Source organism: Flavobacterium tyrosinilyticum (assembly GCF_023656565.1).
Classification (GTDB): Bacteria; Bacteroidota; Bacteroidia; order Flavobacteriales; family Flavobacteriaceae; genus Flavobacterium; species Flavobacterium tyrosinilyticum.
Genome location: NZ_JAMOKG010000001.1, coordinates 529,826 through 587,496 on the forward strand (window position 1 = coordinate 529,826; position 57,671 = coordinate 587,496).

Here is a 57,671-nt window from a genome sequence, read left to right on the forward strand (position 1 = left end):
TGATGTTTAATGAGTTTCCTTCGTCTCTACCAGATCCCCAGAATGTCCAGTCAGAGTTACCTGCACTGCTGTGAGATACTTCGATTAATGATTCTGCGTTGAATTTGTTTGATGTAATCCATAAGTCGCTAAATTTATCTAACAATTTATTGCCATATTGATTTACTCCTCCTGGAGTACCATTTACTTCTGCTAAAACAGCTGCTGCTTCCGCTTTTTTACCTTCAAATAAATATACTTTTCCTAATAGTGCTTGAGCTGCTCCTTTGTTAAATCTTCCAGCTTCAGTTTTTGCAACTACCGTATTTGGTAAAACTGCAATAGCCTCTGTTAAATCTTTTTCGATTTGAGCATAAATTACCTCTGGTGCAACTTGCTCAGGTGTAAAGATTGTTTCTGTTGTTAATGGCTCTAAAACTAATGCAATGTTTTTGAACAATCTTACTAAGTTAAAATAGTAAAATGCACGTAGTGTTTTAGCTTCTGCCGCAAATCTACTTCTAACTGCATCATTCATTGAAGCAGCTGGTAACTTAGACAACAAAATATTTGCTCTAGAAATACCTTGATAGTGATCGTTCCAGTAGCTTCCTGGAATAGTGATTGAAGAAAGTGAGTGTGTAGAGAAATTTTGAATTCCTGTTCCATCTGTAGAACTACCTCCACCAGCATAAAAATCGTCAGAACCAGCATTCAACATTGCTACTAGGTTTTCAAAGCCTCCAGTGTTTTTTCTAATTGGATCGTAAACTCCAATTAAAGCGGCATAACATTGCTGCTCATTAGAAAAGTAGGTACTTGTATCAAATTTTCCTTGTGGGTCAATGGTCACAAAATCTTCAGAACAAGATCCTAGAACAGCCATTGCCACAGCGATATATATATATTTAAATTTTATCGTTTTCATGATTCTTTAATTTTTTTAAAATTGAACGTTAGCTCCAAACAGAATAGATCTTGCTTGCGGATAAACTCCTTTATCTACACCATAAACCTGACCTCCAATTTCTGGATCAAATCCAGTATATTTTGTAAAAGTGATTAAGTTTTCTCCAGTTAAATAAAAACGTAATTTATCTGCTCCAATTTTAGATGATAAACTAGCTGGCATTGTGTAACCAAGAGTTACCACTTTTAGACGCAAGTAGTTTCCATTTTCAAGATAAAAATCAGACATGTTAGTGTAATTTTTATTTGGGTCATTATTTGTCAATCTTGGATAATCGTTTGAAGTTCCCTCTCCAACCCAACGCTCTAAAGCTTTAGTCTGGTAGTTTGCATTCAGCACATCTAATCTTCTTAAACCTTGGAAAATTTTGCTTCCCGCAGCTCCTTGAGTAAATGCCATAAAGTCAAAGTTTTTGTAATCTAAATTTACGGTAAAACCAAAAGTATATTTAGGCAAGTTTGTTCCTAAGAATTGTTTATCATCCTCAGTAATATTTCCGTCACCATTTGTATCTACCCAACGGAAATCTCCAGGTCTGGCATTTGGTTGGATTAAACCACCTGCTGCATTTTTGTATGCTGCAACTTCAGCTTCATTTTGGAAAATACCAGCTGTTTTAAAACCATAGAATTCGTTAAATGAGTGTCCAACTTGTGTTCTAGTTACTGGCCCCATAGATTGGAAACTAGCATCTCCAACAATGAAATTAGTAGATGATCCTACATAAGTAATTTCGTTTTTCAAGTAAGCAACGTTAGCATTAACACCTAAGTTAAAATCTCCAAGTCTTTTCTTGTATCCTAATTCAAGCTCAAAACCGCTATTGTCCATATCTGCGATATTTGCAGAAGGCGCATCAACAACTCCTACATATCCAGGAATTACAATGTTTCTTAAAATTCCTTTTGTTGTTTTTTTGTAGTAATCAGCAGTAAAAGTAAAATCATTAAATAATTTTGCATCAAGACCAACAGTTGTTTGAGAAGTTTCTTCCCATCCTAAGTTTGCATTTGGAAGAGTAGAGTTTCCGTATCCTGTTGTAATATCTCCTGTATTTCCAACAGCATAATTGTAACCTCCAACTACCAATGCTCTATATTTAAAATCATCAATGTTATCGTTACCTACAACTCCATAACCTCCACGTATTTTTAAAGTATTAACTACATTGTTTTCTTTCCAGAAGCCTTCTTTAGAAAGTACCCATCCAAGAGAGAATGAAGGGAAAACTCCCCATTTGTTATTTTCTCCAAAACGAGTTGAACCATCACGACGAACAATACCAGTGAAAAGATATTTTTCCATGTAATCGTAGTTTGCACGTAAGAATAATGAAGATAATTTGTGCTCTACTTTATCGCTTGTTCTTGTTGTTCTATCTGCTTGAGGAATATCAAAATTCCAAGAAGCATCTTTGTAGCTTGTAATTGGAAGACCAAACATTGTTGTTCCGATAGTAGTACCAATATTCTCAACATAAGCACCTTGTCCTGCTAAAACACTAAAATTGTGCTCTCCAAATTTGTTAGCATATGTTAAGATATTTTCAAGAGTCCAAGAAAATGATTTCTCATTGTTTTGGTTATAGTTGTTTCTATCCGCTTTCATATTTGGGTTTAAGAAGTTAACCGGAGTAAACATCTCATCTCCCCAATAGGCAATCTTACCACCAAGTGTAGTTCTAAATTTTAAATGACTTGTAATGTTAGCTTCTAAATAAGCATTACCAACAAAATCATCTGACCAGTTATAACCTCCTAATCTTGTTTGAGTATAGGCTAGAGGGTTTGTCATCTCTTGCTGCACTAAAGAAGAAATTCCGTAAGGATTTCCGTTTGCATCTCTAATAACATTTGGGTTTGTATAGAAACCTGTATTTGCTACAGCAGGATCAGTAACCACTAGTGGAGTAAGTGGGTCTAAGTTAATTGCAGAGCTTAACGGTCCACCAAACTCACTGTTTGTATTACCAATACCTTTAGACTTTTGGTGTGTATATCCGAAAGTTTGTCCGAAAGTAAAATAATCAGAAATTTTGTGTGTAGAGTTTAATCTGAAGTTTTTCTTTGTATAGTTAGAAATTTGAGTAGCTACGATACCTTCTTGATCTTGAATTCCAAAAGAAGCATAAAAAGTAGATTTTTCACCACCACCGCTAATACTTAATTCATGTGTGTATCTAAAAGCAGAATCGTTAAAAATGGCGTCTTGCCAATCTGTACCTTTACCGAAAGCAGCTGGATTTGCATATTTAATAGCTCCGCCATCATTCAAAGATTTTTCATTCATAAGAGTTGCATACTGAGTCGCATTCAACATATCCAATCTTTTAGCTGGAGCAGAAATACCTGCAAAACCATTATAGTTTACAGAAATTTTTCCTGATTTTCCTTTTTTAGTAGTAACTAAAATAACCCCAGTTGCAGCACGAGTACCATAGATTGCAGCAGAAGCAGCATCTTTAAGCACCTCAATAGACTCAATGTCAGATTGATTGATGAAACCAATTGCACCAGCATCTACAGCAATTCCGTCAACAACCCATAAAGGATCATTTCCTCCTTCTCTAAATGTAGTGATACCTCTTACACGAACTTTTGATGCCGCACCAGGCTGTCCAGAAGTTGCCGCTACAGAAACCCCTGCTACTCTACCTTGTAGCGTCTGCTCAACTCTTCCGTTTGGCACTTTTTCAAGATCAGCTGCTTTTACACTCGAGATTGCACCGGTTACAACAGATTTCTTTTGAGTTCCATATCCAACAACTACAACCTCATTTAAAGATTGTGATTCTGGTTTTAATTGAATTGTAATTTTTGTTCTTCCGTTTACTGCTTCTGTTACTGTCGCGTAACCAATAAAAGTAATTGTTAATGATCCGTTTGAAGGTGCCTGAATCTGGAATTTTCCGTCAAAGTCTGACGCAGTAGATTTAGTGGTACCTTTTAATAAAACTGTTGCACCTGGGACAGGCAAACCATTTTCATCATTAATTATTCCATTTACTGTGACATCCTGAGCCACAGCAATAACCGAGAATAACAAAGATGAAATACAAAAAACAAGTAATTTTGTTAATTTCATTTTTCTAAAAATTTTGGTTAATTAATTAGTAATTTGATGCAATACTAAAACTAAATTTTTACTTTTCACATCAAAAAGTCATTACAAAAACACATCAAAAACAAAAAAATAATATTATAAAAACACATCAAAAAAACTATAATTATTTAATTATTAGTGTTTTAAAAAAACAAAAAATAGTACTAAAGAAAAGTTAATATTAAAAAATAACACTACATCAACTTTTTGCTACAATAGTTTATTAAAAATCATTAAAACTACAACGTGATAGTACCTACTATTACGTTGTAAATAGCTATTAAATAAACAATTAGAGGAATAAAGCTTTCATTTTTACTAAAACCAAAAAAACAGAGAATATCGTTTTTTTACCCTACTTTTTTTACATTATTAGCAATTATTTTTATTATAAGAAAAAACTTATTTTGCGTAATTTTACAGGAAATTACTTTCTTTTAAAAAGATTTATGGATCAAAATAATGGGAAATAACACCTTAAAAAATGGAAAAAACATCTTTTTTAGCGCAAATGAGAAGAAGGTTGGCTTTTCATTGGAATTTAATCTCGTAATTGTACTTTCTTTTAAAGCGCTTTAAGATTCATTGTAATTTTATTTTAAAAGAAAAAGAGAATAAGAAAAGAATCTTAAAAAAGCTTTAGAAAGCTTTAGAAAGCTTCAAAACACCGTTGTACATGTCCTATACTTCCTTAAATGAAAATAAAAAGAGTATTGTTGGGATATGGTCAAAAAACTAGATACAAAAGGCCTTTCTGAGGCGTTACAGAGCATATCGCTTATAATCACATTTACTTAACTTCCAGGAAAGCAATAAGCAAAAAAATAGCCCATAATCGAAATTATGGGCTAACCAGGCAATAAACTTAACTTAAACTAACCATAGTTTAAATCGTAAATACACTTCTTTCTGAGAATGAAGCATAAAAGGTTTGAAATTCGAAAAAGGAATCTTTTAGTCTTCCTTTTTCGAAATAACTAACACAAAATATTTTATTCAGGTCTATAAACAAATGTCCAACCAGTTCCAGCATCTTTTAAACTTCTTGGCACATATAACACCAATTTATCTTCTGTAAGCGTAACAACATTATACTCATTGGCAGTGTTTCCAGCTTCATATCCTAAAATCTTTGAATTCGTAATAAATAGCTTTTTATTAGCAATATCCAAAACAAAGCTTCCTTTTTCAGCTGTTGCAGATGCTGTTTGATAATGATTATAATTCGCAGCCCCATTTAAGTCAAAATGCATTTTACCCGCAACGTCTAAAGGAGGACAACAATCTCCCGCATTCCACCAAGCAGTCATGGCTGAATCAGGATTATCTGGAGGAGACATAAACCAATACGCTTCACCTGTGCCTGCAGCACCATCAAAAACCCAAGTCTTACCTGCCGCAGTGTTAGTACTAACTAAATCATACCAATCTTGATCTAATGGAGTATCAAGTTTGTCGACTTGTACATCTATCGTTTTTGTAAAAAATTCTCCTCCTAAAGTACCTATGAATGTAAAAGTAGACTTACCAGGAATTGGATAAACAACAGTTACTTCATTTGTAAGCGCTTTTCCTAAATTATAGTCCCAATACCCTGTAACACCAGGCGTATCCATACTTAAAGTAATTTTATTTCCGCCAGGAGGGGTTTGCACACTTTTTAATTGAACACCAGCAACGTCTGTAGAATTCTGTAAATGCTGTTCATCTACAATTGGGTCACATGCCGAAAAGACCAGCATAAACACAGCAATTAGTAAATATTTTATATTATGAATTTTCATCTTTCTAATTATTAATAGTTATTAAATATTACCAACCCGGATTTTGATTGTAAACTCCATTCAATAGTCTGATTTCAGTTTCAGGAATCGGAACCAACCCTTTAGTTTCGGTTCTGTATTTTACACTATAATTAGCATCAACACCAGAATTTCTAACTTGAGTTACGTCATTAAAAGCAGTTTCAACATCTCCCCAACGAACCAAGTCAAACCAGTGCAAACCTTCAAAAGCCAATTCATGCAAACGTTCTGTTTTAATATTCTCAAGAGAATAGGCAACCGGTCCGAGATGTGCTCTTCCTCTTACTGCATTCATACCGTCAGCTGTTTTAGTAATTTCAGAATGCATTAATAATACATCTGCAAAACGCATAAAAATAAAGTCTTGAGCGTGCATTAACTGCATATCGGTAATTGACCAAGCATACATTTGAACAAACATACCAACATATGATCCTTTACCATTGTCGTGCTGTAATGAAACATATTTTTTATTAAAATACCCTGTTTCATGGTCCCCTTTATCTGCAGCATAGCCATCTGTTCCTTGATCCGCTTTACCCACTTCAAGTATAGAACCTCTTTTTCTTGGGTCGGCATCATCCCAGCCACTATACAATCTCGGATTTACCGTACACCATCCCCAGCCTTCTCCGAAAGGCGCCAATGAGTTACCACGCAATGAATTAAATAAAGCAAGTCTATTAGTATAGCTCTGACCATTTGTCCAATCCCAGTTACCAAAAGAATATCTTTGTACAAACATAGTCTCTAAATTTCCTGTGCCAAATGTTGGTGTAACACCATCTTGGCCTACCCATGACAAACCTTCTGCAGCAGCCCAAGGCAATACGCTATCGCTTTTTGCACTTTTATTCACATAAGAATATGGCCAAAGGTTTCTGAAATCAGACGCTAGCTTATGCCCACTATTATTTATACAATCATCTAAATAAGAGGCAACTTGCGTTCCTGTTAAAGATCCGCCGCCTACAAGAGGTAAATCTGCGGTTGCTTTCTTTTCGATATTGCTCATGTATCCAGTATAAAACAAAAATACACGTCCTAAATAAGCTTCAGCAACCCATTTATTAGCATGTCCATATCTAGAAGTTGGAATGCTTGTAAATGGCGTAGAAGGCAAAGTTTCAATGGCCAATTTCAAATCAGATGCAATTTGCGCAAAGGTCTCCTCATAAGTTGATCTTGGCACTAATCTATCAGCATCATAAGTTACAATCAACGGAACTCCTCCAAAGAATTTAGCTAATCTGAAATAAAAGAAAGCTCTCATAAATAAAGCTTCACCAAGCGCTTGCTTTTTAAAATCATCTGCTTCTTGCGGTGTATTAAAATACTTAGAAAAATCTGCCGTTGGCACTTTTTCTATAATGGCATTTGCTCTAGAAATTCCATTGTATGACTGTTTCCACATGTCGCGATAAGTATCTTCAGCAGGGTCTTCAAAATTATCTACCCATTTAGCCGATTTATCATCAGGACCTCCTCCACCAAACATCATATTATCCATTAAATTGGCAGCAACCTGTTCTTCACTATGAACATTCGCTGTATAGATGGCATTATAAACACCTGCCATGGCTTCGTTTATATCAGTAGGGCTCTTATAAAAACTATTTAAACTCTTTTCTGAAAGGTTCTCGGTATCCAGATAATCATCACAGCTCGATACTGCAAAAATTGCTGAAATTGCTATTATATATCTTAGTTTTTTCATTGTCAATGTTTTAATATTAAAAATCTGCACTTAATCCAAACATTACTGTTCTCGATTGTGGATATAGACCTAGATCTACCCCAGAAGCCCATGAATAGTTTGTATTATCTCCTCCCCAGCGCACCTCTGGATCCATACCATCATATTTAGTAAATGTGTATAAGTTATTTACTGCAACATAAAATTTAAGATTCGAGATGAATTTAAAATCTTTCAGTATTTCATTAAAATTATAACCTACAGTTAAATTATTAATTCTTAAATAATCAGCATTGTGCATGTAGATATCAGAAACATAATTTGTATTTCTGTTTGATACAGAACTTAAGCGAGGCATTTTGTTCGAAGTTCCTTCACCGTGCCAACGATCAAAAACATCTGAAGTATAATTTTGTTTCGGGCTATCAGCAAATGATCTGTAAGATTGCATTACCTGCATTCCGTATTTCCCTGCCATTGTAGTGTTTAAATACACATTTTTATATTCGAAGTTTAACTGAATACCTAATTGGAAATCAGGATTTGGATCTCCTAACATTGTTTTATCTTTTTCATCTATAACACCATCGTTATTTAGATCGACAAAACGAACATCTCCAGGACGCTGATCATTAAAATAAGGCTGACCTGTAGGACCTACGTAAGCCTCAACCTCTTGTTGGTTTTGTAAAATTCCTGCTGTTTTAAAGCCATAGAAAGAACCAATCGCATAACCTACTTGTGCTCTTGAAATCTCTGATGTTCCTTGAGATAATACATGAGACAAACCGTTAATTATACCATTACCGTTTGCAATTCTTGTAACTCTATTTTTATTAAAAGCTCCACTTACAGTAGCACCATATTTAAAACCACCTATTTTATCTTTCCAACTAACAGAAAGCTCATAACCTTTATTTTCAATATCTCCTCCGTTAATATAAGGATCATCAGCACCAGCAGTTCCAGGATATTGTGCTTTAACCAACCAGTCTTTTGTTGTTTTCTTGTACCAGTCAAATGTTACCCCTAATCTTGAATCGAAAAAACTTGAATCAAATCCGAAATCTAACTGTTCTGACGTTTCCCAGCTAACATCTGGATTTGGCACTGTTGAAGGATATGCAGTCTGTCCAGAAACTGGTTTTGTATCTCCAAAGAAGTATCCAGGAAAAGCATATTTAATACTAGATGAGTAATAGAAAGCATAATCAGTATATTGATTACCGTTTTGCCCCCAGCTTGCTCTTAACTTCAAGAAATTAAGATATTTTGAAGTGCTGGCCATAAAATCTTCTTTTGTAACCACCCATCCTGCAGATACTGACGGGAAATTACCATACTTATTACCATCACCAAAGTTTGAAGATCCGTCACGACGTATAACAGCAGAAAGAAGATATTTCTCTTTATAATCGTATTGTGCACGTGCAAAATAAGACATAATAGCACCACCACCCGCTGCTTTATCAAAGCCTGTTGTATTAATATCGGCAACAGTTCCAGGGCTCTTAGTGTTATCTAAATAAGAATACTTTGGATCATTTGGAAACAATAAACCGTTTCTTGAACCATATACATTATTATCAACAATTCTTTGCCATAACTCTGTACCAATTACTGCATTAATATTATGATTACCAATTTGTTTCTGATACGCAGCTGTATTCGTCCATGTTGAGTTAGCGCCAAAATACTGAGATTGCGTAGCGCCATCAATAGCATCATTGTAAAGTACTCCCAAATGATAGGTTGGGTTCATTGTTCTATTGTATCCAAACCATGAATCGATTCCATAAACTGATTTAAATCTCAGGTTAGAAATTGGCTCAATCTCTACAAATACATTCCCAATAATTTTATGATCTTTTGGATAATTGTAATTACTTCTGTAATACATTACCGCCAAAGGATTTGTTTGATTTGTATTTAACCCATCCAATGTAGGAGTAAATCCGTATTCGTTGATATTTCTATCAATTGCTGTTTGCCAATAAGCAGGCTGTAACGGATTTTGTGTAAGAGCGTTGTGCAAGTCGTTCCCATAAATATTTCCATTTGAAACATCTCTTTTTTGGATATTGGTATACGTTACATTCTCTCCAATAGTAATGATGTTATGGCTTTCATTTTTTTTCAGAACCATTTGCGTATTCATTCTTGCTGTTAATCTTTTAAATCCAGCATCTACGATATTTCCACCTAGTATACCGTCTTGATCAAAATAAGAAACCCCAAATGAATACGTAATATCTTCAGTTCCTCCAGTAATATTAATCGAATGATTCACTACAGGAGCGTCCTTTTTAGACATTTCATTGATCCAATTAGTTCCTGTCCAGCCATTTTGCAGTTTATTCCAGATCTCTTCTCCTAGCTGTGTTCCAGCTCCAGGATAATTTCTCTCTAACCAATCGTTAGTAGTTAACATTGTTTTCCAGTCATTTGGAGCAAGACCATCATTTACTCTTCCTTCATCCATGATGTACATATATTCTTGCGCATTTAAAGGATCCAGATTTTTGTAGATGTTCTGAATTCCAAAATAAGTGTCATAAGAAATTTTAGCCGGTCTTCCTTTACGTCCTTTCACTGTAGTTACCAAAACAACTCCATTTGCTGCCCTAGAACCATAGATCGCAGCAGAAGCCGCATCTTTAAGAACATCTATAGATTCGATATCCGAAGGGCTTAGATAATCAATATCTCCAACAGCAACTCCATCTACGATATACAGAGGATTTGAAGATCCAATGGTACCGATACCACGGATAACAACTTTTGTTCCTGCTCCCGGTGCACCACTATTTCTTGTAATGCTAATACCTGGCGCAATACCTTGAAGAGCTTCCATTGCCGATCCTGTATTCAATTCTTTTAGTGTTTCTCCTTTTAAGTTAGTAGAAGCACCAGTAATCAAAGCTTTCTTTTGCGTACCGTATCCGATAACTACAACTTCATTTAAACTTTGAGACACTGCTTTAAGAACAATAGTAAGCTTGGTTTTTCCTCCTATTGCTTCATTTACAGTTTCAAAACCAACGAAACTAATAGTCAAAGTTCCGTTAGAGGGAGCACTAATCTGAAATTTCCCATCAAAGTCAGATGCAGTTGCTTTATTGGTTCCCTTTACTAAAACCGTCGCACCTGGGACGGGTAATCCACTTTCGTCATTAATGATTCCATTTATGGTCACATCCTGAGCTAATGCGACAACAGAAAACAGTAAAGACGAAATACAAAAAATAAATAATTTTGTCAATTTCATTTTTCTAAAAATTTTGGTTAATTAATTAGTAATTTAATGCAATGATAATGTTAAATTTGAATAAACTCTTATTAAAAATCTTTACAAAAACACTTCAAACTAAATATTAACACACTACAAAAACACAACATTTATCTTTTAATTAACTCATTTACTGTGTTTTAATTTTTAAAAAAAAATGTTATAAAAATGTTAATTAAAAAAAAACGTATATTACATGAGCAGAAGAGTAACTATTACGTTATAATTTATAAAAAAATCAAAAAACAAGATTTATCGTGATTGATAAATCAACAATTTAAAATCAAAATAAAGCATTTCTAATAAAAATATATTTAAAATTTTATGAAATACATAGTTAGAATTTTTACATTAATTTTGTTATTATTCTTACAAATTAAAGGTTTTTCGCAAGTAAAAGATATTGGAATTCCAGACATAAAAAACTATAAGAGATCAGAATATAAAGGTGGAACTCAAAATTGGAGTATTGATCAGGATAAAAATGGAAATATTTATTTCGCTAACAACAGCGGTTTAATTCAATTTGACGGCTCAAACTGGCACAAATACTCTTTACCAAACAAATCTGAGATCAGAAGTTTAAAAATTGATGCTTTAGGACGAATATTTGTTGGAGGAAATAACGAATTTGGCTATTTCAAAAACGACGAAAAAGGAATATTAAAATATCACTCGCTCTATAATCTATTGAGTCCAATAGACAAAGAAAACATCAACCTAATATGGAGAATTCATATTTTTAATGGAGAAGTTATCTTTCAGTCTTTCAGCAAAGTGTTTTTTCTGAAAAATGAAAAAGTCACAACCCTTACAGCTCCTCATAAATTTCAATTTTCATTTTTAGTAAACAATAGACTTTATTTTCAAGATAAAACATTAGGTGTACTCGAATACAAAAACAGAAAGCTTACTGCAATAAAAGGCACTACAATGTTTAATGATAAAGAGATATGGTCTCTTTTCCCATTGCCTAACAATAAATTATTATACGCTACTTTAGAAAAGGGACTTTTTGTGTCCGAAAATGGCATTATTAAACCATGGGCAACTGAAGCCAATGAATTTATAAAGAAAAACACTTCGCTTGGTGGATCTATCATCAAAAATAAATTTATAATACTTAATTCTGTATTAGACGGAGCCATTATCTGTGATCTAAACGGAAAAATAATCCAGCATTTAAACCGCCAAAAAGGAATTCAGAACAATACAATTCTAGCTTCATTTGTTGACAACAAAAGTAATATTTGGCTCGGACTAGATAATGGTATCACTTTTATAAATGAAAATTCTCCTTTCTCCTACTTTGATTACAGTTATAATATAGGTACTGTATACGCCTCTACGATGTATAACGGGAATCTTTATGTCGCAACCAACCAGGGATTATTTTATCATTCTTGGGGAGGTTCTTTTAAAGACAGTCCATTTACAAGAGTCGAGGGAACAATTTCGCAAGTTTGGAACATCCAGGTTTTAAATAATGTATTAATATGCGCCAGTAATAGTGGAGCTTTAATTATTGAAAACAACAGGGTATCAAAAATACTGGACAATAAAGGATATTTTGGCTTCAAAAAAATACCCGATCATGAAAACTATATAATAGGTGAAAGTTACAATGGGTTTTCTGTCTTTAAACGATCAGCCACTGGTTACGATTATTTACATCAGGTAAAAGGATTTGATGAAACGACTAATAATTTTTCTGTAGAAATTGATGCGAATTATCTTTGGCTAAAGAAAAACCCTTTCTTATACCAAGTAAAATTATCTGAAGATTTACAACGCTTTGATTTCATAAAAAAGCACGTCAACATATCAGAAAAATATAAAGGAATAAACAGTTTGCAAAATATAAATGGCAAAGTCTATTTTCAAGTAAAAAATCATTTTTTCAGATATTCTGTTGAACAAGAAGCCTTTTTTGAAGATAAAAAAATAACAAACTTATTCAACGGAATTCCTACTATTAACACCTTAATTGAAGATTCTGCTGGAAACCTTTGGTATGCTTTTAACGAATCTCTTGGCGTATTAGTCAAAAACAAGAATGGAACTTTTACGAAAAAACAAGCTATTTTTTCAAATTTAACGGGGAATTTGGTTAACAATTATATATCAGTAAATGCAATAGATCCGCAAAATGTTTTTATAGGATTAACAGATCGTTTGGCGCATTACAACTCCACTATTCCAAACACTTTTATGACAAAACCAAAAGCTTTTATCGAAAGCTTTACGAATCCTGGAGATACAATTTTGACTGGTAATTTGGCCAATAAACTAGAATCCTACAGCATACCATATAAATACAATCGCGTCAAATTCACTTTTGCGTCGCCAACATACGAAAATCAGGAAAACGTAATGTACTCCTACAAACTAGAACCTTTTGAAGAAAATTGGCGCGGCTGGTCATCAACAGCAATAAAAGAATATACCAATCTGAGAGAAGGCAATTATGTAATGAAACTAAAAGCCAGAAATAGCTATGGTATAGAATCTAGCATCACAGAAGTAGAATTTACAGTATCTCCGCCATGGTACAGGCACTTTTTGGCTTACTTATTTTATCTGGTTCTTATTCTGCTTGGCGCGTATTTAATCTCAGTTAGAATTAAACTGAAGATTAGAAAAAATAGGTATTATGAAACCATCGAGCAAAGAAGACTTTATCTTGAAAAGGAGTCTAAAATTAGGCATGAACAGCATGACTTGGAAAAAGAAATTGAAAAGCTGAAAAATGACAAGCTTCAAATCAAAATCCTGGCAAAGGATAAAGAACTAGTAAATAACTCTTTACAAGTTGTAAAAAAGAACAAAGTTTTAAACGGAATCATTCATAAACTAAAAGATATTGACACTGGAATTTTGGACGAAAACACCAAATCTGAGTTTAGCAAATTACATAAAAGCATTGTAAAAGAAGTAAATACAGACAAGAGTTGGAAAGACCTCGAAAAGCACATTAAAAACGTTCATTTTGAGTTTTTAAAGCGATTAAAAGGACAATATCCAACCATTTCTCCAAGGGAATTAGATTTATCTACTTATTTATTAATGAATATGTCTACCAAAGAAATAGCTGAAATTATGAACATTTCTACAGGCGGAGTCGAATTAGCTCGTTATCGTTTAAGAAAGAAATTAGGCCTAAACAAAAAGGAAAACCTAATCGGATTTTTAATGAGTATATAAAAGAGAAGCCATTCAAATTTGAATGGCTTTATGTTATTAAATTATTCTTTTTGTACAGGCCTTATAATAAGTTCCCCTTTCATTACGGTTACAGCAACAGGTTCATCAATTAAAAATCCAGCCTCTTTGAGCCAATTACCACACAAACGTATTTGTGGTACAATTACTGGCTCTGTTTTGTACACGCCAATAGAACGCGAAAGCCTATAAAATGCATAAGCTTTCATTCGCCTAATTGATAATACTTTTGAAGTTTTTTTGATTATTGAGGCTGTAATCTCTACCTCTTTACTGCTTGTTTTTTCTGCGTTAGTCATTTCAGAATTTTTTTAGCTGGCCAAAAAAAAATACGGTTTCAGCCTTTCCCGTTGACTAACACTTTTTTAAGAGCTGTGGGCGCATTAACGCTTCACACGGGGGTACCGAAACCGCGTATCTATACAAGGCGGATTTAAAAATTCCACCTTAATTTTTACGAAATACTCGCTCTTAAAATGTTAGTCACAACAAATGTAAGAAAAAAGCATTTGTTTTTGTAAGAAAAAAAATAAAAAACTAACTTTTGAGATATACAAACAATAAACTATTAATTTTCAAATTTAAACAAAATGAGCCCGATAAAATATCGAACTCATTATTATAAAACTTAACTATAAATTTGCCTAAATTTTTGGACGCAATCAACATTATGCATGACTTTCTTTTAAATATAATCTAAAGTTCGTTCTAAGGCCATGCCTCGCGAACCTTTTACCAATATCATATTAGACTGAAAGCTAAAGGTCTTTAAAAATTCGGCAAAAGCATCGAATGTTTCAAAAAATTGAATATTTTCACTCGGAATCTTATTCGTAAAAAAGGCTTTTCCTATTAGAAAACATAAAGCCTGTTTTTGATCTGCTAAAGAATCAATTATAACTTTATGCTCGTGAAGACTTTCATCTCCCAATTCGAACATATCTCCAAGAATCATAATCTTATTTTTCTTGTCCAATTGCAAGAAATTGGTAATCGCCACCGCCATACTACTCGGGTTAGCATTATAAGCATCTAAAATAATCTCATTTGAGCCTTTTTGCATCATTTGAGATCTATTATTAGCCGGAATATAATTCTCAATAGCACTCTTAATATCGCTTTCTTTTACCTCAAAATATTTCCCGATTGCAGTAGCTGCATTTATGTTGTTGGCATTGTACAGCCCAATTAAATGAGATTCGATTGAAAAATCATTGTACTCAATAGCAACAAAAGGGTTTGCCGTAATATTCTGTATATTTAAGTCTGCCTTTTCTTTTTTTATTCCAAAAGTAAAAGACTTTATGCCCGCTGATTTCTCTATCTGAATCGGATCTTCTAAATTTACAAAAACAGTTTTCCCGTTTGCAGAAAGATATTGGTACATTTCACTTTTACCTGCTATTACACCTTCAACTCCACCAAAACCTTCCAAGTGTGCCTTTCCAAAATTGGTAATATAGCCAAAATCAGGCTGTGCAATCTGACACAAAAATTCAATTTCTTTTTGATGGTTGGCACCCATTTCTACAATTCCGATTTCTGTTTCCTTTGTAAAAGAAAGCAGTGTTAGCGGAACACCAATGTGGTTATTTAAATTACCAACAGTCGCTTTAGTCTTAAACTTTTTTGACAAAACAACATTGATCAATTCTTTTGTTGTAGTTTTTCCGTTACTACCTGTTAAAGCAACAATCGGTAGTGCTAAATAAGCACGGTGAAACTTTGCCAGCTCCTGAAGCGTCTCCAAACTATTTTTTACCAAAATAGTCCTATCGTCAATAAAATAAGATTCGTTGTCAATAACAACAAATAAAGCTCCCAAATCTAATGCTTCTTTAGCAAATGTATTAGCATCAAAATTCTCTCCTTTAATAGCAAAAAACATCGAGTCCTTTTCGATTTTTCTTGTATCGATAGACAGAGAACTGCACTTTAAATATAAGTTATGAATGTCTTGAATATTCATTTATAATTTTTTTAATATGTCATAAAAGTAGAAAAAAAACAATAAAAAAATTCCAAATTCCAGACTGAATATTCAGCTTTTGGAATTTGGAATTTTTGATATTATAATTCCTAAATCTTAGTTTCTAGGAGATTTTCTTTTTTCAGCTTTAGAACCTACTCTAGACATTGCACATCTGAAACCGATGTAATCAGTTGCCATATCTTGTGGAAAATATCTTCTTTGAGCTGGATCTAACCAGTAAGCTCTATCTCTCCAAGATCCTCCTTTGTAAACTCTTACTTTATCATCGATCAAAGTAGTACGTTTACTAGAGTTATCATATTTTCTGATCATTTTTCCTAAACTGTCTGTTGTAACATTATGCTTAGGAGAATTGTACATTGCCTGCTCTGTTTTAGATCCAGACTCTGAGTCACCAAAATCAAAATATCTAGAAGATTGTTTATCACCATCTCTGTAATTGATATTATCGCTTGTGCTAAAGTTTTGTCTCAAATACGTTTCTTGTTCGTCAACTGGAATCTGAGCAATTTCTCCTGGAAGGTTTCTTGCAACAACTTTACCGTTACTTAAAGTATCATATTTAATATTAGCAGTAGAAACGATTTCAAGTTTACCATCTTTACCAATTTTGTTTTTAGCATATTGATTTCCTCTATAGTAGTTAAAATCATTTGCTTCATTATCAATAATAGGTCTGTAAACGTCAGCTACCCATTCTGCAACGTTTCCTGCCATATCATAAAGACCGAAATCGTTTGGTGCATAACTTTTTACTTCATTAGTAATATCAGCTCCGTCATCTGACCAACCTGCAATTCCACCGTAATCACCGTTTCCTTGTTTAAAGTTAGCCAATTGATCACCTTTGTTTTTACGTTTATTAGAACGTGTATAATCTCCAGACCAAGGATATTTCTTTTGTCCTTTGTAGATGTTGTATTCTCTTTGTCCAACGTCTGCAGCAGCTGCATATTCCCATTCTGCTTCAGTAGGAAGTCTATATTCTGGTAAAATGATACCAGAAGAACGCTGAGCATAAACGTTTTTCTCTTCAGGAACTACACCGTCTTTACCAGCTCTAGGTTTTCTTCCGTTAGGGTTTTTCTTTAAAACTAACTCTTCGTTTCCTCCATAAGTTGTAGACGGAGATGCAACGTAAGCTTCAGTATTAAATAAACTTTCAGCACTTACATCATTTGTTTTTGCGCCTTTTTTAAGATACCCATTTTTCTCTAAAACAGCTTCGTTTACACGGTCTGTTCTCCATTTACTAAATTCAACTGCTTGAATCCAGTTAACACCAACTACAGGGTAGTTAGCATAAGATGGGTGTCTTAAGTAGTTATTAGTCATCGTTTCGTTATATCCTAAACGATTTCTCCATACTAATGTATCAGGAGATGCTCCTTCATAAATATTCTTGTAATTTTCTTCTGTTGGTGGAAAAACTTTCTTTAACCACTCTAGGTATTCTAAGTACATACCGTTCGTAACTTCAGTTTCATCCATATAGAATGATTGAACGTGTTGTTGAGTTGGCGTGTTATTCCAATCATGCATAACATCATCCTGTACTTTACCCATAGTAAACGTACCTCCTTCAACAAAAACCAAACCAGGACCAGCCTGTTGTTTTTTACCTGCATTTCTGGCAGCAGTTCCATTCTGACTATCTACATCCCAGCCTGTAGCTCTAGAAGCATGGCTCGAACTCGATTTTTTGCTACAACTAGCCGTGCCCAACATCAATACCATTGACATCATTAACTGCAAGACTACAATTTTGTTTACTTTCATACTCATTCTTAGGTGATAAATTTAGGTGCTGCAATATAATAATTAACATTTAATTGGCAACATCTGTTCTAATAATTTTATTTAGCTGTTTTTTCCAGAAAATAACCTTTAGTTACGAACGCAAAAATATACTTTTTATTATTTACTGTAACATGAAATACTATATTTTTACTTACTAATTATTTTTTAATTAAATTTCGGTTTTTTAACTCATGAAACAAGCAATTCTTATCTCTCTTTTACTGATCCCAATTCTTTCGTTTTCCCAGATAAATGGGAGCATAACGATAGATTGGCAAAACAAAAAAGAGGTAAATTATGGCGAAAATAAAATTACAATTCCATTCTTCTCAGGAAGTAGTTTTCGCTTCGACACTACAAAAAAAACCATAATGTTCTTCCAAAATCTGAATCAACCTAACGCTTCAGGCAACAGTTCGGCACAAATTAGCAATGTCATTTATGAATCGGTTTCGAGAGCAGATTTAGGAGATTTAACACTTGAAAACATACCGGAAAAACCAAATGAATCATTAATAGTCACCAATGCAAGAGACAAAAGATATACTTTTCTTTCCTTATCCCCTATAATTAAGGAAGGAAACAGCTACAAACGCATCAAGTCATTTTCTTACTTTATTGGCAACACAACGGGACGAACTACATCTACTTCTTCCTTTCAAAAATCGGCGGCAATCTCAAATTCTGTCTTAGCATCTGGAGATTGGTATCGCTTTTATATTCAGAAATCTGGTGTCTACAGAATAAACCGATCTTTTTTGCAAAGTTTAGGATTTGACCCTTCTAAAGCTGATCCTAGGAAAATCAAAATTTATGGAAACGGCGGAAGAATGCTCCCCCTTCCTAATGACAGTTATTATCCCGATGATTTAACAGAAAACACTATACAGATAATAGGTGAAAATGATGGCACTTTTAACAATGAAGATTACATTCTTTTTTATGCCGAAGGGCCCGACAGTTGGAGTTCTGAAAACCAAACTAACTTAAATTTATACGACACCAAGTCCTATTATTATATTACGGCTTCTGGCGGAGATGGCAAGAGAATTCAAAACTTAAATCAGCCAGCAGGAAATAGCACCTTAGATCTAAACACGTTTGATGACTATCAATATCACGAAATTGACCAAACCAACATTGTGCACCTCGGTCGCCAATGGCTCGGCGAGTCGTTTGATATCAATCAAGAGCAGGAATTTTCATTTAATTTCCCAAACCTTGATACTACCGTGCCTGTAAAAATAGAAGTAAGCGCCGCATCTGCATCTTTAACCAGCACTTCTTTTTCAATAGCCGCAAACACACTAAATGTGGGATCTATAAACTTTCCAGCTTTAATTGCAAACTCTGACACTAAATATAGGACGGGAAAACTTCCAGCAAATACAGAATTTACCGGAACAGACAATATCAAAATAAAACTTACCTATAATAATAATGGTGTTCCAGGATCTAAAGGTTATTTAGATTATATCAATCTTATTGCCAAACGAAAACTTTTAGGAACTGGCAAACAATTTCATTTTCAATACAACGATGCGGGCTCTAAAGCAGGAATTGCCAATTACACTATTGGAAATGCATCTGGAATAACACAAATCTGGGACATTACGAACCTATATAATGTATATAAAATCGAAAATGCCAATCAAACTTCTTTTAGCTTTAAGGCCAATTTGGGAGAAGTTAGAAAATATATCGCTATAGATGCTTCTGATTATTACACTCCATTAAAGGAAAATCTGTCAAAAGTTGCCAACCAGAATGTAAAAGGAACGATTTTCAGAAACAATCAAAGTTCTTTTCAAGATATTGATTATGTAATTATAACTCCAAAGGCATTATCCTCACAGGCCGAAAGATTGGCCAGTTTTCACAGAACCAATTCCAATTTAAATGTAAAAGTGATTGCCTTAGAAAACATCTATCAAGAATTTTCTTCTGGCAAACAAGATATTGCCGCTATTCGAAATTGCATCAGATATATCTACAACAATGCTTCTTCTCCAGAAAAAAGAGTACGTTATGTTAACTTATTTGGAGACGCTTCGTTTGATTATAAAGATCGCATCTCAAACAACACTAATATTGTACCTATATATCAATCTCTAATAAGCAATACAGTCGGAGAATCTTCATTTGCTTCTGATGATTTTTACGGATTAATGGATTCTAACGAAGGAGTTATTATTCCGTCTCTTGCAGGAATAGATATAGCCGTAGGAAGAATGCTAGTTTCAGATAATGCCCAAGCGCAGGAAATGGTGAACAAAGTCTTTGAATATTACGACACAAAATCATACGGGAATTGGAGAAATAATGTGGTTTTAATTAGCGACGATTCAGACAAAGCCGGCGATCAGACCTTGCAAGCCAACCAAAATACTCTTGCAGATCAAATTGCAATCGAAAAGCCTTTTTTTAATATCGATAAAATATTTTTAGACGCTTACACGCAAGAAGCTTCTGCCGGCGGAGCGCGATATCCTAAAGCAAGAACCGATTTTTTTAATGCTTTCGAAAAAGGTGCTTTAATTTTCAACTATTTAGGTCATGGCGGAGAGGACGGACTAGCAAGCGAAAGAATTTGGGAAAAATCAGATGGGCAAAACTTGACCAATCAATATAAATACACTTTATTTATTACCATTACCTGCGAATTTTCTCGTTTTGACGATCCGACGAGACCAACTGCTGGAGAATATGTTTTCTGGAATCCAAAAGGAGGAGCTATTTCAATGCTAACAACAATTCGCGAAATCGGTCAAGCAAACGCGGAAGAATTCAATAAAACGCTCAGCAAAAACCTTCTTTCTTATGGATCAAATCAATACAACACTATTGCAGAGTCTTTAAGAATATCCAAAAACGAAAATCCAAGCTCTTCTAGCAATGTTGTCTTTTATTTAGGAGATCCTGCTTTAATGCTTGCTATTCCAAAACCACGAATTAATTTAACTAAAGTAAACGATATTGTGATTTCGCAGGCAATTCCTGATTTAAAATCATTGTCAAAAATTAAAATTTCAGGAGAAATCACAGACGAAAACAATACGCTTTTAAGCAATTATAACGGAGAATTGGCAACGGCCATTTTCGATAAATTAATCACAAACACCACTTTAAATAACGACGGATTTAGCCCTCCAATGCAATTTAAAACTTTAGGAGAAACCATTTTTAGAGGAAATGCATCTGTTACAAACGGACAATTCGAATTTAGTTTTGTGGTTCCTAGAGATATAAGGATTCCTGTTGACAATGGCAGAATCAGTTTTTATTCAAAGAAAAACGAATCGCTAGAAAACCAAACAGGATACAACAACACGATCAAAATTGGAGGAATTAACGAAAATGCACCTCAGGACAATATAAGTCCAAAAGTGAAGTTATATATGAACGATGAAACTTTTGTATCTGGTGGAATAACGAATGAATCGCCTTTTCTTTTGGCTTTTTTAGAAGATGAAAACGGAATTAATACAGCAAGTGGAATCGGACACGATATTGTCGCTATTTTAGACGGAGATGTGAGCAATCCTTATATTTTGAATGATTATTACCAAACGAAATTAGACGATTACACTAACGGAAATTTACGTTTTCCATTCCGAAATCTAGCTCCTGGACTGCACACTATAAGCTTTACCGCTTGGGATGTTTACAATAATCCTGTTACTAGTGAAATCCAATTTACAGTTGTAGGAGACGATTCTTTGACACTATCACACGTTCTTAATTATCCAAATCCATTTTCAACTTATACACAATTCTGGTTTTCACACAACAGGCCTTATGAACCATTAGACGTACAAGTACAAGTAATGACTATTACAGGAAAAGTAGTTTGGACAAAAAATCAAATGATTACAACAGAAGGTTTTTTATCTAGAGAAATAACATGGGACGGAAGAGACGATTTTGGTGACAAAATCGGAAAAGGAGTGTATATTTACAAACTGACTGTAAAATCTAATTTAACAAATAAAAAAGCAGAAAAATACGAAAAGCTTGTCATCCTATAATATTATATATATTTGCACCACCAAAAACATTAGTCCCATAAATGAAAAAACTATCACTTTTATTAATTTGTATTTTTAGCATTTACAACTCAAAGGCACAGGAATCAAGACCAATTGTTACTGGAGTACCTTTTTTATTAGTCGCTGCTGATGCTAGAGCAGCAGGTTTGGCAGACCAAGGTGTCGCCACTTCTGCAGACGTTTTCTCTCAACAATGGAACCCTGCTAAGTATGCATTTTCTGAAGATGCACAAGGGCTTTCTATTAGTTACACTCCTTATTTAACAGATCTTGCCAATGATATCTCATTGGGCCAGATTACCTACTACAACAAAATCAACGAAAAAAGTGCCTTTGCAGGAAGTTTTCGCTATTTTGGTTTTGGAGGAATTGAATTAAGATACACTGGAGATCCAAATGAGGCAGTAAGAGAAGTAAATCCAAACGAATTTGCCTTAGACGGATCTTATTCATTAAAATTAAGCGAGAAATTCTCGATGGCTGTTGCCGGACGTTTCATCAGTTCAAACTTAAAAGTTGCTTCAGAAGAAGTTGATGCTACATCTGCAAGATCTTTTGCTGTTGATGTGGCAGCTTTTTACCAATCTGAAGAAATTGCTTATCAAGATTTCAATGGTAGATGGAGAGCTGGTGTTAACTTCCAAAACATGGGACCAAAAATCAGCTATGATAATGACGACGTAAGCACAAACTTCTTACCTGCAAATTTAAGATTAGGAGGAGGATTTGACTTTATCTTTGATGATTACAACAAACTTACTTTAAGCGCTGAACTTACTAAACTTTTAGTTCCGACACCTCCAGGAATTGGAACACCAGTAGATGTAAATGGCGATGGTGATTTTGACGACCCAGAAGATATTTCTCAACAAGAAGCGACAGACATTGGTTATAGAAATTATAACGACATTGGCTGGTTCCAAGGAATCTTTAAATCTTTTGGAGATGCACCAGGCGGATTTAAAGAAGAAATAAAAGAAGTAACTTATAGCGTAGCTGCAGAGTATATGTATCAAGATGCTTTTGCAATGCGTTTAGGATATTACCATGAAAGCCCAGAAAAAGGTGCTAAACAATTTTTCTCTTTAGGAGCAGGATTCAAATACAACATTATGAAAATCGATGTGTCTTACTTATTCTCAGCGTCTAAAATAAAAAATCCTTTAGAAAACACACTTCGTTTCTCTTTAACGTTTAACTTTGGAGACAAATACGAAACGTATTAAAGAGAAAGTTTAAAATAAAAATAATTCAATCCAAATTCCGGCATTTTAGGAATTTGGATTTTTTTTCCCTTAAAAACAGATGAAAGAAATCAATATAACAACATCATTTACAATATTTGATACTCTAAATGAACTTCCAACGGAAATTCAGGATTTAATGCATCAAGCTATCGAGGTTAGAAAAAAAGCTTATGCACCCTATTCAAAATTTAAAGTTGGAGCCGCTTTGCTTTTAGACAACGGAAAAGTTATTTTAGGTTCCAATCAAGAAAATGCTGCTTATCCGTCTGGACTTTGTGCAGAAAGAACTGCGATTTTTTATGCCGGAAGCACTTATCCAGAAGCAAAAATCTTAAAAATGGCGATTACAGCAGCTTCAGACATCAATCAGACCACTGCTCCTATTCCGCCTTGCGGATCGTGTCGCCAATCAATAGCAGAATACGAAATAAAACAAGACACCCCTATTGAAATCTATTTTATGGGTGAAATTGGTGAAATTTACAAATCCTCATCCCTAAAAAATTTACTCCCATTGATGTTCGACAAAAAGTTCTTGTAAAAAAAAGCCAAAAAGTATCGTTTTAATTTTAGTTCTTAAATGTAATGTCTTATTTTTGCATCCCGACCTTTCGGGCGCAAATTTGTGGGAGGAAACTATTTTGCGTTACAGGCACAATAATCGATAACACAAACAACTTTAGCAAAAGAAAGAATTCAGATGAAAGAAGTTACAAAAGAGGTATATTTAAAGTGGTATGAGGACATGCTACTTTGGAGAAAGTTTGAAGACAAACTTGCAGCATTATACATTCAACAAAAAGTTAGAGGTTTTCTACACCTATATAATGGTCAAGAAGCTGTATTAGCTGGCGCACTGCACGCTATGGATTTGACCAAAGATAAAATGATTACTGCTTACAGAAACCACGTTCAGCCAATTGGTATGGGAGTTGATCCTAGAAACGTAATGGCAGAACTTTTAGGAAAAGCTACAGGAACTTCTAAAGGTATGGGAGGTTCTATGCACATTTTCTCTAAAGAACACGGCTTTTATGGAGGACACGGAATCGTAGGTGCTCAAATTCCTGTAGGAGCTGGTATTGCTTTTGCAGATAAATATTTTAATACTGGCGGTGTTACCATGACTTACTTTGGTGATGGTGCTGCTAGACAAGGTTCTCTTCACGAAGCTTTTAACATGGCTATGTTATGGAAACTTCCAGTTGTATTTATCGTTGAAAACAACGGTTACGCAATGGGAACTTCTGTAGAAAGAACTGCAAACCACACTGACATCTGGAAATTAGGTTTAGGTTATGAAATGCCTTGCGGGCCTGTTGACGGAATGAATCCTGTAAAAGTTGCCGAAGCAATGCACGAAGCTATCGAAAGAGCGCGTCGAGGAGACGGACCAACTTTCCTTGAAATGAAAACGTACCGTTACAGAGGACACTCTATGTCTGATGCACAATTATACCGTTCGAAAGAAGAGGTTGAAGAGTACAAAAAAATCGACCCAATTACTCAAGTTCTTGATGTAATCTTGGATCAAAAATATGCTACACAAGAAGAAATTGAAGTAATTGACCAAAGAGTTAAAGACTTAGTTGAAGAGTGTGCGAAATTCGCTGAAGAATCTCCATACCCAGACTTACAACAATTATACGATGTAGTATACGCACAAGAAGACTATCCATTTACACCTCATAAATTATAATATCATGGCGATTAAAGTAACAATGCCTCGTTTGAGCGATACTATGACTGAAGGAACGGTAGCAACTTGGCTTAAAAAAGTAGGCGACAAAGTAAGCGAAGGTGATATCTTAGCTGAAATTGAAACAGACAAAGCAACAATGGAGTTCGAATCTTTTAACGAAGGAACTCTTTTACATATCGGAATTCAGGCTGGAGAAACTGCTCCTGTTGATTCATTATTAGCTATCATTGGTAAAGAAGGAGAAGATATTTCTGCTCTTTTAGCTGGTGGTGATGCTCCTGCTGCTGAAGCTCCAAAAGCGGATGCTCCTGCTGCTGAAGCAAAAACGGAAACTGCTGCTCCTGCAAAAGCCGCAGCTGAATTACCAAAAGGTGTTATAGTTGTAACTATGCCTCGTTTGAGCGATACAATGACCGAAGGTACTGTTGCAACTTGGTTGAAAAAAGTTGGCGATACTGTAGCTGAAGGCGATATTTTAGCAGAAATTGAAACAGACAAAGCGACTATGGAGTTTGAGTCTTTCAATGCTGGTACATTATTATACATCGGAATTCAAGAAGGAAACACTGCTCCTGTTGACAGCTTATTAGCTATCATTGGACCTGCAGGAACTGATATTTCTGGAGTTGCTGATAACTTTACTGCTGGAGGCACTGCAACTGCAAGTGCTCCTGTTGCAGAAGAAAAAGCTGCTCCTGCTGCTGAAAAAGCACCTGAAGCTGCTGCTGAAACTTCAAACGGAGGAAGAATTTTAGCTTCACCATTAGCTAAGAAAATTGCTTCTGACAAAGGAATCCAACTATCTCAAGTTAAAGGTTCTGGAGAAAACGGACGTATCGTAAAAAGCGATATCGAGAACTTTACTCCATCTGCTCAAGCACAAACTGCTTCTGCACCTGCTGCTAAACAAGAAGCATCTGCTCCTGCTGCACCAAAAGTTTTTGTTCCTGCTGGAGAAGTTTACACAGAAGAGATCAAAAATTCTCAAATGCGTAAAATCATTGCAAAACGTTTGGCAGAATCTTTATTTACTGCGCCTCACTACAACTTAGTGATCGAAGTAAGCATGGACGAAGCAATGCAAGCAAGAGCTGCTATCAATAGCGTTCCAGATACAAAAGTATCTTTCAACGATATGGTAATCAAAGCTTGTGCTTTAGCATTGAAAAAACATCCAAAAATCAACTCTCAGTGGAAAGAAGATGCTATCATCATCAACCACCACGTAAACATTGGTGTTGCTGTAGCTGTTGAGGACGGATTAGTAGTTCCTGTATTGAAATTTACAGACGCTATGAGTTTATCTCAAATCGGTGGTTCAGTAAGAGATCTTGCCGGAAGAGCTAAAAACAAAAAATTAGGACCACAAGAAATGGAAGGAAGTACTTTTACAGTATCTAACCTTGGAATGTTTGGTATTACTGAATTCAATTCAATTATCAACCAACCAAACTCTGCTATCCTTTCTGTAGGTGCAATTGTTGAGAAACCAGTAGTTAAAAACGGTCAAATCGTAGTTGGAAACACAATGATGTTATCATTAGCATGTGACCACAGAACAATTGACGGAGCAACTGGAGCTCAGTTCTTACAAACATTAAAACAATACATCGAAAGCCCAGTTACAATGTTGGCATAATTTCAAATTGCCAGCCTGAGCGAAGTCGAAGGTATCCATAATAAAATCCCGTCCCGAAGTTTTTCAGGACGGGATTTTTTGTTTAATTTTCATCCTCAAATTCAAAACCTCACAAAATGAAGAAACTAATTCTTGTTACTTTATTTCTGACAGCAATTGCCTGCCAGAAAAAAGACCAGACAGAAAAAACAGGTGCCGTTACAGACGAACACAGTTATTCCAAACCAGAACTTGCTGTTGTAAAACATCTTGATCTGGATATCAAAGTTGATTTTGACACGCAAACTATTTCAGGAAAAGCATCTTGGACAATTGATAACATCAGCAAAGGGAACGAAATTATTTTCGACGAAAACACTTTAGACATCACAAAAGTAACTTTAGGCGATGACGAAAAAGAAACCAAATTCGAACTTGGGGCAGCCACTGAATTTCACGGAAAACCGCTTCATATTACAATCGACCCCAATACAACCAAAGTAAATATTTACTACAACACCACTAAAGATGCTGTGGCATTGCAATGGTTAAAACCAGAACAAACTGCAGACAAAAAGAAACCTTTTGTTTTCTCTCAAGGCGAAAGCGTTTGGTCACGCACATGGATTCCGTGTCAAGATTCTCCAGGAATTCGTTTTACTTATAATGCAAAAGTTACCGTTCCTAAAGATTTATTAGCCGTTATGAGCGCTGTAAATCCGCAGAAGAAAAATGATACTGGAATCTATACTTTCAAACAAGACAAAGCAATTCCTTCTTATTTAATGGCAATTGCTGTTGGAGATATCGAATTTCAAGCCATCGACAACAGAACTGGAGTTTACGCAGAACCATCTGTTCTAAAAAGCGCAGCTTATGAATTTGCTGAATTAGGAAAAATGGTAAATGCTGCCGAAAAACTATACGGACCATACCGCTGGGGACGTTACGATGTTCTGGTGTTACCTCCAAGCTTCCCTTATGGCGGAATGGAAAATCCAAACTTGACTTTCTTAACTCCGGGAGTAATTGCTGGAGATCGTTCTCTTACGAGTTTACTAGCACACGAATTAGGACACAGCTGGAGCGGAAACCTAGTTACAAACGCAACTTGGGATGATATTTGGCTAAACGAAGGTTTTACTACTTATGTTGAGCACAGAATTGGAGAAGCAATCTTCGGGAAGAAAGAATTTGACATGCAAAATGTTATCACCAATAAAGAATTGGTTGATAATGTTGCCGAATATGGAGATACAAATCCAGACACAAGATTAAAAGTTAGCTTGACAGGAAGAAACCCTGACGAAGGTATCAGCATGATTCCTTACGTAAAAGGATATGCTTTTTTAAGAGTTATTGAAAATGCTGTCGGGCGTGAAAAATTCGATCCGTTTATTAAAAATTATTTTGATTCTCACGCTTTTCAATCTATTACAACAGAAGATTTCGTTAAATACATCAACGAAAACCTTATTAAAGGCGATAAAGTTTTAGCAGATAAAATCCAATTAGATAACTGGATTTACAAACCAGGAATTCCATCAAACATTCTTCCTGTAAGTTCTGCAGATTTTGATGCCATTGATGCTATTCAAAAAAGCTGGAGAGAAACTGGCGTTGCAGGTTTAAGCAAAAAAATTACAACAACTGCAGAAAAACAGCATTTTATTGATCATCTTCCTGCTGATATTACTGCAAAAGAAATGGAAGCAATTGATAAAGAATTCAACTTTACTAAAGGCGGTAATTTCATCATTAAACGCCAATGGTTTGTTCAGGCAATTCGTCATCAATATAAAGCAGCAAATCCTGCAATTGAACAATTTTTAATTGGAAGCAGCAGAACTGGTTCTATCATGATGCTTTATAAAGAAATGGTTAAAACTCCAGAAGGAAAAATTTGGGCAAAACAGGTTTTCGAGAAAGCGAAGTCTGGTTATCATGCTACAACTATTCAGGATGCTGAAGGTGTTTTGAAATAAAGATTTCAAGAATATTATTTTAAAAATAGGTTGTCTTTTCAAGCACAACCTATTTTTTTTTACGCACTATTTGTCATTTCGACTGAAAGGAGAAATCACACTCGTAACCACAAAGATTGGAGGTTTTCTTTGCGGAGTTTCTAGTGTGATTTCTCCTTTCAGTCGAAATGACAAACTGGATGGAAAAACACAGAACATTCCTAATCTTTGTCGAGCTTCTTACGAAGATTTCTCCTTCGTCGAAATGACAAGATTGTGTTAATTATTCCCAGAATCTCTAGTGCAATTTCTCGTTCCGAAATGACAAACTAAACTAAAACATTCTTATGAAAACGAGTACCCTAGCCCCGATAGAAGTGAAAATCCTTTTGTGCCGGGGTTCGGCACAAAAGATTGCAACGGATAGCGGGATTAGCTCCTGAAAAAACGATCAGGGAAAATTATCCATCACATAGCGTACATTCTCCATGTTTTAAAATCTGTAATCGTCGCACCTTTGTAATGTCAAAAGACGACAACAAATAACAACAATTAAAAATTAAATAAAATGACACGATTAACAGCTTTAAACCCAGAAGAAGTAACAGGAAAAACTAAAGATTTATTCAACGCAGTTCAGGCAAAATTAGGCGTTGTTCCAAACATGATGAGAACAATGGGAAATTCTCCAGCCGTTTTGGAAGGATATTTGAATTTGAGCGGCGCATTAAGTCACGGAAAATTAAGCGCAAAAACAGGTGAATTAATTGCATTGGCGGTTTCAGAAAGCAACTCTTGCGATTATTGTTTAGCAGCCCACACCTTTATTGGAGAAAAACTAGTAAAAGCAGATCCTGCAATTTTAAAAGCGGCAAGAACAGGAAATTCTGATGATGCTAAAACAGAGGCTATTTTACAATTGGCTAAAACCTTAATTAGCAAAGGTGGTTTAGTAAATGACGAAGATGTCAACAAAGCTAAAAACGCAGGAGTTTCTGATGCTGAAATTGCAGAAACTATCGCTCATGTAGCTTTGAATGTATTGACAAACTACTTTAACAATGTAGCAAATACGGAAATTGATTTTCCAGCAGTTTAATCAAGATTTACGCAATCACTATAACAAAAAACAATTTGCAAAGATAGCCACGGATTTATTTCATGGCTATCTTTATACTTTCAAAAACAAAACAGGTTATGAGCTCTCAAAATGTTTTTACCTTAATAAATCCGCAAAATGGAAATTTGGCTTTTAAAATTCTTCCGTTTAGCGACAACAGCCATTTTGATCATTTGCAACGAAATAACTATTACTCTTTAATTTGGGTAACCAAAGGAAAAGGCAAAGTAAAAGCCGATTTTGCAGAACACCATTTTGAAGAAAACTCACTTCTTGCTTTTTCGCCTTATCAGCCTTTTATGCTTTGCGTGAGCGAACCAATTGAAGGAATCGCAATCCATTTTCATTCTGATTTTTATTGCATTCACATGCATCAAAAAGAGGTTTCCTGCAATGGCGTTTTATTCAATAATATTTATCAACCTCCGTATGTTCAGGTTACAGAACAGGCTTCGCAAACTTTTAATATGGTAATTGATCAGATGAAAGCTGAAATTCAGAACGCAGAATTAGCGCAGTATGAATTATTGATTTCTTATTTGAAAATATTTTTAATTACCGCTTCAAGATTAAAAACAGAGCAATTGGAAGAAATGAAATCGGTTCCAGATTCTAAAGAACCTATCATTCTCCAAAACTTAAAAGATGCCATTGAACTGAATTTTAAAACAAAACATTCTGCTGGAAACTATGCTGAATTATTGAATATTTCCTCAAAAGCCTTGGCAAAATTATCTAAGAATTATTTCAATAAAACCTTAACAGATTTAATTTCGGAAAGAATCATCATTGAAGCCAAAAGGGAATTATACATGACCAACAAAACGGTCAAAGAAATTGCATACGAATTAGGTTATGATGATGAACATTATTTCAGTCGTTTCTTTAAAACCAACGCAGATGTTTCGCCACAAATCTATCGCGAAACGATAGGTTTTGGCAAAATGGATACTTAGTTTAGAGTCGCAGTTTGCTGATTACTGTAAACTGTTACTGATTACTTATTTTTCGCTTCTATCCATTTAGACATGTATCTCGTACTTGTATAAGCGTGATGCTGGAGCAGATTTCCCATGAAATTATGAAGACGATGGCTTTTTGAATCTATTAAAAGTGAATTTATCAATGAAATCAATTGACTTGAATAAGCGCTTTTCTGATAGCATTTATTAATGATTTCGATTCCGTTTTTTTGTGATTGTTTCCAAAAATTCTCATCCTTATAAAGCTCAATCGCTTTTTTTGCAAACTCAACCGAATCATCTTCAATGAAACCATTCCAAGGCAAATTTTCATACATTGCTTCAGAACCAATTGAAGTTGTCGCACTTGGCGTTCCACATTGCATTGCTTCTAAAAGTTTACCTTTTAAACCCGCACCAAAACGAATTGGCGCTAGAACAACTTTAGCTTTTTTTACAATTTCATTGGCATCTTCTGCCCTTCTCATTATATAAAAACCATTTTTAGGCTGATGCAATTGCAGTACTTTTTGTGAAGGATATGCTCCATAGACTTCCAAAATGGCTTCTGGAAAATCTCTTTTTATAGAAGGCCAGATTGCTTCTTTCAAATATTGAACGGTATTCCAATTTGGTTCATGAAGAAAATTTCCAATGAAAATGAAATTTTTCCGTTCATCAAAAGAAGGCAATTTCAAAAGCTCTTCCTCTTTCATTTTATCCACTAAAAACGGAAGATAAAAAAGTAAGTCTTCATTAATTTTGAAAACATCTTTTAGAATATTCATTTCGAATTCAGAAATAATTAAAGACAGATCACATCTTAAAATACTGGCAATTTCTCGTTTTGCCACTTCTTCAGACAATAAATCTTGGATTTCAAAAATCCGATTTTCCTTGAAAGCTTTTTGCCTCGCCGTTCTTAAACAATGTACATCTTCTGTGTCTAAAATTCTAATTGCTTTTGGGCACTTTTCAATTACGCGCCACCCAAATTGTTCTTCAATCATAAAGCGATCAAACAAGACAACATCTGGATTTAATTCCAAGATAAAATCATCAAAAGTAGAAGAATTGAGTTCGATGCTCTTTTTTATTACTCCAAACTCAGACAAATCAACCATAAAACTACTATCCTGAGCCGCACTTGCAAAAGTAATTTCGAATCCATTTTCTTTGAAAATAGAAATCAATTGCATCATTCTTCCACCTGCTGCAGAAGACTTTGGCTCGGGCCAGACAAACCCTATAATTAAAAGTTTTTTGATTTGATTCATAATCTTTGTTTCATATTACAAAATAATACTATTTTCCGCGGATTTGCACCCAATTTCCTGAAATTCGGTGGTAAAAAAACACTAATTTTGCAAAATCTAAATGGTGGGAAATTATGTTGGGATTAAAATTAGCTACAGACCCTCGCTGGGTAAATATCGTTGAGTCAAATATCGAAGAAATTTTAACGGATCACGCCTGGTGCGAGCAAAAAGCGGCTTCAAATGCGATTAGTATCGTGACTTACAACTCTGAACTCGAAGAATTGGTAACCGAAATGCTTGAAATTGCTAGAGAAGAACTGGAACATTTTCAGATGGTTCATAACATCATAAAGCAACGCGGACTTGCTTTAGGCCGCGAAAGAAAAGATCATTACGTAAATGTACTTTTTAAATTCATGAAAAAAGATGGTAGCCGTAGAGATGCACTTTGCGACCGGTTATTGTTTTCTGCCATGATCGAAGCTAGAAGTTGTGAGCGTTTTAAAGTACTTTCTGAAAACATTAAAGATGAAGAATTAGCAAAATTCTACCGCGATTTAATGATCTCTGAAGCTGGCCATTACACTACATTTTTAGGATTTGCCAGAAAATATCAAGATAATATTGATATTGATAAACGCTGGAAAGAATGGATTGAATATGAAGGTTCGATTATTACTAATTATGGTAAAAACGAAACCGTTCACGGATAAATTACGCTCTTTTTTTATTACTCTATTTTCATATTTAAATACCACTATTCGCTATGCAGAAAAGTAAATCCAAATCAATCGTTTTTAAAATTGCGAAGTATTTCGGAATAACTTTCGCGGTTATTATAGGATTATTATTTTTAACGCCTATCGTCTTTGAGGATCAAATAAAAGAGCAAATAAAGAAAACAGCCAATGAAAGATTAAGCGCAGAACTGAATTATTCTGACGTTTCTGTCTCATTCTTCCGCCATTTTCCTTCTCTTACTTTAACTTTAGATAATTTAAGCTTAAATGGTTCAGCTCCATATACAAACGAAAAATTTATCACCGCAAAAGAGGTTTCTTTCGGAATCAATGTAGCGAGTCTTATTTTCAGCAAATCGGTAAAAATTGACCAGATTTATTTATCCGATTCTTTTATAAATGTAAAAGTGAATCCAAATGGAGAAGCCAACTACAACATTTATAAATCTCAGGAACAGGCTTCGCAACCAAAAGACAGCTCCGACACTGCCTTAAAACTAGAGCGAATTGAGATTTTAAACAGTAAAATTATTTACGACGATAAATCGACAAAAGTCCATTTTGACGCTTACGGATTTAATTATTTAGGAAAAGGAGATTTGAATAAAGCCGTATTTGATTTGTATTCGAAAGCTAAAATCGAGAAATTGAATATCGTTTATGAAGACGAACCTTATTTAATGAACAAAAAAATTGATGCTGATTTGATCACAAAAGTCAACATCAACTCGCTTTCTTTCTTTTTCCAACAAAACAACCTTAAAATCAATCAGCTTCTGGTGGACTTTAAAGGAAAATTTGACATTTTGAAAGATGGTTACAACATGGATTTTGTGATTAAATCTGACAACAGCAATCTATATGATGTTTTTACCGCTTTTCCTCCAAAATACATTACTTGGCTTTCTAAAACCGAATTGAAAGGAAATACGAATCTTTTACTTACCTTAAAAGGAAAGTATATCGCTTCAGAAAATATTGCTCCAGATTTGAACTTAGATGTAAAAATAAACGACGGTTTTGTCAATTATAACAAAAGCGCATTTCCTGTTTCAAACTTAAATTTAGACATTAAAACAAAAGTTCCGTCTTTAAATCCGGATCTGGTTATTGTCGATGCAAAAAACCTTTCCTTGAACATTAATCAGGATTATTTAAAATCTACATTTTGGGTTAAAGGAGTAAACACACCCGAAATTAATGCCGATTTTAAAGCTAAAATTGATCTTGAAAAACTAACCAAAGCACTCGGAATTCCTGATATTGAGCTAAAAGGAGCTTTGGCTGGAGATGTAAAAGCAAACGGAGTATTCGATCAAAAAAACAAGCGCTTTCCTGTTACAAACGGAATTGTTAATTTGGAAAATGGTTATTTAAAAACACCGTATTACCCGAATCCGATTACAAACATTATTATTAAATCGAAAATCGAAAACCAAAAAGGAACTTTTGAGGATTTAAAAATAAACTTAACCCCAACTCAATTTACTTTTGAAGGAAAACCTGTTTTTGTGCAAGCTTATTTAAGCAATTTTGACGATTTAAATTATGACATAAAAGCAAAAGGAGAATTGGATGTGAGCAGAATTTATAAAGTTTTCTCGCAAAAAGGCCTTGATCTTGACGGTTTCGTAAAAGCAGATTTGTCTTTGAAAGGAAAACAAAGCGATGCCGAAAAAGGAAATTACAGCAAACTAAACAATAAAGGTACTCTTGAATTAAGAAACATTGGAATTGCTTCTGAATATCTTCCAAAGAAATTCATTATCAAAGAAGGAATTTTCAAAATCAATCAGGATAAAATGTCGTTCAATAATTTCTTGGCCGCTTACGGACAATCTGATTTTAAAATGAATGGTTATTTACAGAATGTTTTTAATTACACCATGACCAATACAGGCGTTTTAAGAGGTTCTTTTAAAGTTACTTCTCGATATATCAATATTGACGAATTTATGTCGAGTGTAAATCCTAATACACCTGTAACACAAAGTCCAGCTCCAAAAACAGAAGCCAAACAATCAGACAACACCCAAACTGGCGTTATTATCATTCCAAACAATTTGAATTTACAGTTATTCGCAAATGCGCAAAAAGTTAATTTCGACAAACTGAATCTGCAAAATGCAACTGGAAATTTAACCATGAAAAATGGTAAATTAACTATGCAAAATACTGGTTTCAACTTAATTGGATGCAACGTTTCTATGAACGCCAATTATCAAGCTGTTACTCCGCAAAAAGCAAATTTTGATTACGCTATAAAAGCTACTGATTTTGATATTAAAAGAGCGTACAATGAAATTGAAGTTTTCAGAAAAATGGCCAGCGCCGCAGAGAAAGCTCAAGGAATTGTTTCTTTAGATTATCAATTAAAAGGTCGCTTAAACGGAAATATGGATCCTGTCTATCCTTCTCTTGTAGGCGGTGGGACGCTTTCTGTAAAAGATGTAAAAGTGAGAGGTTTGAAAATGTTTAATGCTGTAAGCAAACAAACAAATTCAGAGTCTATGAAAAATCCAGATCTTTCGAAAGTAGACATTAAAACAACCATTAAAAACAACATTATAACTGTAGAACGCTTTAAATTTAAGTTTGCAGGCTTTAGACCAAGAATCGAAGGGACATCAAGCTTAGACGGAAGACTGAACCTAAAAATGCGTTTAGGGCTGCCTCCTTTCGGTATTTTTGGAATTCCTTTAACCGTAACAGGAACACAGGATAATCCAAAAGTAAAAGTGGGAAGAAAAACAGAAGACCTGGAAGAAACTAAGGATACAGAGAATTAAAATTTCAAACTAAAAAATTCCAAATTCCAAACTGGATCTCAACATATCAACCTTTGTAAAAGTTTAAAACTTTGACAAAGGTTTTTCTTTTCCAGATAATTAGACTGCAAATATTTGTTTTGAAAGAAACAAAATTCCCTTGCCTAAAAGCCAAAACAAAACTGCAAGTCCCAATAATTTCCAAGCCCAACCTCTTCCTCTTTTCCAATTTGAGAAAAAAGAAAAGACTTCCATATACTTTATTATTACAAACAAGGTTGATCCTATAATTGCAAACCAGATCACTTCATATAAGGCAAAATAAAAACCGTATAGAAAAACCGCTCCCAGAAAAAGGAACGTTACCAATTGTATAAAATAATAATTTCTAAAACTGTATTTATGATTCATTTTTAGTGACAGTATTAAAAATGAGAAAATCTCCAAACTTATGAATGCTGCAATAACATTATAAAAAACAGCATTCCATTGCAGCACAAGAACAATAGTCAAAACAACCGCTACAACTGTACATGCGCCTAGAGAATTGATACTTCTTTCTCTATATCCTTCATTCTTAAAAGGAAATAAAATTGGATACATAAATTTTTCCAATGTACGCCAAAACGGTAAAGCATAAATTGCAGCAATTGCTGAAACCACAATTTCGTAGTTATAAAAAATATCTGCAGGAACTTTATACAATACATACCAAAGAGCCAATGTAACCAAAACAGCTGGCAGACATATTGTTTTTATAGTCTCCCACGGGTCTTTTCCCCAGAAATTACTTCCGATCTCAAAAACGTATTTTTTAACCCAATATTCTCTAGTAAACAAAGCCGTTGACTGACTCCATAATAAAAATAGTCCCAAATGAATAATTACTGTTCGCACTACAAAATCCTCAACAGAAACGGCATAAAAGATACAAGCGAGTCCTACTATCAAAAGTTCGAGAGTCAACAATAAAGGAGAAAATAAACATCTTAAAACAGGCTCTAAACGTCTAAGAAGAAACCCAATCCATAAGCTCCAATATTTTTTAAAGAGCGCAATAACTGCACAAATAGCTATAAAGGCCGACAAATAAAACATCCAGTTCGTAAACAATTGAGTCTGCATCCAAATTTGAACTCTGGAGTTTTTTTGAGGTTCGTAGATTACTTTGGAATTTTCAAAAATCTGCTGTGCTAATTCATCTCTCATTTTAGAATCAAACTCTGGAAACAATTTTTTGTTTTCCTCCCAAAATTGATCTGTTTTAAAGCCATTTCTTTTTAGAACTTCAAATTCATATAAAGTTTTTTTCTGTTTTTCATTTAAAGAACTTAAATGACTTGCGATATTTTCCGAAGGAGTATTTGCATAAGTGCCCAGACAGCACAACAAAAACAATATTAAAATCTTTTTCAAACTTTTTTATTTAAAGAGGCTAAACAAATGTAAGTTTTAAAGTCTTTCCAAAAAAGTCATAGAAATAAAAAAAACCCGATCATTTCTGAACGGGTTTTTTATAAAAAGTAATCTTAAATTATTAAGCCTCGAAAGGAATAATAGATACATAAGATTTGTTATCTCTTTTCTTTTGGAACTTAACAACTCCAGCAACTCTTGCGTGAAGAGTGTGATCTTTACTAATGTAAACGTTTTCACCTGGATTGTGTTTCGAACCTCTTTGTCTAACGATGATGTTCCCAGCAATAGCAGCTTGTCCACCATAAATCTTAACGCCTAAACGTTTTGATTCTGATTCTCTACCATTCTTCGAACTACCGACACCTTTCTTGTGAGCCATGACGTATGAGTTTAAATATTGTTATTATTCTTTAGTAGCTTCTTTTTTAGCTTTTGGAGCTGCTTTTTTTGCTTTTGGAGCTTCTACTTCTTCAGTAGCTGCTTCTTCTGCTACAACCGCTTTTTTAGCTGCTGCTTTTTTAGTTCCTCCTGCTGCAGTAATACCTTCAATTACAATTTGTGTAAGATATTGTCTGTGACCATTTCTTTTTTTGTATCCTTTTCTTCTTTTCTTTTTGAAAACGATAACTTTATCACCTTTTAAGTGTTGTAACACTTTAGCTTCTACTGAAGCACCTTCTATAGCTGGGGCGCCTAAAGTTACATTTCCGTTATCATCTAATAAAAGAACTTTGTCAAAAGAAACTTTTGAACCTTCTTCATTAGCTAAACGGTGAACATAAACCTTTAAGTCTTTGCTTACTTTAAATTGTTGCCCTGCTATCTCTACGATTGCATACATATCAAATTGATTTATTGAATTTTAAGGTTGCAAATATACAACTAATAATTTACTATGCAACCTATAGAAGCAAAAATATTTTTACCCGAAAAAACCTTGTTTTTCAGGTAGTTCTGCACATAAAACCTAATTAATTTAAAGTAAAAGATTGTTAAAATTGTATTTATTTAAAACCAAATCTACAATTCGTAATTAAAAAAAACTATTTTTGGTGTAACCAAAATCAACTCTTGTCTACCTACTATATGTTGATATTTTAAAATTATTAATCTTTATGAAAAAATCAGTAATGATGTTAAGTGCTGCATTAATGCTTGGCGGAGTGGCTCATGCCCAAAAAGTAGCTTTCGAAGAATACGACTTAGACAATGGCCTGCATGTCATTTTACACAATGACCCTTCTGCTCCTGTCGTTATCACTTCGGTAATGTATCATGTGGGATCAAAAGACGAACGTCCGGACAGAACTGGATTTGCCCACTTTTTTGAACATCTATTATTTGAAGGAACCCAAAATATAAAACGTGGGGAATGGATGAAAATTGTTACTGCAAATGGAGGTGTAAACAACGCCAACACATCTGATGACAGAACGTATTATTATGAAGTTTTCCCTTCTAACAGTTTAGAACTTGGCTTATGGATGGAATCGGAAAGATTAATGCATCCTATCATTAATAAGATTGGAGTTGACACGCAGAATGAAGTCGTAAAGGAAGAAAAAAGAATGCGTTATGACAATCAGCCGTACGGAAATATTCTTCCTGAGGTTAAAAAGAACATGTTCAAAAATCATCCTTATAGATGGACTACAATTGGTTCTATGAAAGATTTGGATGCAGCAACTCTTGAAGAATTCCAGGCTTTCAATAAAAAATTCTATACTCCAAACAATGCCGTTTTGGTCGTTGCAGGAGATTTTGAAAAAACAAAAACAAAAGAATGGATTCAGAAATATTTTGGACCAATTCCAAAAGGTGAAGAAGTTAAAAAACAAACTTACACAGAAGAACCTATAAACCAAACTATTAAAGCAACTTACGAAGATCCGAATATTCAGATTCCAATGATTGTAGCTTCATACAGAACGCCTTCAATGAAAACCAGAGATGCTAGGGTTTTAGATTTGATTTCTTCTTATTTAAGTGATGGAAAAAGCTCTAAACTTTATAAAAAAATAGTTGACGACAAAAAAATGGCGTTACAAATTGGCGCAGTAGGATTTAGCCAAGAAGATTACGGAATGTACATTCTTTATGGCCTACCAATGGTACCATACACCATTAATGATATTTTAAAGGAAATGGATGAGGAAATTGTAAAAATCCAAACCGATCTTATTTCCGAAAAAGATTATGAAAAATTACAGAATAAATTCGATAACAATTACGTAAATGCCAATGCAAGCGTAGAAGGAATTGCAGAAAATCTGGCCTCTTATTATCTTCTGTATGGAGATGTCAATTTAATTAATACTGAAATCGACATTTACCATTCTATTACGAGAGAAGAAATTAGAGAAGTTGCCAAAAAATACCTGAATCCGAATCAGCGTTTGATTTTAGATTATATTCCTACTGCCAAATCTCAAAACTAAGAATATCGAATCATGAAAAAAATATATCCTTTTTTAATCCTTATTTTCCTAACTGGAATTATGCAAGCACAAGATCGTCCACAACCCAAACCAGGAAATGCCCCAGTAGTCAACATCAAAAAACCGCAGACCTTTGTTTTAGCAAACGGAATGAAAGTTTTAGTTGTTGAAAACCACAAATTACCTAGAGTGAGCTATACACTTACTTTAGATAATGCTCCATTTACCGAAGGCAACAAAAAAGGGGTTGACGAATTGACCAGCAGCTTAATTGGAAACGGAACTAAAAAAACAACCAAAGAAGCTTTTAACGAAGAAATTGATTTTTACGGCGCTAATATCAACTTTACTTCTCAAGGCGCCTATGCAAGTTCATTGTCAAAGTATTCTGGCCGCGTCTTAGAGCTATTAGCAGAAGGTGCTTTACAACCAAACTTCACTCAAACTGAATTTGATAAAGAAAAAGCAAAACTTTTGGAAGGCCTTAAAGCCGATGAAAAAAGCGTTCCTGCCATTTCAAACCGAGTGGTTGATGTTTTGGCTTTTGGAAAAAATCATCCGGTAGGAGAATATCTTTCTGAAGAGACTGTAAAAAATGTAACTCTTGCAGATGTTCAAAATAATTACAATACTTATTTCGTTCCAGAAAATGCTTATTTAGTTATTATTGGAGACGTCAAATTTAAAGAAGCAAAAACTGCTGTTGAGAAATTATTCAGCGGATGGAAAAAACAGACTGCACCAAAAAACACCTACCCAACTCCAGTAAATGTTTCGAGCTTACAAATCGATTTTGTTGATGTTCCAAATGCGGTTCAATCTGAAATTTCATTAGTAAATACGGTAAATTTAAGAATGAACGATCCTGATTTTTTTCCTGCCGTTATTGCGAATCAAATTCTTGGAGGCGATTTTAATAGTTACTTAAACATGAATTTACGCGAACAGCATGCTTGGACTTATGGAGCAAGCTCTAGCATTGGGAGCGGAAAGTATGTTACTAAATTTAAGGCTTCATCTGCTGTTAGAAACACAGTAACAGATAGCGCTGTTGTTCAATTCGTTAAAGAAATCAAGAGAATCAGAACAGAAAGAGTTGATCCAGAAGTTTTAAGAAATGTAAAAGCAGGTTATATTGGAAGATTTGTAATGCAAGTTGAAAAACCGCAAGCTGTCGCACGTTACGCTTTGAACATTGAAACCGAAAAACTTCCTGCAGATTTCTACGAAAAATACATTCAGACCATTAACAATGTTACTGCCGATGATATTTATCGTGTGGCCAACAAGTATTTCTTGTTAGACAATATGCGTATCGTAATTGTTGGTAAAGGATCTGATGTAATCTCTGGTTTAGAAAAATTACAAATTCCGATTCATTATTTCGACAAATACGGAAATCCAGTTGAAAAACCTGCTACAAAAAAAGAGGCGCCTAAAGATATTAGCGCAAAAAAGGTTTTTGAAAACTATATTAACGCAATTGGTGGAGAAAAAGCAGTTACAGCAGTAAAAACATTATACATGAATGGCACAACAACTGTTCCGCAAGCTCCTAATCCATTAACTTTTATTTCTAAGTTAGATTCAAAAGGAAAAATGATGGTTTCGCTTTCTATGGGAACTATGAATTTAATGAAACAGGTGGTTAACGAAAAAGGTGCTTACGTTGAACAGCAAGGACAAAGAAAAAACCTTGAAGGTGAAGATTTAGCCGAAATGAAAGCTAATGCCGCTCCTTTTGAAGAATTACAACTTGTAAAAAGAACGGATCTTAAAGTAGAAGGAATTGAACCAATTAACGGGAATGATGCTTACGTAATTAAAGATGGCAAAACAAAGTATTATTACGACGTTAAATCTGGATTAAAAACAGCCGAATCTAAAGTTCGCGAACAAGACGGCAAATCAGTTGAACAAATCACTAATTTCAATGATTATAAAGAAGTAAAAGGCGTTAAAGTTCCTTTTAACTTAGTTCAGAATGTTGGTTTTGAATTGGATATTAAAATGTCTGACATTAAGATCAACGAAGGGGTTTCTGAGAAAGATTTTTTATAGAAGTTTCAAAGTTGCAAAGGCTCAAAGGGACAAAAACTCTGAGATGCTAAGTTACAAAGGCTCTAAGATTTCAAGGCTTTGTCAAAGTTTTAAACTTTGACAAAGCTTTTTTTATTTATATCGTTTGTCAGGCTGAGCGAAGTCGAAGCCAAACTCATAACTCATAACTTCTAACCCCTAACTCAAACAAAATCACTTCTTCGCCGACAAATAAACTCCAATTAAAATAATAAATGCCCCGACAGATTGAATTGGCGTCAGGAATTCATTATCTAACAATCCCCAGAAGAATGCTACGATCGGAATTAAATATGTCACAGATGTTGCAAAAACTGGCGATGACATCTGAATCAGTTTGAAGAAAAGAATGTTGGCGATTCCTGTTCCAAGAACACCTAAAATCGCTACAAAAAGTATAGAATGTTGTGTTTCTGCTAAATGTATTTTCTGACTGATATCGGTTGTGCTTAAAATGATTAATGCTGGCAAAAGCAAAACCGCAAAATTTCCTGTTGTGATACTTACAGAATTTAAATCATGAAGATATTTTTTAATCAGATTTACATTGATTGCATAACTAAGCGTTGCAATAACTACTAATAAAACATAAAGGTAATTTTGAGTTCCGCTTGCAGAATCTCCGCTTAAAACCAAAAGCAGACAACCTACAAGCCCGACAAAAACACCTAAAACCTGTCGCTTTTGAAACTGAATCCCAAATGCTATAATTCCTAGAATCAAAGTGTTTAATGGCGTTAACGAATTTAAAATCGCTACAATTGAGCTATTAACCTGAGTTTCTGCAATAGCAAAAAGATACGCAGGCATGAAAGTTCCGAAAAGTGAAGTTATGGCGACAAATTTCCATTGGCGACGAGAAATCTTTTTCAGACTATTAAAACCCACAATCAATAAAAACAAAGCAGCAAAAATAATTCGGAACGATCCTACTTGAACAGCACTTAAGCCTATCAATCCTTTTTTTATCAGAATAAAAGAGCTTCCCCAGATAAGAGAAAGAATAGTCAAGTAAATCCACTTTAACTGTTTTGTTTCCATAAATTGTTATTTACTGCAAATTTGTAATTATTTTACGAACTAAGCATTCTCTTTTTATTAATTTTGCAAGAATCATATTCGCAATTTTTAAATTTATATATAATGAAAATTTCAAAAATCTTATTCGCTGCAGCAATCGCTGGTTTAGTATTTGTTGGATGCAAAAAAGCAGAAGACAAAAGTCTTGAAGTTGTAAATGCAGAAAAAAGTGCTCCAAAAGAACACAAGCCTATTGCTGCTGAAAATCTTCAAACAGCAAGCTTCACAATTGACGGAATGACTTGTGCAATGGGATGCGCAAAAACAATAGAAGAAGAATTAGCTAATCTTGACGGAGTTGATAAAGCAACGGTTGATTTTGACAAGAAAACAGCAACAGTAAGTTTTGACAAAACAATCCAAAACTCAGAATCTTTAACAAAAGTGGTTCAAGAAACTGGAGATGGGAAAACATATAAAGTTTCGAATTTTAAGTCTTAAATTCTAGATTAAAAATCAAATAGGCACTCAATTGAGTGCTTTTTTTTTGTAAAAACATTCCGTAGGAATGTCTGGTTGGTAGCAGAATTAAATTTGAATTATGATTATACGTTCCGTAGGAACGTTTGATAAACACATTCGATTTTTCTAAAATCAGGTGTCCCTACAGGACACGATGCGGCACAACATTATCTTTTTTCTACCGACGAGATATTCCTACGGAATATTACATATAGTTATAGATATAACTAATAAAAAACAATCTTTTGGTAAACGTAAAAAAAAGGATCCAAATCGGATCCTTTTGTTTTTATTTCCATTTCAATGTTTCCATCAAACGCTGCATATCGTTTTTAACGTAACTCGCAGCAGGCATAATCGAATCAAAATTTGGTTTTGCATAAAAATACACAGAACCTATTAAAAAGTGTTTTGTACTGTCGGTAACGTAAAATTGAGAGTTTGTCGCTGCATTTCCGTCAACTTGATAAAACATTCCGTAAACCTTTTTCTGCGGATTTAAATACGGCTGTTCCAAAATATCATCGGCTTTAATAACGTGTTCGTAAGTCAGTTTTTGTGCATCACGCAACAACTTATCAATATTTCCATTTACTGGCTTATATGTCAAATAAATGGTTGCTTTCATCTTTGGATAGGTAATTGCAAATCCGCATTCTTTCTCTCCTTTGATAATTGCATCTTCATTCATTTCGAAAGCAAACGGACAATTGTTTTCAAAATTCACATATTTTGCTTCCGGATAATCTAATCGCAGGTAACTTGCTGGTTTTGGCAAAACATCATTTTTACAGCTTATAACCGTTAGCGCAAGCAAAATTGCTGTTATTGAAAGTATTCTATTAAACATTTTTATTTATGGTTACTTTTATTTGTTTTACACGCTTTTTATCAACTGTTTCTACGGTGAAAATACAGTTTTCAAAAGGCACTTTTTGATCTTTTTTGGGGAAATTACCCAATATCTCCAGAATGAATCCGGCCAATGTTTCGGCTTCTCCTTTGTGAGCTTCAAAAACATCTTCGTCGACATCTACAATTCGATAGAAATCTTTCAGGTTTATTTTTCCTTCAAAAAGAAAATTATTTTCATCGATCTGCGAGAAGTTTAGATTTTCATCGTCAAACTCATCACTAATATCACCAACAATTTCTTCGATAACATCTTCTAAAGAAACCAATCCAGAAGTACCTCCATATTCATCAACCACAATGGCTAAATGGCTTTTTAAACTCTGAAAATCCTTTAATAAATTATCCAATTTTTTATTTTCAGGAACAAAGAAAGGCTCTCTAATCAAAGAAGCCCAGTCAAATTCTTCTTTATCAATATGAGGCAATAAATCTTTTACGAAAAGCACACCTTCAATCTGATCGATATTATCTCGATAAACAGGAATTCTCGAAAAACCAGTTTCTATTATTTTAGGATAAATCTCCGCAAATGTTTCTGATATTTCCAATGCAAAAATATCAATTCTCGGACTCATTACCTGTTTTGTATCGGTATTTCCAAAAGAAACAATTCCTTCCAGAATTTTCTGTTCTTCTGTAGATGTTCCTTCTGAATCTGTAAGTTCCAATGCCTGAGAAAGTTGATTGACAGAAAAATTACTTTTTTGCTTTCCTAATTTATTTTGAAAATATATCGTAACGGCGCGCATTGGTAAACTAACTGGAGAAAGCACTTTATCTAAAAATGCCAGCGGATAAGCAACTCGCTTAGCAAAACGAATACTATTTCTGCTAGCGTAAACTTTAGGAAGAACTTCCCCAAATAATAAAATTAAAAAAGTAACTAAAATTACCTCTAGAGTAAATTTAAAGGCTGGCGAACTTATATTGGCAAAAATATTTTGCCCTATATAAGCAAACAGGATTACTACACCAATATTAAAAAAGTTATTCGCAACCAATAAAGTTGCCAAAAGTTTTTTAGGCTTTTCTAGTAGATTCGAAATAATTTTACCTTTTGCTGGACTATCATTTAAAGAATCATCGATGTCTTGCTGCGATAAAGAAAAAAGAGCTACTTCAGCACCAGAAACGATTGCTGAAAGAAATAATAAAATAAAAATTCCGACGAAACCAATAATTAAATTGGCGTCAAGATTTGTAGAAAAAAGTAAACTGGGCTCCGGGTCCAAATTGCATAAAATTAGTTAAACATCGCTTAAAAGGGCAGATCGTTAATTGGAAGCCCTTCAGGAGCATCAAAGTTAGTGTTTTTTGCCGACTCTGTATCCTGGTTTTGTTTAGTATACGCAGTTTCTTTTTTAGTTGTCAGGAAAGTAAACTCCGTTACCTGAATTTCGGTCGTATATTTTGTTGTTCCATCTTCTGTTTGCCACTGGCGAGATTTTATTCTTCCTTCGACATAAATTTTGTCTCCTTTAGAAAGATATTTTTCGCAAATCTCTGCGGCTTTATTACGCACAACCAAATTATGCCATTCTGTAGAGGTTATTTTTTCATTAGTCGTTTTATTGATATATACCTCATTGGTAGCCAGCTGAAAACGTCCGATGCAGTTTCCTCCATCAAAATAATGCATCTTTACATCATCGCCTAAATGGCCAATAAGCATCACTTTATTTAATGTTCCGTTCATAGTTTTGGTGGTATTTCTCCCAAAGATACATTTTTTTAGCAATTTATTTCTTGCTTTTCTATAAAATTATACAACACAATAGGAAAAGGAAAAGTTTTCAATTTTTGAGCATCCACTCCATTTTCAACTTCTTCTTTCACTTTAATTTTCCAAAATTGAATATGTAAATGTTGGTGCGAAAGCTTGTGTATAAGGGTCGATTCGCTACAATCTTCTATACTTATAATAGTATACTTTGTAAAAATTTCATTTTTGACTGTTTGAGAAATCTCGTCAAAATCAACAATTGATTGCGTTTCTAATAACGGAAACTCATATAAATTATGCCAAATTCCTTTTGCGGTTCTTTTTTGAATTAATGTGTTTCCTGAAGCATCTTCTAAAATCAAATAATTAAAGTAACGATTGGTTACTTTAATCTTTTTTGACTTAACGGGCAGCATATTTACTTTTCCTTTTTGCAAAGCAGCACAGCTTTCGTTAAAAACGCAAATTGCACAATTAGGACTTTTAGGAACACATTGAAGCGCACCAAACTCCATTATGGCCTGATTGAATATCGCTGGATTATCTTTAGGCATTAATTGCTGTGCCAAAGCGGCAAACTCTTTTTTGGTTGCTGGAAGCGCAATATCAGATTCAATATCAAAATAACGAGCCAATACCCTAAATACATTTCCATCTACAACAGGAACCGCTTCATTATAAGAAAAAGAAGCTATTGCAGCAGCTGTATATTCGCCAACACCTTTGAGTTTTAGCAGCTCTTTATAAGAATCAGGAAAAACTCCATTTAAGTCATTAGATATATATTGAGCTGTTTTATGAAGATTACGAGCTCGAGAATAATACCCCAGACCTTGCCAAAGTTTCAAAACTTTCTCTTCTGAAGCATCTGCTAAATGTTTTACAGTAGGAAATTCCTGAGTAAATGAAAAAAAATAAGGCATTCCTTGCGCAACTCGCGTCTGCTGAAGCATGATTTCTGAGAGCCAAATCTGGTACGGATCGACCGTTTTTCGCCACGGTAAATCACGCTGGTGCTGTAAATACCATTTTATCAATATGTTATGAAAATCCATTGCAAAATACTTAGATTGCAAAAGTAAATGTTTATGTAATTAAAATTTAACGAATTAGCTTGATTAATTATTTTTTTAATTCCTATATTTGCAAACTCAAAAAAATAGTACACCATTTATAAAATAAAATAGGAAAGAAAATGACGAAAGCAGATATCGTAGCGAAGATTTCAGAGAAGCTAGGTCTTGAAAAAGGAGACGTTCAAGCAACAGTAGAAACTTTTATGGAAGAAGTTAAAACTTCTTTAGAGACTGGAGACAATGTATACCTTAGAGGTTTTGGTAGTTTTATCGTTAAAACAAGAGCTGAAAAAACTGGAAGAAACATTTCTAAAAACACTACTATTAAAATTCCAGCACACAACATTCCTGCTTTCAAACCTGCAAAAGTTTTTGTAGAAGGAGTTAAAACCAACAACGAAGCAAAATAATATTAATTAACATAAATCTGACACAATATGCCAAGTGGTAAAAAAAGAAAGAGACATAAGGTAGCTACTCACAAACGTAAGAAAAGAGCGAGAGCTAACCGCCACAAAAAGAAAAAGTAGTTTTAAACTACTTTTTTCTTTTTAAACGTTCATTGAAATTTGGGAAATTTCAAAAATTCCAAAAAATAAAATCCAAAATCCAAAAATTAAGAAATCAATATTGATTTAATTGGAATTTGGAATTTAAAAATTTGAAATTTAAGTTTCCCTCCCGGGTTCAATACCTGTTAAAATATTGTTTAATCCATCTGTAGATAAGATTTTAGATTTTAGACTTAAGATTTTAGATTTTTATTAATCTATACTCTTCTCTCTTTTTCTATTTTCTGAAAAAACAGATAAAAATTTACAGTGTGAATAAAGAATTAATCATTAGATCTAGTTCTGAAGCAGTAGATTTTGCCTTATTAAAAGATGGAAAACTAATTGAATTACACAAAGAAGAAGAAAAAAGCAACTTTCAGGTTGGTGATATTTTTATTGCCAAAATCAGAAAACCAGTTGCTGGACTTAACGCCGCTTTTGTAAATGTAGGCTTCGAAAAAGATGCCTTTTTACATTATCACGATTTGGGTCCAAATCTAGCTTCTCAGCTGAAATTCATAAAACTTGTAAGCGCAGGTAAATTAAAAGATTTCTCCCTAAAAACCTTTCAGTTTGAAAAAGAGATTGACAAAGATGGCATCATTACTGATATTTTAAGTGCCAATCAATCTGTCTTAGTTCAAGTAGTTAAAGAACCTATATCGACCAAAGGCCCAAGAATAAGTGCTGAGCTTTCTCTTGCCGGAAGATTTATTGTTCTAGTTCCTTTCTCTGATCGTGTTTCTATTTCTCAAAAAATAGAGGACAAAAAAGAAAAGGATCGTCTAAAAAAACTTGTTCTATCGATCAAACCTAAAGGATTTGGTGTTATTGTTCGTACAGTAGCCGAAGGCAAAAACGTAGCCGAATTAGAAAAAGATTTGCAGAACCTGCTTGGCAGATGGTCTGCAATGTGTAAAAAATTACCAACTGCTCATCATCCATCAAAAGTATTAGGAGAGCTCAATAGAGCTTCTTCGATATTAAGAGATGTATTTAATGATACCTTCAGTGGTATTCAAATAGATGATGAAGAGTTGTACCATCAAACGAAGGAATATTTGCAAGAAATTGCACCTTCAAAACAATCGATTGTTAAGTTTTATCAATCAAATGACACTCCCATTTTTGAGAAATACAATATAGAGAGACAAATCAAAACTTCTTTTGGCCGAACTGTTTCCATGAGCAAAGGTGCGTATCTTATTATAGAGCACACTGAAGCGTTACACGTTATAGACGTAAACAGCGGAAACCGTTCTAATAAAGCGACCAACCAAGAAGACACAGCCATGGAAGTAAATATGATTGCCGCAGCAGAAATCGCACGACAACTTCGTTTGCGTGATATGGGCGGAATAATCGTAGTTGATTTTATCGATATGTCTAATCCAGAAAACAGGAAAGTTTTGTTCGACTTCTTGCGAGAAGAAATGAGCGACGATAAAGCAAAACATAAAATATTACCGCCGAGTAAATTTGGTTTGGTCCAGATTACAAGACAGCGCGTAAGACCAGAAGTGAATATCAAAACCAGAGAGGAAGATCCTAACAAACATAATGGTGAAATTGAAGCTCCAATTTTAATCATTGATAAGATCACCGCTGATTTAGAAAGACTTTTAAAAACCCACAACAAGGTTGTACTAAACACACACCCGTTTGTGGCTGCATACCTCAGTAAAGGTTTTCCATCATTACGTTCAAAATGGTTTTTTGAACATAAGAAATGGGTGAAAATCATACCTCGTGACGCTTACACGTACTTAGAATACCATTTCTATGATAAAAAAGGAAATGTTATTTCAGAATAAAAACAAAAACCGCCTTTCGTGAGATTGGCGGTTTTTTTGTGGCTTTTTTTTGATACGACCCAAGCGATAGCGAACAGGCAAAGCAATTCATGATTTTTTTCAATGATTTGTGAATTCATGGCAGAATTTATGTTCAAAACTATATTCAAAAAGCTCTTTTGAATACTAATGTCACCCTGAGCGAAGTTGAAGGGCGCTCCAATCGGCACATAGGCTTCGACTTCGCTCAACCAGACAACCTAACCTCTTTTTTTGGAATTTGGAATTTTAAAAATTGGGATTTATATTCACCATTTAGTCTCTAACAATTTCAATTCTCCGTCTTATTTCATTTCCAGAAGCATCTAAAACCGTAATGTAATGTATTCCTGTTGTTGGCGTAATAGGCAATTCGTGAAAGGTTTTGGTTGTTGCTTTATAAACATCATCAACATACCAAAATAACTCTTTGTCTCTTTCAGAATAAGCCACTTTTAAAATTACAGGCTGTACGTTACTGTTAAAATCCTTTGTCAGGTAGATTTTGCTGTTCGCTTTCGGATAAATAAAATCCATTGTAGTAGTTTGTGTTCCCTCGCATCCTTCTTTGAATGGCGGTAACGGCAAATATTCAATATGCTGGCTTTTATAATACCAAGCCATAACAGGAGGCAGTACAAACCAGTTTCTAGTCACAATATTATCGATGCTCTCGCAGCTGCTATTTACCTGAAATTGCTCAGTTTTATCTAAATGAATTGTTCTATGATACGGACAAACTTTGGTCGATTTACCTTTTTTAGAGACCCATTGTTTGATTTTGGGACAATTTTCTTTTGCCAAGTAACCGCTTAATCGACAGACCTCAACTTCTGCTAAATCATTATATGGAGTATCAAACCATCTTTGCCTTGGTAATAAATTAAAAACATCAAATAAAATTGGTGCGGCGCTAGTAACTCCAGTTAAAGTTGGCCTTCCCTCACCCGTAGCATTTCCAACCCAAATTCCAACCACATATCTTGAATTTGTTCCAATAGCCCACGCATCACGATTCCCGAAACTGGTTCCCGTTTTCCATGCAATTTTAAGCGAACTGTCATAAAACTTCCACGCTTCATCTCCTTCCGGCCTATTAACCTCTTCCATTGCATTGTATGTTAACCAAATTGATCCCGCACCCAAAATATTCTTCTGGTCAGTTTCTGAGCCAAAATCGGGCTTAAAATCATTTTTATAATTAAGTTCGGTAAATTCGTTAGTTCTATACTTATTCTTATTTTTAGTATAATAATTCACCGTAGACGAAAGATTTGCATACGTTCGACATAAATCCCATAAATTACTTTCGGCACCGCCCAAAATAAGAGACAACCCATAATGATCGGGAGTTTTATTTATGTTCTTTAATTTAAATTTTTGAAGTTCTTCGTAAAACTTGTTTACAGTAAATTCCTGAAGCATTAAAACCGCAGGAATATTCAACGAACGTGACAATGCACGATGTGCAGGAACAGCGCCATCAAAAGTTAAATTGAAATTTTGAGGCGTATATCCAGAAATCTGTGTTGGAATATCAGCTACTAAAGTATTGGGCAGTAATTCGCCATCATCCAACATTGCTCCATACAAAAGTGGTTTTAAAATACTTCCTGTACTTCTTGGTGCATCGATGATATCTACGTCTTTTTGATGATCTGCATCTGCTGGAGAATTTCCAACATAACTCATTACATTTCTACTCTGAACATCAATAACCAAAATCGCCAAATTATGCACTTCATTCTGCTTATACTGATTGTAATAATATCTCGCGATTTGATTGACCCTATTTTGCAAAGCATAATCAATTGTAGTTTTTACCCTTGTTCCTTCTTCATTTTTGGCCACTCTCTGTAATAAATGCGGAGCGATTTGAGGCAAATCATATGGTTTTTGAGGCAATGGTTCTTCTATTGAAAGTTCGTACGTCTGCTTATCGATAATACCTTCCTGATGTAGTTTTAATAAAAGTCGGTTTCTTTTGTTCAATAATTTTATCTGATTTTTTCCTGGATAAATCAAGCTTGGTGCATTAGGCAAAACAGCCAAAACTGCATTTTCTGCCCAAGATAATTGATTAGATTGTACGCCAAAATAACGCCACGAAGCCATTTCCAGTCCTACGACATTTCCCCCAAAAGGCGCATGCGCAGCGTACATTTCGAGAATTTCATCTTTAGAATAACCCAATTCTAATCTTGTAGCGAGAATAATTTCTATTATTTTTTCAAAATACGTCCTGTTTTTTCCTTTTCGGGATAATCGAATAACCTGTTGCGTTAAGGTACTTCCTCCTCTGACTACTTTTCCAGCTTTTCTGTTTTGTTTAAAAGCATTAATCATCGCACCAGGATTGAAACCGGGGTGTTTGTAGAAATATTCGTCTTCAAAATAAACAATGCATTTTTTAAACTTATCTGGAACGCTGTCTTGTGCTGGAAAACGCCATTGTCCATCGCGGGCAATTTTAGCTCCGAGCAATTCTCCTTCTTTACTTTCTATAACGGTAGAATATGGTTCTTTGAACAAAGTTCGAGGTATCGAAAAATAGTAAATCAGCAAGAGCAGAAATGCAATTGCTGATTTTATTTTATTCTTTTTTATCCAGTTTAGAATGCGCTGAAAGAACGCTTTTAATTTATTTTTCAATGCTTGTTTTTTTAACTGCAAAGGCGCTAAGTTATCGCAAAGTTCACAAAGTTTTTTTGCTCGCAGATGCAGCAGATCTTATTTTATCTGCTTAATCTGCGGGAAACTTTTTTGCTAAGTTCGCAAAGTTTTTGCCACAGATTAAAGGATTAAAAAAGATTTTAAAATCTGTGCTAATCTGTATAATCTGTGGCTAAAAAAATTTTATTTCACAACCTCAACCCAGAATCCTTTTGTTCTTGCTAAGAATGTATTATCGTACATGGCTTCGCATTGTAATCCTGGTAAATAATAGTTACCTAAATATGATGCGTTCAATAGAATTCTGAAAACTTTAGTTTCTCTTGCTTTCATTCCGAAATAGAAATTTGTTCTATCGTCTCGAATATCAATATAATCGGCGATATTGTTTACTGCATCTCCATAATCGGTAAAACGAGTATTTACAATTTCGAATCCAGAAGGCAGAATTTGAGATAACGCTACATTCTGAACGCTTTCTCCTCTTTGGTTTTTAATCGTAACCTCGGCCACAAATTCAGTTCCCTGATTGATTCTTGAAACATTGATTACGCTTCCTTTTCTGTTTTTGAAAACAATAGAAGCCGTAACATCACTTTGAACCGCATTTTCTTGTCCGACAGGCAATATTCCGGTGTTCAATACACGAACATAAACGGTATTGGCTTTATTGTTTTTCAGCGTAATACTGTTTGAACCCGAAGCAACAGACAAACTGCGATCTGCAACTGATTTACCTGTATTGATTGTCTCTCCTTTTCCGTTTTTACTAAATTGGATATTGATTCCTTTTGGACCATTGCTCACCGCAAATTTCGACATTGCATACAAACAGTAAGCTGTGGTTTGCGTACTCATCCATTGATTTGCTGACATTTCTTTGGCTAATTTTGTTGCAGTAACAAATGCTTTTTGTTTCTGGTCTAATAAAAGCATGGTTTCAAGAGCCATTGCTCGGTTTCTTTCACTTGAACCATAATAGTAATAGCTGTAACCATCTGAACTACCATCAATGCTGGTTTTCAAGAACAAACTTTGCCCAGCCGATTTCTGACCTGCTAAAACATAAGCTGCTGCTAAACGAAGCATACTTTCATTCGAAATACCTTTTGTTTCTCTCAATCTGTTCATAGACGACAAATCGGCATTTCCTGCTAAAGCTAAAGTGTACAAACGATATGCCTGAGCTAAATCATTTCCGTATTTAGGCTCAAAACGCCATTGTTTTGCTTCTTTCTGCTGATACGATAACCATTTCGATTTGAAGTTTATTGGCAGTACATATCCTTTTTTCTCTGCTTCAATTAAGAAATGTCCAGCATACGAAGTTCCCCAATCGTCTGCAATTGCATTTCCTTGCCAGTACGGCATTCCGCCATTTGATAACTGGAAATTACCCAATCTCTGAATTCCAGCCGCAATATTTTTTTGAATTAAATCTTTGCGTTTCGCATCTATATCTGCCACATCGCCCAAATACAATTGCGGGAAAACAGATGAAGTAGTCTGTTCTACACAACCATGCGGATATTGAATCAAGAATTGCAATCTTCCATTCAAATTCATCGATGGCATAGATGAAACTTCTAATCTGGCTTTATTACTTCCGGCAATTCCGAAAGTTTTCCATGAAATTGTCTTCGTACTGTTTGGCGTTAAAACAACATCTGTAAAAGTACTCGTAACTGGATTTGGATTCGTCATGTCGATTTCAACATCATAAGTTGATTTCTCGCTTCCAGATGTTGCGATTACCTGAACTTTGGCAATTCCAGTTGCAGAACCCACAACTAAATTAAAATAGGCCATTTTTTCATCTGGCTGTGCAAAACTTAACTTCTGAACCGGACTTCCCATTACTTTCAATCCGTTGCTGGTTTTAACCTGAATCGAAACATTTTTGATTTTATTTTCAGTTGCAAAAACGGTTACAGGCAATGTTACTTTTTCTGACGGAGAAATTTTTCTAGGCAACGAAGCCAATACCATCAACGGACTCTTAACCTGTGTTGCTTTTTCCACACTTCCGTAAGCACTAGTCGCTGCATCTCCCGCTACTACCATTGTTCGAACAGAACCAATATATTTTGGAAGCTTTAAATCATGCGATTTTGTTTCTCCTTTTCCTAATTTAAATGGTCCATAATATAACACTACAGGTTTAAAACGGTTGGCTTTTTTAGCTTTTCCACCACCTAAATCCTGGTCACCACCAATACTGAAAATCTGGTTTATTTTTCCGCCATAAGCTCCAATTACATCATCGTAAACATCCCAGGTTTTTACTCCTAAAACTTCACGAACATAGAAACTATCCCATGCATTTGGTGTTTTAAAACGAGTTAAATCCAAAAGTCCTTCATCTACAACCGCAATTGTATACGTCATTTCTTTACCTGATTTTTCACCCACTTTTACTGTAAACGGCTGTTCTGGTCTTAAAACATCTGGCATATTTAGAGTTGGTGCCAAAATGGTGTTTTTATCTACTACTTCGATTGGCACAATTCCGTACATACGAATTGGCGAATCGTTTTTGGTTGAAGCGTGTGGCTGTAATAAGGTAATATTAAAATATACGTTTGGCGCCATAGCTCCTGTAATTGGAACCTCAACTTTTGTTTCTCCGTTTTTAGTTTCAGCCCAAATAGTCTGCACTACTCTTGATCCGTTTTCGATAGAAATCAACGCACGCCCACCTTCACTTGAAGGGAAAGAAATTTGTGCTTTTTCTCCAACAGCATAATTCTTTTTATCGGTAGAAAAAACTAACATATTAGCAGTAGAAGCATCTCTGTTACGCGTTTTTCCAGACCAGATTGGCCAATCGATATTTACCGTTAAAGAAGTCGCATGACCATCTTCCTGATCGGCAATACGAATTAAATAACGTCCCCATTCTTCATCTGTTAAGGCAAATTGAAAACTTCCTTTTCCGCTTGAATCGGTATTGATGACAAAAGTTTTGTATGAAGTAGTTGCATTCGAAGAGTTATAATTTGATAGATTATCGCTTGAAGAATCCCACCACCATCTCCAGTCTACTTTGTAAACTCTTACTTCGAGATTACGAACCGATTTTGGTCTTCCGTTTTCGTCAACCGTTACCACATCAAAACGATTGTTTGTTCTCGTTTCAAGCATGCTGTATTTATTCAGTTCCGGCGTTTTTAAACCTACATAGGTTTTGTACGGAGAATAAGTCGTTGACATCACATCTGTACTAAAATCTCCTCCTTCTTCGTACACTTTTGTAATGAATGAAGCACGAAGCATTCCGGGTGCCTGACCTTGTAATCTTGGTTGAATGTTTACTGATGCTTTTCCGCTTTCATTTAATTTGCCAGAGAAAATATTAATTTCTTCTGTACTGAATTGACGTGCCAAATCATCAAAAGTATATTTTTCATAGCCTTTAAATGTTGTGCTTTGTTGAGAGAATTTAGCCTGCATTTCTACATTCAAATTCTTAGCAATTGCACCGTGAAGCCATGTTACCTCAAGATTGTCTGTATTTGGATACGAAGCCGAAAGTGTTTTTCTGCTAAATGTATTCTTGATTTTTAAACGATTTGGTTTAATCGTTTCAATCTTAATGCTTTTATAGAATTTAGCTCCACCAACGCTTACCATTGCCTCCCAATTTCCTGTTGGCGCATCTTGGTTTGTTGGCACTATAAAGGTGTAATGATTTAAATCGTTCGTTTTTTGAACGGTTTGATAAACTGTTTTACCATTCGGATCGTTTAATCGGAATTTAATTGGATGTGATTTTGGCAATTTATTTGCCGCATCATTCAAAATAAATGACAGATACAAATTATCACCCGGGCGCCAAACGCCTCTTTCTCCATAAATAAATCCTTTCAGTCCTTTTTGCAAAGTTTCACCCGCAACATCAAAATTACTTACAGACAATGAAAGTCCGTCGTCCAGTTTTACGTAAGTCGACTGATCGCCTAAAGTTACAATGGCAAAATAGGCGAATTTATCCAATTGGAAAGATGCAATACCTTCACTGCTTGTTGCTTCTGTCACTATTTTTTGCTGTTGGAAATTGTATAAATCTACTCTTGCATTTGAAACAGGTTCAGTTGTAACGATATTATTTACCGCAAATAAGTATGATTTGTTTTCTCCTCTTTTGGCAATAACTCCTAAATCTGATGCTAAAATATTGGTTGCAATTCTAGCGTTGTAATAATAAGAACCTGTACACGGATCTTGACTTTCTCTCCAGTCATAATCATCATAATAATAGTAATCGTCATAAGAGTTTCCGCTGTAGTTTACGTCGTTTTCATCAACTTCTTCTTCCTCGGCTTCATCATCGCTATTGTCTGATGTTTCACATTTATAAAGCGAATATTTCTTTTTATAAACAAATTCAACTCTGTAAATTGCTCCTGGTTCTGGTTTAATGATTTTAGATAAATCTAAGGCGTATGTATTCCATTTCGAGAGATTTACGAGCGTACTTTCTTTTAAATTTAAAGTGGTTTTGGCAATTGGCTGCGCGACTTTTTTAAGATTTTGCCCGCCATTTAATTCATTGTATTGAAGGAATTGCAGAATGTTATTTTTATAAATCTTATACACTTTTACATCTACAGCGCTTAGATTTACGGCTTCGAAATTCAATTTTAAATTGTTTGAACTTGGCAGAATTGTTCCATTTTTAATGAAACGAATGTTTGGTTTTATCTGATCAAAAGAAATTTTCTCGCTGTAATTGTTTTCCAGTTTTTTACCATATTGACTCTCGATTCCCTGAAAAACTTCCAATAATAATTCGCCCGTAACAACTTGTTCTGGTTCTTCGTCTGGCACATATTCAACAGCTTCTTCTACAACTGCGGCGGCTGAATCTACGGCAACCGCGGCTGAATCAACCACTACCGCAGCCGAATCTACTGCTACTGCAACTGGCTCCTGCACAGCTACTGCTACAGGCTCTTGTTTTTTAGAAGCATTTTGGTTTGTAAAATATACTTTAAGTAAATTTCCTTGGGTAGAAAATTTCAGATTATTGGTGTTTTGAATTGAAACCAATCCAGCAAAATCTTGACCTTTTTCTAAAGGCTCAGAAAAATTAATTAAAACCTGCTGATTGTTTCCGTCTGGAACTTCAACTTTTATAACTTTAAATTCGTTGATGCTCGTAATCGGGAAATCGATTTGTCCTTTTTGATCAATGTCAAAATCATTTCCGTCATAGATAATTTCCAAAGTGGAAGCTTCTGACTGACGCTGAATACTGTCAATTATAAAACGAAATTCTTTAGCAGGGCCAGCTACTTTCTCAAATTTAATTTTAAGATTGTTCCCTTTATGTTTGGCTTCAACCAGCTTTTGAGCGGTTTCCAAATCAATATTGTCGGCTGTTTTTAAAACACAGTTTAAATACTGGTATTCCTTGCTGTACGATTGAATATCGCCCGTATTGATAGTAAAATCCTGTTTTACTGTTTTAACTGTAAAGTTGAATTTTGACAGTTCCTTTTCTTTCTCTTTCGGAATGGCAGTCAGTTTATCTAAGTTTAAAGTAACCTGATATTCTGTTCCCATTTTAAGTTTTTTCTCTGGAATAAAAGCCAACGTATTTGTTGAAAGCGCTATAACTTTCCCGTGAACACTCGGCGAAATATCAAACAAATCATCGTCTAATTCCTGATTCGGTTTCCAATCATTTTTATCGAAAGCTAAAACCACACGAATGTCAGAATCCGAAGAAACGATTCCGCCCGTAAAACTGGTAATGTAATCTTTAAATAGTGAAAAATCTGAATTGAAATCTGCTGCTGATTTGCGCCCGCAAGATTGAAAAATAAAAAACACAAAAAATACGAGAAATAGTCCTTTTACTTTCACTTTTTATCTAGAGTTAATCGGTTAATAAACTAGTATAAAAGTAAAATATTTTCCGAATCTTTAAGAGGAAAATTCTCTAATAATGATTATTTAACTTTTGTTGAAGTTTTATCATTACTCTCAAAGCTCAGATCCCAATTTTGAAAGAACTTTATCCATTTCTGCAAAATGTTCTTTTGTACCCGATGAATAAAATATTTGATTATTACTCATAACAATTATGACATCATCTTCATAATTTCCATAGAAATTTATTCCGTCAGC

The 57,671-nt window shown here is 34.5% G+C and carries 36 protein-coding genes (2 of these 36 running past the window's edge); 16 read left to right on the top strand and 20 right to left on the bottom strand.

Features of this window, described 5'->3' with window-relative positions; all coding sequences use genetic code 11:
- The 5 genes from NCC77_RS02405 to NCC77_RS02425 form a co-directional block, all read right to left on the bottom strand.
- Positions 1 to 907, bottom strand: the 5' portion of a protein-coding gene (locus NCC77_RS02405; protein WP_250834204.1) for a RagB/SusD family nutrient uptake outer membrane protein. 602 nt of this gene lie to the left of the window's left edge; the window shows 907 of its 1,509 coding nt (coding positions 1–907); it begins with the start codon at positions 905 to 907; the stop codon falls past the left edge of the window.
- A 15-nt stretch (positions 908 to 922) separates the two neighbouring features.
- Entirely contained in the window at positions 923 to 4,033 is a 3,111-nt protein-coding gene (locus NCC77_RS02410; RefSeq protein WP_250834205.1) for a SusC/RagA family TonB-linked outer membrane protein, read from the bottom strand.
- A gap of 1,010 nt (positions 4,034 to 5,043) precedes the next feature.
- Positions 5,044 to 5,835, bottom strand: a complete 792-nt coding sequence (locus tag NCC77_RS02415) for a hypothetical protein (RefSeq protein ID WP_250834206.1) — start codon at positions 5,833 to 5,835, stop codon at positions 5,044 to 5,046.
- A 28-nt stretch (positions 5,836 to 5,863) separates the two neighbouring features.
- On the bottom strand, positions 5,864 to 7,573 hold the full coding sequence (locus tag NCC77_RS02420) for a RagB/SusD family nutrient uptake outer membrane protein (RefSeq protein ID WP_250834207.1): 1,710 nt from the start codon (positions 7,571 to 7,573) through the stop codon (positions 5,864 to 5,866).
- Positions 7,574 to 7,589: 16 nt separating this feature from the next.
- Entirely contained in the window at positions 7,590 to 10,820 is a 3,231-nt protein-coding gene (locus NCC77_RS02425; protein ID WP_250834208.1) for a SusC/RagA family TonB-linked outer membrane protein, read from the bottom strand.
- Positions 10,821 to 11,165: 345 nt separating this feature from the next.
- Here NCC77_RS02425 and NCC77_RS02430 point away from each other — a divergent pair, with 345 nt between their 5' ends.
- Positions 11,166 to 14,045 carry a helix-turn-helix and ligand-binding sensor domain-containing protein gene (locus tag NCC77_RS02430; RefSeq protein ID WP_250834209.1) on the top strand — a complete coding sequence of 960 codons (2,880 nt, stop codon included), beginning with the start codon at positions 11,166 to 11,168 and terminating at the stop codon, positions 14,043 to 14,045.
- 41 nt (positions 14,046 to 14,086) lie between these two features.
- Here NCC77_RS02430 and NCC77_RS02435 read toward each other — a convergent pair whose 3' ends face one another.
- From NCC77_RS02435 to gldJ, 3 genes are all read right to left on the bottom strand, one after another.
- Positions 14,087 to 14,362 carry a SymE family type I addiction module toxin gene (locus NCC77_RS02435; RefSeq protein WP_250834210.1) on the bottom strand — a complete coding sequence of 92 codons (276 nt, stop codon included), beginning with the start codon at positions 14,360 to 14,362 and terminating at the stop codon, positions 14,087 to 14,089.
- A gap of 386 nt (positions 14,363 to 14,748) precedes the next feature.
- Positions 14,749 to 16,032, bottom strand: coding sequence for a UDP-N-acetylmuramoyl-tripeptide--D-alanyl-D-alanine ligase (locus tag NCC77_RS02440; protein WP_250834211.1), 1,284 nt, complete (start codon positions 16,030 to 16,032; stop codon positions 14,749 to 14,751).
- Positions 16,033 to 16,149: 117 nt separating this feature from the next.
- Positions 16,150 to 17,835 carry a gliding motility lipoprotein GldJ gene (gene gldJ / locus NCC77_RS02445; RefSeq protein WP_250835060.1) on the bottom strand — a complete coding sequence of 562 codons (1,686 nt, stop codon included), beginning with the start codon at positions 17,833 to 17,835 and terminating at the stop codon, positions 16,150 to 16,152.
- A 212-nt stretch (positions 17,836 to 18,047) separates the two neighbouring features.
- Between gldJ and porU the strand changes: the two genes are divergently transcribed.
- From porU to NCC77_RS02485, 8 genes are all read left to right on the top strand, one after another.
- Positions 18,048 to 21,884, top strand: coding sequence for a type IX secretion system sortase PorU (gene porU / locus NCC77_RS02450; protein WP_250834212.1), 3,837 nt, complete (start codon positions 18,048 to 18,050; stop codon positions 21,882 to 21,884).
- A 41-nt stretch (positions 21,885 to 21,925) separates the two neighbouring features.
- Positions 21,926 to 23,131 (top strand): type IX secretion system outer membrane channel protein PorV, encoded by a 1,206-nt coding sequence (porV, locus tag NCC77_RS02455; RefSeq protein ID WP_248729285.1) that lies wholly within the window; start codon positions 21,926 to 21,928, stop codon positions 23,129 to 23,131.
- Between the two features lie 79 nt (positions 23,132 to 23,210).
- On the top strand, positions 23,211 to 23,693 hold the full coding sequence (gene cdd, locus NCC77_RS02460) for a cytidine deaminase (protein ID WP_095928017.1): 483 nt from the start codon (positions 23,211 to 23,213) through the stop codon (positions 23,691 to 23,693).
- A gap of 159 nt (positions 23,694 to 23,852) precedes the next feature.
- Positions 23,853 to 24,851 (top strand): pyruvate dehydrogenase (acetyl-transferring) E1 component subunit alpha, encoded by a 999-nt coding sequence (gene pdhA, locus NCC77_RS02465; RefSeq protein ID WP_095928018.1) that lies wholly within the window; start codon positions 23,853 to 23,855, stop codon positions 24,849 to 24,851.
- A 4-nt stretch (positions 24,852 to 24,855) separates the two neighbouring features.
- Positions 24,856 to 26,493 carry a dihydrolipoamide acetyltransferase family protein gene (locus NCC77_RS02470; protein WP_250834213.1) on the top strand — a complete coding sequence of 546 codons (1,638 nt, stop codon included), beginning with the start codon at positions 24,856 to 24,858 and terminating at the stop codon, positions 26,491 to 26,493.
- Positions 26,494 to 26,609: 116 nt separating this feature from the next.
- A complete protein-coding gene (locus NCC77_RS02475) occupies positions 26,610 to 28,457 on the top strand; it encodes a hydrolase/aminopeptidase (RefSeq protein ID WP_250834214.1) in 1,848 nt (615 codons plus the stop codon).
- Positions 28,458 to 29,004: 547 nt separating this feature from the next.
- The gene (locus NCC77_RS02480) at positions 29,005 to 29,535 is read left to right on the top strand and encodes a carboxymuconolactone decarboxylase family protein (RefSeq protein WP_250834215.1); all 531 of its coding nucleotides are present in this window, start codon (positions 29,005 to 29,007) and stop codon (positions 29,533 to 29,535) included.
- Positions 29,536 to 29,633: 98 nt separating this feature from the next.
- On the top strand, positions 29,634 to 30,512 hold the full coding sequence (locus NCC77_RS02485; protein ID WP_250834216.1) for a helix-turn-helix domain-containing protein: 879 nt from the start codon (positions 29,634 to 29,636) through the stop codon (positions 30,510 to 30,512).
- Positions 30,513 to 30,553: 41 nt separating this feature from the next.
- Here the strand turns inward: NCC77_RS02485 and NCC77_RS02490 are convergent, their stop codons facing one another.
- On the bottom strand, positions 30,554 to 31,795 hold the full coding sequence (locus NCC77_RS02490; protein ID WP_250834217.1) for a glycosyltransferase family 4 protein: 1,242 nt from the start codon (positions 31,793 to 31,795) through the stop codon (positions 30,554 to 30,556).
- Between the two features lie 113 nt (positions 31,796 to 31,908).
- Between NCC77_RS02490 and NCC77_RS02495 the strand changes: the two genes are divergently transcribed.
- Both NCC77_RS02495 and NCC77_RS02500 read left to right on the top strand, forming a co-directional pair.
- Complete coding sequence (locus tag NCC77_RS02495; protein WP_095928023.1) at positions 31,909 to 32,490, top strand: MiaE family protein; 582 nt, start codon at positions 31,909 to 31,911, stop codon at positions 32,488 to 32,490.
- Positions 32,491 to 32,543: 53 nt separating this feature from the next.
- A complete protein-coding gene (locus NCC77_RS02500; protein WP_250834218.1) occupies positions 32,544 to 35,306 on the top strand; it encodes an AsmA family protein in 2,763 nt (920 codons plus the stop codon).
- Positions 35,307 to 35,405: 99 nt separating this feature from the next.
- Here the strand turns inward: NCC77_RS02500 and NCC77_RS02505 are convergent, their stop codons facing one another.
- The 3 genes from NCC77_RS02505 to rplU form a co-directional block, all read right to left on the bottom strand.
- A complete protein-coding gene (locus NCC77_RS02505) occupies positions 35,406 to 36,701 on the bottom strand; it encodes a hypothetical protein (protein WP_250834219.1) in 1,296 nt (431 codons plus the stop codon).
- 121 nt (positions 36,702 to 36,822) lie between these two features.
- Positions 36,823 to 37,083, bottom strand: coding sequence for a 50S ribosomal protein L27 (gene rpmA / locus NCC77_RS02510; protein ID WP_012023622.1), 261 nt, complete (start codon positions 37,081 to 37,083; stop codon positions 36,823 to 36,825).
- 24 nt (positions 37,084 to 37,107) lie between these two features.
- Positions 37,108 to 37,545 (bottom strand): 50S ribosomal protein L21, encoded by a 438-nt coding sequence (gene rplU / locus NCC77_RS02515; RefSeq protein ID WP_073412831.1) that lies wholly within the window; start codon positions 37,543 to 37,545, stop codon positions 37,108 to 37,110.
- Positions 37,546 to 37,819: 274 nt separating this feature from the next.
- On the opposite strand from rplU, the gene NCC77_RS02520 reads away from it, so the two are divergent.
- Positions 37,820 to 39,142, top strand: a complete 1,323-nt coding sequence (locus NCC77_RS02520) for a M16 family metallopeptidase (RefSeq protein WP_250834220.1) — start codon at positions 37,820 to 37,822, stop codon at positions 39,140 to 39,142.
- Between the two features lie 12 nt (positions 39,143 to 39,154).
- A complete protein-coding gene (locus NCC77_RS02525) occupies positions 39,155 to 41,203 on the top strand; it encodes a M16 family metallopeptidase (RefSeq protein WP_250834221.1) in 2,049 nt (682 codons plus the stop codon).
- Positions 41,204 to 41,395: 192 nt separating this feature from the next.
- Here the strand turns inward: NCC77_RS02525 and NCC77_RS02530 are convergent, their stop codons facing one another.
- Positions 41,396 to 42,262: a DMT family transporter gene (locus NCC77_RS02530; RefSeq protein WP_250834222.1), complete on the bottom strand. Its 867-nt coding sequence runs from the start codon at positions 42,260 to 42,262 to the stop codon at positions 41,396 to 41,398.
- A gap of 102 nt (positions 42,263 to 42,364) precedes the next feature.
- Here NCC77_RS02530 and NCC77_RS02535 point away from each other — a divergent pair, with 102 nt between their 5' ends.
- Positions 42,365 to 42,742 carry a heavy-metal-associated domain-containing protein gene (locus tag NCC77_RS02535; protein ID WP_250834223.1) on the top strand — a complete coding sequence of 126 codons (378 nt, stop codon included), beginning with the start codon at positions 42,365 to 42,367 and terminating at the stop codon, positions 42,740 to 42,742.
- Between the two features lie 310 nt (positions 42,743 to 43,052).
- Here the strand turns inward: NCC77_RS02535 and gldD are convergent, their stop codons facing one another.
- Genes gldD through mutY form a run of 4 tightly spaced genes read right to left on the bottom strand, consistent with a single transcriptional unit; the run spans position 43,053 to position 46,456 of the window.
- Positions 43,053 to 43,613, bottom strand: a complete 561-nt coding sequence (gene gldD, locus NCC77_RS02540) for a gliding motility lipoprotein GldD (protein ID WP_250834224.1) — start codon at positions 43,611 to 43,613, stop codon at positions 43,053 to 43,055.
- A complete protein-coding gene (locus NCC77_RS02545) occupies positions 43,606 to 44,910 on the bottom strand; it encodes a gliding motility-associated protein GldE (protein ID WP_250834225.1) in 1,305 nt (434 codons plus the stop codon). The genes gldD and NCC77_RS02545 overlap by 8 nt, the downstream gene beginning before the upstream one ends.
- 26 nt (positions 44,911 to 44,936) lie before the next feature.
- On the bottom strand, positions 44,937 to 45,374 hold the full coding sequence (locus tag NCC77_RS02550; RefSeq protein WP_095928033.1) for a single-stranded DNA-binding protein: 438 nt from the start codon (positions 45,372 to 45,374) through the stop codon (positions 44,937 to 44,939).
- A gap of 35 nt (positions 45,375 to 45,409) precedes the next feature.
- Complete coding sequence (gene mutY / locus NCC77_RS02555; protein WP_250834226.1) at positions 45,410 to 46,456, bottom strand: A/G-specific adenine glycosylase; 1,047 nt, start codon at positions 46,454 to 46,456, stop codon at positions 45,410 to 45,412.
- Between the two features lie 140 nt (positions 46,457 to 46,596).
- On the opposite strand from mutY, the gene NCC77_RS02560 reads away from it, so the two are divergent.
- The gene (locus tag NCC77_RS02560; protein ID WP_007805026.1) at positions 46,597 to 46,887 is read left to right on the top strand and encodes an HU family DNA-binding protein; all 291 of its coding nucleotides are present in this window, start codon (positions 46,597 to 46,599) and stop codon (positions 46,885 to 46,887) included.
- Positions 46,888 to 47,300: 413 nt separating this feature from the next.
- Entirely contained in the window at positions 47,301 to 48,845 is a 1,545-nt protein-coding gene (locus NCC77_RS02565) for an Rne/Rng family ribonuclease (RefSeq protein ID WP_248729267.1), read from the top strand.
- A 294-nt stretch (positions 48,846 to 49,139) separates the two neighbouring features.
- Here NCC77_RS02565 and pbpC read toward each other — a convergent pair whose 3' ends face one another.
- The 3 genes from pbpC to NCC77_RS02580 all read right to left on the bottom strand — a co-directional run.
- Complete coding sequence (gene pbpC / locus NCC77_RS02570; protein WP_250834227.1) at positions 49,140 to 51,515, bottom strand: penicillin-binding protein 1C; 2,376 nt, start codon at positions 51,513 to 51,515, stop codon at positions 49,140 to 49,142.
- Positions 51,516 to 51,719: 204 nt separating this feature from the next.
- Positions 51,720 to 57,407: an alpha-2-macroglobulin family protein gene (locus NCC77_RS02575; protein WP_250834228.1), complete on the bottom strand. Its 5,688-nt coding sequence runs from the start codon at positions 57,405 to 57,407 to the stop codon at positions 51,720 to 51,722.
- A 120-nt stretch (positions 57,408 to 57,527) separates the two neighbouring features.
- Positions 57,528 to 57,671: the 3' end of a hypothetical protein gene (locus NCC77_RS02580; RefSeq protein ID WP_250834229.1), read on the bottom strand. Its footprint extends 489 nt past the window's final position; the window shows 144 of its 633 coding nt (coding positions 490–633); the start codon falls outside the window, past its right edge; it ends in the stop codon at positions 57,528 to 57,530.

What these genes read in the sequence shown, in the direction of transcription:
- NCC77_RS02425 (WP_250834208.1), bottom strand. Translation starts at nt 10,820, where the DNA reads ATGAAATTGACAAAATTATTTATTTTTTGTATTTCGTCTTTACTGTTT.
- NCC77_RS02485 (WP_250834216.1), top strand. Translation starts at nt 29,634, where the DNA reads ATGAGCTCTCAAAATGTTTTTACCTTAATAAATCCGCAAAATGGAAAT.
- NCC77_RS02495 (WP_095928023.1), top strand. Translation starts at nt 31,909, where the DNA reads ATGTTGGGATTAAAATTAGCTACAGACCCTCGCTGGGTAAATATCGTT.
- pdhA (WP_095928018.1), top strand. Translation starts at nt 23,853, where the DNA reads ATGAAAGAAGTTACAAAAGAGGTATATTTAAAGTGGTATGAGGACATG.
- NCC77_RS02415 (WP_250834206.1), bottom strand. Translation starts at nt 5,835, where the DNA reads ATGAAAATTCATAATATAAAATATTTACTAATTGCTGTGTTTATGCTG.
- mutY (WP_250834226.1), bottom strand. Translation starts at nt 46,456, where the DNA reads ATGGATTTTCATAACATATTGATAAAATGGTATTTACAGCACCAGCGT.
- NCC77_RS02535 (WP_250834223.1), top strand. Translation starts at nt 42,365, where the DNA reads ATGAAAATTTCAAAAATCTTATTCGCTGCAGCAATCGCTGGTTTAGTA.
- NCC77_RS02475 (WP_250834214.1), top strand. Translation starts at nt 26,610, where the DNA reads ATGAAGAAACTAATTCTTGTTACTTTATTTCTGACAGCAATTGCCTGC.
- NCC77_RS02410 (WP_250834205.1), bottom strand. Translation starts at nt 4,033, where the DNA reads ATGAAATTAACAAAATTACTTGTTTTTTGTATTTCATCTTTGTTATTC.
- NCC77_RS02530 (WP_250834222.1), bottom strand. Translation starts at nt 42,262, where the DNA reads ATGGAAACAAAACAGTTAAAGTGGATTTACTTGACTATTCTTTCTCTT.
- NCC77_RS02490 (WP_250834217.1), bottom strand. Translation starts at nt 31,795, where the DNA reads ATGAATCAAATCAAAAAACTTTTAATTATAGGGTTTGTCTGGCCCGAG.
- NCC77_RS02470 (WP_250834213.1), top strand. Translation starts at nt 24,856, where the DNA reads ATGGCGATTAAAGTAACAATGCCTCGTTTGAGCGATACTATGACTGAA.
- NCC77_RS02500 (WP_250834218.1), top strand. Translation starts at nt 32,544, where the DNA reads ATGCAGAAAAGTAAATCCAAATCAATCGTTTTTAAAATTGCGAAGTAT.
- NCC77_RS02440 (WP_250834211.1), bottom strand. Translation starts at nt 16,032, where the DNA reads ATGAATATTCAAGACATTCATAACTTATATTTAAAGTGCAGTTCTCTG.
- NCC77_RS02520 (WP_250834220.1), top strand. Translation starts at nt 37,820, where the DNA reads ATGAAAAAATCAGTAATGATGTTAAGTGCTGCATTAATGCTTGGCGGA.
- porU (WP_250834212.1), top strand. Translation starts at nt 18,048, where the DNA reads ATGAAACAAGCAATTCTTATCTCTCTTTTACTGATCCCAATTCTTTCG.
- NCC77_RS02550 (WP_095928033.1), bottom strand. Translation starts at nt 45,374, where the DNA reads ATGAACGGAACATTAAATAAAGTGATGCTTATTGGCCATTTAGGCGAT.
- cdd (WP_095928017.1), top strand. Translation starts at nt 23,211, where the DNA reads ATGAAAGAAATCAATATAACAACATCATTTACAATATTTGATACTCTA.
- NCC77_RS02525 (WP_250834221.1), top strand. Translation starts at nt 39,155, where the DNA reads ATGAAAAAAATATATCCTTTTTTAATCCTTATTTTCCTAACTGGAATT.
- NCC77_RS02420 (WP_250834207.1), bottom strand. Translation starts at nt 7,573, where the DNA reads ATGAAAAAACTAAGATATATAATAGCAATTTCAGCAATTTTTGCAGTA.
- rpmA (WP_012023622.1), bottom strand. Translation starts at nt 37,083, where the DNA reads ATGGCTCACAAGAAAGGTGTCGGTAGTTCGAAGAATGGTAGAGAATCA.
- gldJ (WP_250835060.1), bottom strand. Translation starts at nt 17,835, where the DNA reads ATGAAAGTAAACAAAATTGTAGTCTTGCAGTTAATGATGTCAATGGTA.
- porV (WP_248729285.1), top strand. Translation starts at nt 21,926, where the DNA reads ATGAAAAAACTATCACTTTTATTAATTTGTATTTTTAGCATTTACAAC.
- NCC77_RS02480 (WP_250834215.1), top strand. Translation starts at nt 29,005, where the DNA reads ATGACACGATTAACAGCTTTAAACCCAGAAGAAGTAACAGGAAAAACT.
- NCC77_RS02430 (WP_250834209.1), top strand. Translation starts at nt 11,166, where the DNA reads ATGAAATACATAGTTAGAATTTTTACATTAATTTTGTTATTATTCTTA.
- gldD (WP_250834224.1), bottom strand. Translation starts at nt 43,613, where the DNA reads ATGTTTAATAGAATACTTTCAATAACAGCAATTTTGCTTGCGCTAACG.
- rplU (WP_073412831.1), bottom strand. Translation starts at nt 37,545, where the DNA reads ATGTATGCAATCGTAGAGATAGCAGGGCAACAATTTAAAGTAAGCAAA.
- NCC77_RS02435 (WP_250834210.1), bottom strand. Translation starts at nt 14,362, where the DNA reads ATGACTAACGCAGAAAAAACAAGCAGTAAAGAGGTAGAGATTACAGCC.
- NCC77_RS02560 (WP_007805026.1), top strand. Translation starts at nt 46,597, where the DNA reads ATGACGAAAGCAGATATCGTAGCGAAGATTTCAGAGAAGCTAGGTCTT.